Source organism: Neorhodopirellula pilleata (assembly GCF_007859915.1).
Lineage (GTDB): Bacteria > Planctomycetota > Planctomycetia > Pirellulales > Pirellulaceae > Rhodopirellula > Rhodopirellula pilleata.
Genome location: NZ_SJPM01000007.1, coordinates 315247 through 372414 on the forward strand (window position 1 = coordinate 315247; position 57168 = coordinate 372414).

Genomic DNA, 57168 nt, shown 5'->3' on the forward strand with positions numbered 1-57168 from the left:
CCGGATGTGTTGCTGAACGAGATGGATCGCTTCATGGGCTGAGCGATAGGGCCGAAAGCCGAAACTTGACTCCGAAAAGTTCGGGTCGAAGATCGGCGTGAGGACTAACAAGATGGCTTGTTGGATTACGCGATCGATCACGTTTGGAATGCCGAGATCGCGAGTGCCACCGCCATTGGGTTTTGGAATCGACTTCCGGCGTACGGGGCCGGGCTGATAAGTCCCCTCCAAGAGTTGTTGACGCAGGTTCGGCCAGAGGTCTCGGAAGTGGTCGGGGAACTCGTCGATGGTAATCCCGTCTGGTCCGGGCGCGCCACGATTGGCTTTGACTCGTTCCCAGGCACATTCAACATTGGCCGGGTCAACAATTTGTTCCATGAGGTTCATGGCCACGGTGTCCAAGGCTGGCTTCTCCATGATCGCCGAGTCGATGTGACCTGTGAGGGACTCCGAAGAGCACGGGCCGTTTGCTTCCTCCGCTCCTTTGTGGTTGTCGGAGGTCGGTTCTGTGTGTTTCGGATCGACTGAGTTCATGGATGGTTCTTCCTTGTCAAGAAACGTTCGGTCCTTCCCGTCTCCGCTGGCTGCGAAGAAGTGCGGTACTACGACCTCTGCTGACTTCTGCTCGCACGATTCGGGTCACCCCGGTCGCCCCGCCTTTCAGGTCAAGCCTTACTCACGGGTACGCTTGCAGATCTCCCCGAATAAGGGACGTGAACTTTCGTTGCGCAAGTGCGTCGCCTACAAACGGACGTTGTCGGAAAACGGCTTTGTGGTCCCAGGGCCACTCGCCTCAACATCCGCCTGCCTCCACGACGTTTCTGTTCGTCACCTCGCAGCTTTGGCGAGAACGTGTGCCAGCGACGATTCTTTGCTGGCTTACCGGCCACATTCGCAGGCTTCCTCTCCACGGTCTGTCGCCTCGCCGCAGTTGCCTTCGCCTAGTACTTCTTCTTGATCGATCACATTTGGTATGCTGTCCTTCGTTCAAGTTCCGTTTTCGTACAGGGGACTGGCTTCCCGAAGGAAGCGGCACCCCACAAGTTCACGCCCATGTCGGGCGTACCCACGGTGCGTGATTGGAAAACGCTTGTCGGGCTGCAAACTCGCACCAAAGAAGACTTCACGCCTCCCAAGCCACATCCGATCGCCGACCACGCGATCCTGGGTATCTGGAAGTATGGCCCCCACACGCGCGAGTTCAAGGTTGACGGCACATGTACGCTCCGCTCCAACGGCGTGGAGCAATGGACCAAGACCTTTATCGCTGATTCTGCGACACAGGTGACTATCGAAGGTTCCTACGGTCACCAGATTCGGGAAGACGGCCAACTAAATATCGAAGGTCGGTACATTGCAACCAAAGTGAAGTAAGTTGCGCCGGTGAGAAACACGCAGTTAGACGAAGTTCACAGGTGAAGCCGTCGTTCTGCCCCGTGGGGTCAAAATATTGAAACGAGCATTTCGGCCGGCGAAATCCAAGGTTGCGTGGGTGAATGGAGCGCCCTGCGCAAAAACTGCGCTGCTACGATGTTAGGTTCGGGATAGATCATTTTCCATCGTCGCGCCGCCACAGTCGATTGATGAATTAGACGCGTAAAGTCTTGTTAAATCCGAAGGTTGAGTTTGGCGCTTCGATGCGCGCAGATGTTGATCGCTGCCATGCCTTTGGCACCGCGTTGAAACGATGCTCTCGCGCGACTGTATTAAGCGGCTTTTCGCGAGTAGCTTTTCAGCAGTCCGCCGAGTCGTTCGTGGCAGCGGATATCGAATCCAACGTCTGATCGTTCCCGGATGCACGATGGTTGCCAGCTCTTTCAGCGCCGATCCGAGGTTTTTGGCAAACCGCACCAACCGGTTCTTCTCTTGCTGAGTTAAACTGATTCTGGCCGGAAGCCAGCTCCGTAGGATCCGGTTCTCTGCTTTGAGGTAGCTCACTTGCCGGGCCAGGTCCTTGTCCGTCGACTTGGCAATGACGAGCATCAGCGAGGTGTAGATATTACGAAAGTTGGCCATCGAAGAATCCGCGCAATTGCCTGACGAAACAAGGGCGGAGCGCACTATTTGCACCCCGCAGCCAAGTCCTCAGAGTAGTCTGCGGTAGCTGCCATTCAATCTCGATCCGCCATCGCGTTTCGCGGACCACTGTTAACTGAGCTAACAAAAAGTTCGATGCCGGTCACCCCCGTTAACACAAATCGTCCCTCCGAGAGAGACATCGAGAGCCACCCGGCAAACCGAGCTAGGCGAGCCAGTTCGCCGACCTCGCTAGCGGGCCATTCGGCGATTATCGTTGTCTGGCCTCCGCCAATCAAATCGGCGAATCGGACCAGACCGAGTTCAAGTCGCCGGATGACCCGTCATCAAGCGAGCAAGAATGAACCAGCAACCCCAACCCAACAACCCGATGCACGGCGTCACGCTCAAAGCGATTCTGGAATCGCTTGGTCGCCGAGTACGGCTGGGAGCGGTTGGGCGAGCGGATCAACATCCATTGCTGCAACTACGAACCGACCATCAACAGCAGCCTGAAATTCCTTCGCAAGACCGCGATTCATGGCACGAACTGCTGTGCTGGAGCTTCCTTGAATAGATTCGCCAAGTCTTCTGCGGTGAGGGCTTTCTCGAAGATCGCAAGTTCGTCGATACGACCTTGCCAGAACCCTGGATTGCGTAGGTCGGGCGTCTGCCCGTCTGGACTTAGTTTCGCAGCGATGCCGAGTCGATCGGGACCGTCAACTGCGACGCCATCGCAGGGCTTCGACGCAACCGGTTCGCCGTTACGATACAGGGTGAGTGTTTTTCCATTGGCCACAAACGCAACATGCTGCCATTCATGCAGAATGAGTGGCTCGCTATCTCGAAGCTCAACGATCATGCCGTTGCGGTCACGAACCTGGACTTCGAGTTCCCCTTCGTCTTCATGCAATCCGAAATGAAATTGGCCGCCTAAACCGGTGTTGGCTGGACCACCTCTGACAAGTTCGACGGCCCAGTGTTTGGCGATCGCGGCCCAGCGTGGTCGACTTTCCGCCCGGACCCAAGCACAGACTGAAAGTTGTCCCGTCTTTGACTTCGGGTAATCGTCAATCCAGGCATAAGCTCGGCGTTGTGGTCCGCCAAACCGCAGTGATCCCCCCACTTTTCCAGGAGCATAGGGCGGCTGTTCCATGGTTCCACTGTCGATGGTTCCCGTAGAGCGTTTGCTTCCTAATCCGTTGATCGTCTTGCCATCTTCTACGAACTCCATACGCAGATAGACTGTGGGGAGGAGGGACGAAATCAATCTCGCATAGGTCCGATCCCGATCATTCGGATCGTCGAGTTCGCGAATGAAACGCTCATGGTCGATGTTGATACCTTGTGGGATCACACCGGTCACATCGACACGTGTCGCGTGATTCGTGCGAAGCTTGACAACTGCTGTGTTGGGCGGCGCGTGAATCGGTTTGACGTCCACTTCTCCCTCAAACACGTGCACCTCACTGCTCTTGTCCGCAAACACTTCGACACCGAATTCTGTACCAAAATCGACGACGCTCATCGAGGGCGTATCGACGACGAACCCTTCGCCGGCGGGTGACACTTGTGCCGTCACGCTTCCCTCGTGCAGAACCATTCGCATCTCGCTCTCGATTTCAAAACGTGCAGGTGCTTCGAGGATGACGTCGACTCCACTTTTGAACCGCAGTTCCACGATTCCGCGTTCCAATTCGTACGCCCCCGTCCGAGCAACATCACCCTGGGAAAGAAACCGATTCGCGTCTGCGACGGAGAGTGTTGCCCCGAAACTCTGAGCAATCATTCCGACCGAATCACGCCGCTCCCATGCGATCCCCGACTTTGGTAGGAAGGCCTCTTCCTTCGCAACCGTTTTCGGTTTCGGACCAAAATCAACGAGTTTCTCAGTAGCGGTCCAAAGGAGTGAACACACCGCCAATAGACTTGCGGAGATGGCAATCCCTCGCCAATGCCGCATGCTCTGTGCACTTTCGGCATTTCGAGCTTCACGCGAAGTGCTCATCATGTCATCAGCAAACTTGAGTTCTGGCAGAGACCCGTGCTCCCATGCCAACATGGAGTGCAGCTGACATTGTTCGGCATAGTATGCCTGCGCCTCAATATCGCCACGAAGAATGGCCTCCAATCGTTCGCGGTCGACTTTGTCCGCCGACTTGTCAATCATCAACTCGATCAATTCGACCAGCTCTTTGCGAATCAAGTCGTTCATGATGCCATCTCCTCTTCCAGACCCTGATTGATACAGCGAGCCAACGCATTTCGCGCGCGAAAGAGCAGTTGCTTGACCGCATTGACTGTCATCTCAGTCTCATTTGCGATGGAATCGAGTGATGCGCCAGAATCGTAACGACGATGGATCACCTCTCGCTGTCGTTGATTGAGTTTTTGTAGGCACTGCCGCATCAATCGTTGGCGGGACTCGAACGTCTCTCCCGCGTCACTGGCGACCTTGGCGATCTCGGCTATCAATTCATTATTGAACGACAACCTTTCACGCTGCGACTGTTTTCGGTGAGCCAGGACCTGATAGTAGGCGATTCGGAACGACCAGGCGATAAAATTGGTACCCAACTCAAAGTCGTCTTCCTTCTCCCAGAGAATCGCGTTGGTTTGCTGCAGCACATCGCTCGCTTGGTCGGCATCGTACAACAGCGACAATATGTACCCGTACAGCCGACTCTGGCTGCTGGTAAGTAGTTGTATGAACTCTGGCGTGCGTTTCATTTTGAATGCGGGCAAATGAGACGAACTCGCGTTACTCTCCCGCGGGCAGGGTGGCAGTTTAACTTTACCCACCCTGCGGGAGATTGAAACCAATTGTCCGCGTTCTCGAGACTTTAAAGCTGCCCGACCCTCAGGAAGAAAAGGATTTGTAAGCATTTGCATGAGCGAATAGCAGTGTAGGACGTTCGGTTACGCGTGATTTAACGAAATGCACCTTGGGCAGATGTTTTCAACGAAAAACACGCGTTGCGAAGTGTCAAACCGTAACCGATTGAGAATTCCGCTATAAGAAACTCGATGTTCAACTCTCTTTTTTAAGGCGGAAGATCCGGTATGCGACAGATTATCTTGTTTTGGCTCTTCACATCTGTCCTTCTCGTTGGGGCAAACCCCGTTTTGCATGCCGATACTCGTCCCAACATCATCTTCATCTTGACCGACGACCAGAGTTGGGACTCGGTGGGCTTCCTGGATGGCCAAGTCCACACCCCGCGTTTGGATAGCATGGCCCGCGATGGGATGTACCTGAGCAACTTTAATGTCACCACGACAGTTTGCTCGCCGTCACGTTACAGCTTTCTGACTGGGCGATATGCGGGCCGCTGCGAAGGCGACCGATTCCTGCGTGAGCATCCTCCCGGTGACCAAACACAGGTCGAGAATATCGGTGAGCTCGAATCGCATCGTTGGAACGTGGCCAAAATATTGCAGGCCAACGGCTACACAACGGGTTTTGTGGGTAAATCTCATGTCGTGCGACATGATCTGATCCATAAGCTTGGTTGGAGCCTGGACGCGGACCCGACCGATCCCGTGATCAATGAACAGATGCGGGCCAATCATCGTCGTTGGTGCGAAGAAGTCCGCAAGCATGGATTTGACTACGCTGACGGTGTTTACGCAGCCAACTTGAAGGAACTGCACTGCGATGCCCTGAACGTCCACAATCTCGATTGGACGATTGACAAAGCGATCCAATTCTTGGAGTCTCCCAAAGACCAGCCTTTTTTCTTGTGCGTCTCCACCACCCTTCATCACGGACCAGCGCCCTGGGTAAATCGTTTTTCGCTTGAAGCAGACCCGCGAATGACCGGTGAAGGTTTCGTGCCGGAAGGATTCGATGTGTTGCCGCGACGCGATGATGTTCTGGGGCGTAACCGCGAGGCGGGTTTCAAGGATGCTGCTGCTTACGCGCTATGGTTGGATGACGGTGTCGGTGCAATCTTGGACAAAGTGAGCGAGCTTGGCATCGAAAAAGATACGATGATCGTTTTTGTTTCCGATCATGGCTCTTATCGGCATGGCAAAACAACCTTGCACGAGTACGGAATGCGCGTGCCGATGTTGTGCGTTTGGCCGGGCAGAATCAAGCCTGGCTCTGTCTATGACGGGATCGTTGCTAACATCGACTTTGCACCAACCGTCCTCGATATTTGTGGAATCAAGCCGCCCAACGACTATCTCTGTGATGGAATCAGTTTCAAACCCGTCCTGTTGGGTTCTCAAGAGCCACTTCGCGAAGTGCTGTTTGGAGAGATGGGGCACTCCCGCTGTGTAAAGACCAAGAATTGGAAATATATCGCGATTCGGTACCCGGCAGAGGTGCAGGATAAGATCGATCAGGGTCACAAGTTCGATGCCTTCGGTGACCACCCCAAGCTGGATCTTCCGTACCTGACGCGAAACACACACCTGGGCCATTACGCATCCCAGGTCAATCCACACTACTTCGAGGCTGACCAGCTCTACGACCTCGACAAAGATATCGAGGAAAACAGCAACGTCATCGAAAACTATCCCGAAATCACGTTTTGGTTGAAGGAAGAACTCTCCAAGCAGCTGTTGCAGTTTGAGGGAAGGCCGTTCGGCGAGTTCACTACGGGCTTTCAATCATTCTCAGGCTCCGAGAACCAGACGCAATAGCGTCCGAGAGAGACCTCTCGCGATTGAACTGGATCGCATGACCGGATACTGCACGCCTAAAAAGATAAGCGAGACTCGCACTGATAAATCACCCGAAATCCTGGCCAGATTTCGAGCAAAACCCGCGAAAAGCGGTGAGCAAGGGCGATCAGAATCTGTTTTTTTCGAAAATTCAACCGTAACTGCGGCTTCTGAGCCGCTATCTACCCCATAAGACACTGTTCGATCAGCTTTCCTCAAAAGGGAAATGCGACCCAGCCTAGCGGGACTGGCAAGTGAAATCGAACGGGGCGAAGTCACTTTGACAAGCGACTGGAGTGTTCCAGACGCGTATTTTCGTTTTCAATACTGAGGATAGGGATTTTATGAAAGGTTTTACACACAACCGGCGAGCATTCACACTGGTCGAGTTGTTGGTCGTCATTGCGATCATCGGAGTTTTGGTCGGTCTCTTGCTACCGGCCGTTCAGGCTGCTCGCGAAGCGGCCCGTCGCATGAGTTGCAGCAATAATTTCAAGCAACTCGGGTTATCCATCCATAATTACCATTCGGCCTACAATCAGTTGCCCAAGCACATGGGAGGCACGTTTGGACCGGGGGGCCCGGCGTCGAACGATCCGGTCACCGGGACCAATCAGAACAGCCTTAGCATGCTTGTCGGTCTCCTGCCGTTTTTCGAGCAGCAGGCATTGTGGGAGCAAATCAGCAATCCGCTGCAGGATCCTCTTGGGGGTGGCTTGTTTGCACCAATGGGGCCGCGTCCTGAGAAAAGTCTGGGCCAACATGCTGCGAGCCGCTACACACCCTGGCTTACCAATATCCCGGCACTTCGTTGTCCAAGCGACCCGGGGGTGGGTTTGCCTGCTCACGGTCGAACCAACTACGCGGCCTGCCTGGGCGATTCTGCTCATCGCAACAATTTCGGTGGCTGGGAAACGAATGTGGGCTCTGACCCGACGCCGGCGGATACCAGCTCTGAACAGGAAGCGAGAGCTTCATGCCGCGGATTCTTTGTACCTCGCTACATCGTCCGTTTTCGCGACGTCCTTGATGGTTTGGCCAACACCATCGCGATGGGCGAAATCCCGACGGACCTCGGTGACCTGGATCGCCGAACCCATACCGTGGTATTCGCTGGCGGCGCTCTTTGGGCTGCAGGCAACTCAAATGCTTGCGAAAGCTATGCTGATCCACAACGGCCGCAATTCCTCGATGCGACTCTAGACGGAGTGAGCTTCAAATCCGGCGCTGCTGAGCTACGCCGCGGGTATCGATGGGCCTGCGGCACACCAATGAATAATATCGTGACCACCATTCTCCCCCCAAACGCTGGATACTGTGCCAATGGAGCAATACCCGCTGGCTTCGGCGACACTCTAGAAGCGGTCGCACCTCCAGGAAGTCGGCATCAGGGAGGCTGTCACGTTTTGATGGGAGACGGCGCCGTCAAGTTCATCACCGACTCGATTGAAGCTGGTAATCAGGAAAGCGCCCAGGTACGCTTCGGTGCCGGTTTCGTGCCTCCTGGATCAGCTAGCCCGTTCGGTTTGTGGGGAGCTCTCGGCACGCGGGGCGCCAAGGAAGTGCTTGGCAAAGAGTTTTAGGCAAGACTCGGTCAATGCGTACTGTACGGGTTGGAGACGCTGATGGTCTCCAGTCCGAGCAGTTATTTATTCCTGCAGGTTTCTAATCCAACTCGTTTCATTTCTATCGAAAACATCCTATGAATCTAACCAAGCTAGTTATCAGCCTATTCATCTTAACGCTACCCGTATTTGGATGCGGTGGAGGTGGGTCGCAACCGCAAGCAGTCGAGCAGGATGAACTCACAAAGTATTTGGAGGAAAATCCGGACGTGCTCAGGGATTCCGCGGGGTACGGAGATGGTTCCGAATAGTTTTTTGCCAATAGGCACCGGCGACTGAAGGCTTGCGCCGTCTGTGCGCACCAAGCTCCCTCTCCAGTAAAAACCTAGGTTGATCTCTGATGAGTATTCGAGACATGTTGAAGCCCAGTCGCCTGATGTCAAAGCTTCGCCTCGGGCACGTTCTTGCTGCCCTTTTCTGCTCGGCGATCACGCCACTGACCGCCTCCGACGTGGTGGTCAGCTTCGCCAACGTTGGATCCGGCTTTGGAGATCCCACGGATCCACGCTCCGTCCCTTGGGTTCCATCGGGGGCGCCGGGGCACACCTTGACTCTGGAATTCGCCATCGGCGAGACCGGAGTGGTGTCGCTCGCTGCTTCGACCGACAGCACCGAACCGCTGTTCCAGTCGATGGTGGCCCAATGGGGCAACGCGTCGGCGGGCGCGGTGACAGACCCTTCCATGCGGGGTCAATCTTTCACCCTGGTCGGGAGTTGTCGCGGCGGGACGGGCGGCCTGACGATCACGGAGAATGACGGAGGGGGCATCGGAATTCAAGGCGAGAATTCGAACCGAATCGATGGCTCGAACTATGGATCGGATGACGCGAACTCGACCCCGGAAACGCTGAGGTGGACCCTCCGTGCACCGGCGGGTTTGGCCTTGAATTTCGTTGATTGGTCTCACGCAGACGGCGAAGCTGGGGATGTTCAGGTCTCTGATGGAACCAATAAAATTGACTTCGCGAACCTTTCAGGTACGACGGGAACGAGCTCATTGTATGGAATCTCGCTCACCAACGGCGATTCCCTGACCTTTCGGGAAATCCCTGACTTGCGTTTGACGACCGGGGCTGCGATTGCAGGCTTCACCTTTTCGATGATAGCCAAGGTTCCCACGGGACCCGGCTCCGACAGTGGAGGAGGTGACAATCCTCGGACGACACTGGCCAACTGGAACCCGGACGCACTCCCGGTCGCGTCGAAGGATGCCATCATCAACGGTCACGATGTGACCATCGATCATGCCGTGGCCAACTCCCCCGCCGCACTCCAGATCGTCGACGGCTCCTTGACCCTCCGGGACAGCGGTCGTCTGACCGTCGATTCCATGAGTATCGGCGAGAAGCTGGAATCCAGCGTTTGTCTGATGCTCAAAGGATCGACCGCGTCGCTCAGCCACTCGGGCACGGGGACCTTCACGGTCGGAAGCTCCTGCACGGTGCAAACGATTCCCGATCCCGGAGGCAGCAGCCCACTCGAACTCGACGATGGGGAGTTGGTTCTCGAAATTGGATACGAGTGGATCTTGGATGGTTCCGATTACACCGGATCCTTCACCCTCGGTGACCGGTTCTTTCTTGCCAATTTTGGAAACCTCACTGGTAGCACCGACGGAATTCGGACGCGAAACTTTGACCTCCCTGCCGACCGTCGGCTCGAACTGAAGGCCACTTCGACCTCGCTCTACTACGAGGTCGTCGCCCAGACCGCTGCCATCGGCCCGAACATCATCATCATCAACGTCGATGATATGGCTGGCGGCCAACACTTCCATTTTGAGGGCCGCGACTGCCTGACGCCGACTCTCGACAAGTTGGTTTCCAGCGGTCTGCGTTTTACCTCAGCCTTCGCTGCCGCGTCCGTCTGCGGTCCGTCGCGGTACTCGCTCATGACCAGCCGTTGGCCGTCGCGCAACACCAGCGAGCAATTCATTGCCCGTTACCCGCTCGGCACGCTCGGACGTTTCGGCGTATCAGATACCGAGCTCGAGCCCGATGACCAAAACCTAGCTGCTTGGCTACAGCAGGCAGGTTACCGAACCGGCCTCGTCGGCAAGGGCCACCTCACCGACGACGACCTGAACCAGACCGCCAACTGGCCATCCAAAGGCCTGATGACCTATCCCTCGAACGCCGATCCGGCAACCGACGCCACGACCAACGCAAAGATGAGGCACAATCACCGAGTGCTCTGCCAGCGGATGCGAGCCTTCGGCTTCGATTACGTCTCCAGCTACTACAAAGCGAACCTCGCCGAATTGCGCAACCAATCCCTTAACGTCCACAACCAGGAATGGATTACCAAGGGTGCGCTTGACTTCATCGAAGAGAACCGCAACGAGCGTTTCTTCCTCTACATGGCGCCGACGATCAATCACGGTCCGGTGCGCGACGACCTCAGCAAGACGCTCGGAGCCGACAAGGGCTACACCAGTGCCGGTTATCTCCCGAATGAGGACTACTCCTTCATGCCCGAGCGGCAGTCCATCATCGACGAGGTCACTGATGCCGGCAAGGAGCTGATCTCCGCCCGCGAGACCTGGCTCGACTACTCTATCCAGGCGCTTGTCAACAAGCTAGCCGCGCTCGGCATCCGGGATGACACGCTGATCCTCTTCACTTCCGACCATGGCGAAAAGGATCTGAATTCCTCGCGGCCGGGACAGGGCCCGTTGATCTTTGGTAAGTCCTCACTGTACGACCTCGGCATGAGGGTGCCACTCATCATTAACTGGCCCAACGGTATCGACTCGCCAGGGCACATCTACGATGAACTCGTCAGCCACGTTGACATTGCGCCAACTCTGCTCGCGTTAGCGGGAGCTTCGAGCCTGCCGACCCGTCCGGTCGATGGGGTCAGTCTCTTACCCGTCCTCAACGGCAGCCGCACCGCGGTGCGAGATGATTTATTTGCTGAGATCGGCTATGCCCGCGCCGTTCGAACCAAAAATCGGAAATACATCGCCGTGCGGTACACTCCCGACATCGATGACCTGATCGACAGCGGCCACCTGTGGGAACGGGTGGAGGGCAACACGGCGACCGGCGAGTTCACCGAACCGCGTCCCTATTACGTCGACAACCGGCAACTCGGCTCTCTAGCCGCCAACAGCAACCCTACCTACTTCGACGATGATCAGCTCTACAATCTCGATTCCGACCCGGACGAGGACACCAACATCTACTTCCAAGAGCCTGCAACCGCGTCTGAGCTTAAGAAGCGACTTTTCGAATACATCGGCGACATCCCTGACCGACCTTTCCGGGGATTCAGTGACGACTAGACGGAGTTCTGAACTGCAGCGTCCAGCCCCGCGGCGCCAAAGTGTTGGAACGAACACTTCGGCCGGTGAAATCCGCAGTTGCGTAGGTAGATCGGATCCAATTCTCGGTCGAGATTGAGCACATCCAGAACACCGCTGGCAAAAATGCAATCGAATACGGCGGCACCGCAAAGCAGATATCACACCGATGTTTTGAGGTCCGAGTAGTGCAGAGCGAGCAAAATAAATGGCAAAATAAATGGTGCCACCCACCATTGACAGGGGGCCCGGCGGCGTGTATGATTCGGGAAATTACTCAAACCGGGAGATTGCCATGCCTCGTCCACACCGCTCCCAACAGTTCTCGCCAGAAGAGATTTGCTATGTTCACTGCATACAGCGATGTGTTCGGAGAGCATGGCTGGCTGGGGTCGATCCGGTCTCGGGAGTCGATTATTCGTTCCGGAAAGAATGGATTCGCAGGAGAATGGAGGCTCTTGCCTCAGTGTTCGCGATCGATGTGCTTTCCTATGCGATTATGAGCAATCATATCCACCAGATCCTGCGAAATCGGCCCGATGTCTGTGCGCAGTGGTCCGACGAAGAGGTCGCGATTCGCTGGTTACGGGTCTTTCCTGGTCGACGGATGGAAGAACATTTGGCTGAACCGACCGAGAATGATGTCAAAACACTCGTCCGGGATAAGAAACGTTTGGCGGAGGTGCGGCGGCGACTCTGCGATGTGTCCTGGTTCATGAGGGCACTTTCCGAACCGATCGCGCGGATGGCTAATTTTCAAGATCAGTGCACGGGTCGATTCTGGGAAGGTAGGTTCAAGGCTCAAAGAATTATCGATGACGCAGGGTTGCTTGCCTGCAGCATGTACGTGGATTTGAACCCGGTTCGGGCGGCAATCGCGGGAGGTCCGGAAGGATGTCAGTTCACGAGTGCATATGATCGCGCAGAGGCACAAAAGGGAGAACAAGTCGACTCCGCCGCGTTCGACCTGAAGCCGATTCCGACGGAGGAAGCTGGCCGCAAGATCCGCGAAACACCGGTCGATGACCTGCGGAAAGAACGCAAAGTGAAACGAAGGAATCCGACCGGCCGTCGGATCTTACGTGACGCTTGGTTGAGCCCTTTGACGATGAAGCCGGATAATCTTTCGGGCGAAGCCGAGGTTCACACCGGTGGGGTTCGCAGTAGTGATCGTGGGTTCTTGAATCTGGCTTGGGAGGACTACTGGGAACTGCTTTGCTGGACGGCCAAGCAGAGTGTCCAGGGCGTCAAAGCGGAGGTGCCTGCGCGGCTGGCGAAGCGTTTAGCGGCGTTGGGCATTGATGTGTCGATGTGGCGAGATTTGGTTTGGAACTGGCAACGTTACTTTGGCAAGAGCGCGTGTGTGGGTCGTCCTGAGTCCATGAAGCAGCACGCCGAGCAAACGGGACGCCACCACTACCGAGGCCAAGGCAGTGGCGCGGTTTGCTTCGCGTAGTCGGCCTGCTTCCAAACGTCGTCCGTTCAATTTGGCAGCTGAACACTCAGCTAGGCTTGCCGCTGCGCTGATTGTCACGCCGAACGCGGAAAACGCAGTCATGGCAGTTCAATGCCAACCAATTTCTCGGCAATCCCGCAAGCTGGCAGGGTGCATGCATGCGCCGCAGTGGGCGAGTCAAACAAGGGCAAGGTGCAGTTTCGCAATTCGCAACTATAGTCCGCTATCCCTGGTTGGCACCATTTGTGTTCGCCATTTGTATTCGCCTGCCCGAGATTTGGGACGCTTGACCTGCTACAATCAAGACCCCTCAACTTCTTTGGAGACCCACGAATGGTGCGCGCGTCAGACCTCGCCGATCTACCTGTCAACGACAAACTTCAGCTTGTAACGGAACTTTGGGATCAAATCGCTTCCCGGCGGGATTCGCCGATTCTCCCGGAGTGGGTACGGGATGAATCGAATAGACGATTCGAAGCGATGGATCGTGATCCAGAGGCGTGTTTGACAGAGGAGCAAATGTGGCGGCAGGTAGATGGAGCGCGTTGAACGATTCAGTCCAGAATTTCCTTCCGACGTCTTGGACGCACTTTCATACTACGATGCGATCGCAATTGACCTAGGCGATCGCTTTCGCGACGCATTAAAGTCAACCCTTGACGATATTCGCGTCCGACCAGAATCGTTTGGCTACACCGACCCGCCTACATGCGGAAGCAATGCTTTCCAGATTTCCGTACATCGTGGTGTTCCGTGTTACCGAAAGCCAACTACTATTCGGAGGCGTCTTTCATTCTGCATCTGAGCCGACTCGTTGGCACAAACGCATGGGGACGAGCTGATGAATAGGCTGATCAGTTGCTCGTTCGTATTGACCTAATCGACTGCCCATTCACAGACGAATCCTCGAGCGACGTTTTCGATGTAGGAATTAGGCACGTCGTGCCAGTCTCCACCTTCCACGATGGACAACATTCCGTAGTCCTCGCCATTGAAGTCGTTCGGCTCTGAATGTCCGTTACCCCATCGATGCCATTTGCTGAACGACGGTTTTGAGCCATCGACCCACACCCATTCACCCTCTTTTTGCCTGTCGGTAATTCCGATCCAAACGCGATCAAGATTCACTTCTTTGCCGAGTCGGGTCACGAAGTCGTTTTCATCGGGAGAATTGATTACAACCATTCGTCCTTTGATCTGTTGACAGTACAAGGCCGCCTGTTCCCAGGAAACGTCGGCCTGAAGTACCTTGTAATAATTGCTTCCAAACAACTTCGCGTCGGTGCAGCGGAAAAAGGTCTTCGATTCTCGCTGGACCGATGCGGCCATCGTGTCATTGTCGGCGCGGGTGTAATCTTGAACCGCTTTTTCAAACTCGCGAGCCATTGCCGAGATTGCTCTTGATACTCGCGATTTGAGAGTGCGAAGAGCAATGTCTGGAATCAGCCCACTCGATTCGAACTCGGCACGCACCAAGACGAGCTCATCGAGAGCGGCTTTGTCGCCGCGGGCTCGCAACTGACTTTCTCGTTTTTCAAGAAACTTCGCAACTAAATCGTGACACTCCGCGATCTCGGCGTGATACTTGTCTTTCGCTTCGTCCAGGGCGTCTGCGATCAAATCACCGTAGCTGCACGGGCCATGGAGCCCGAGTGCGAAAGTCATGGTCAACCAAAAACAGACTTTGGGAATTCGCATTGGGAAATCAGCCTTTTCGCCAGAAGTGCACTGCCCATCCTTGGTTTGACAAATTACAGATAGTTTAAAACGCCGAACGGAAGACTGCAACTTGGGAGAGAACGCGGTAGAATCAAAAGACTTCGTACATCGTAGGGCGTGCAGTCTGCTCAGTAGCAAGTAACTTCAGGCCGCTGACAGTCTTCGAGAGCTGAACAATCGATTTATTTCCACATCCGGAGACTGTATCCTTTTCCAGACGCGACTCCAAATCCCGCTTCGACAAGCCGCTCTTAAGTCGATGATCGTCTGCATCGTGTCTCGTTTCCATCGCATCCCTGATTGCTTCAGACGTTGGTTGAAAATCTCCTTGCAGCCTGCCTCCGTGATGCCGCTGCCCTCATCGTCATACCAAACGTGAAAATCGCAATCATTGCAATTCAATGCCAACCGAATTGCCGCGATGACTGAACCAGCGATTGGCTCGATTAGCTCGATTTCTATCGTCTTTCGAGCGATTACGAGCACCGCGACGCTGAGAACGTGTTTTAAAAAGGGGTCTGACCCTCTCCGGCGAGGCCAAAAACCCAATGAAATCGATTCGCCTCCAAAGGGTCAGACCCCTTTTTAAAACACGTTCTGAGCACGAGCACGAACGAAGGTTGAAACCAGGCCTTGCACCGAATACGAAGAAACGTGGAGGGCACCGTCTGGCTTGATCAGTTTGCAGCTGAAATGAAAATGATCCAACCGAAACAGTCGCTTTGATCAGTGAACGGTTTCGTTCACTCGTAATCCCATTTCATGATCCAAGGATCGTCGTACTTTCGCTGAGCCGATTTGAGTTTAGCTTGGTACTTTTCCAAGATGTCCGCATGACCGGGACTGGTCGCTAGGTTGGTGGATTCGTGAGGATCGGCGGCGATGTTGAAGAGTTCGAACTCGGGACGTTGCACGTACCGACCGACCGTCATTTGGCCGTACGGTGCGTCGTTGCCTTTGGCCAATTGAGCCTGCCAACTGCTCGCCGCCCACAGGTCACTCGCGAACGGGTACGGCAATGGGTGGGCAATGTTCCAGATTAATTTGTATTGGTCGTCGCGAACCACTCGCATCGGGTAATACATCTGGATTTCGTGGAACGTGTGCGAAGCGAAGATCTCGTCGTGATGCGGCAATTCGGGATCGGCCAACACCGGTAGCCAGCTTCGCCCATGGTACTGATCAAACGGTTTGTGCCCGTCATGGTTGTCCATGTTCGATAGTTTTTGTTCATCACGAAACTTCTTGATGTTGAGCATGTCCTTAGGGGCGTTGGCTTCGTTATCCAGTCCGCCTGCGAAATCGAGCAGAGTCGGCGTGATGTCGATGTGGCTGATCATGGCGTCGGTCTGGACACCACGCTTTTCCTGGTACGGGTCGCGAACGACCATCGGAACCCGCAATCCACCCTCGTAGACGGTCGTCTTGCCGCCCGCGAACGCCATCCCGTGATCGCTCGTGAACAGGATCATCGTTTTGTCGTACAGGTCGGCCTCTCTGAGAATCTCGACCAAACGAGCGACTCCCTGATCGACGCGAGCACATGATTGATAATACTGTGCCAGTTCCGAGCGGGTCTCCGGCGTATCGGGTAGGAATGCGGGAACGATCACATCGGCCGGATCAAAGAAGACTTCCTCCACGCCAGCGTGAGAGCCTTTTTCTTTCTTGTTGCCGAACAAGTCCGGCTTCATTTCCAACGGTGAGGTCTGATCGATACCGCCGCCGCGATGCGGGTCGGACGTGGCAAAATACAGGAAGAACGGTCGATCATCGGTCGTGTCGGTCAGGAACGCTTTAGCTTTGTCGGCCATTGCGACTGCGTTGCGACCGTTGCCGTCTTTCAAATAAGTCTCGTAGTGATAAACCGATTCGGGGGCCACGTGATACTTCCCGATGTGCCCGGTGCGATAACCGGCTCGTGTCATGACGCGTGGCAAGGCGAGTTTGGCAACGTCATTAAAGGAGCTAAACTTATGATAGTGATGTTGATGACCGAATTGCCCGTTACGATGGTTGTGCAATCCGCTCATCACGACGCTACGGCTAGCACTGCACGAGGCCGTCGTGGCGAACGCGTTGCGGAACACGACGCCGTCGGCGGCGACCGCGTCGATCGCCGGCGTGACCGCGGCCGTGTCGCCATAACAACCCAACGTCGGACTTTCATCGTCGGTGATAATGAACAAAACGTTCCGTTCCGCCGCCGATGCGAATGAAGCGGCAACCAAACTAGCGACCAACGGCAAGGCCATGGTTCGCATCAACCATTGGAACCTACTGACAAAAAACTGCGGGAATCGAAGCATGGAACTCAGCAATCAAATAGGTGGGATGGGGGCAAGGGGGGAAGGGACGTCCATTTTAACCGAAATGAATTCTCGAGGGATCCTCGTCGTCGTGTTTTGGATCTTGTGGCTGAATCCACGGATGGTGGATGCCGTCGATCGCACCAAGTGCATCCTGCCGCAGGCCGTGTCGCAGGTCATTCTTGCCGACCGGGGAGATCAAGATTGGAAGCAAAAGATCGTTGAAAAATCCTTACCGAACAGACCGATCACCCGAGCCGGAGTCTTGCCCACCGATGCGCTCGGCATCGGTGACCGGTCAACCGGAGGCGACCTGGATTGGCACCGATACATGGCGGTATGGCAGGCCGACCACAACGACCTCGCCGTGCGACGCTGGCTGGGATTGCCGGTTCAAGACGAGGTTCAAGTAGCCACCCGACGTGGGCGAGTGTCGCCTCGGTTCTTGCCTTGGATGCCGGGTTCGTTTGTTGTATTGCAAACGCCGCACTTTGAAATCCTTTCCCGAGCCGATGCTGAATCTTCACAGCGAATCGCACGTGACGTCGAACGTTTGTACTGGGTCTGGACCCAAATGTATTTCCCGATGTGGGCCGGACGGGATCAGGTGGCCGTGGTGATGGACGATTGGGATCCGTCGCAACTGAGCGTCGCCGAACACCTGTCGCGACAAGCGAACCAGCGTCTGTCATCGCAGACACGTCACCGCATCGTTTTGTTGCCGGATGCGAAAACTTACCAATTGACGGTTTCCAATCCGCAAATCGCCGCAGGAGCGTCCGCCAACGTCGCCGCATCGGAAGGCTTTTACAGCGACACGTTGGCGACGTCGTTTTTCTATCCACAAGAGAACCTTTCGAGTCTCGCCCACGAGATCGCTCATCAACTCTTTGAAGAAGCCACCGACCGACCGCGACGCACACGGACGGCGGGCACGACGAAGGACTTTTGGTTGATCGAAGGCATTGCGGGACACTTCGAATCGTTTCATGCGGGTTTTTCGTTGGCCAGCGTCGGTGGGTGGCAGAGTGACCGGCTGCAATACGTTCGCTATCAGACTCTCATCGCGCAACAACTGATTGCACCGATTGAAGAACTGGTTGGAAATCGGGCGGCGATTCAAACGCACGGTGATCTTTCGCGTTGGTACTCGCAATCGATCTTGCAAACTCATTACGCGATGGACACGTTCGCCGCCTCACCAGACCAAGGGGCTCCGCCGAAATCTCTGCATCGGCCCAGTCTTCTCAAGCGGCTCGCCGACATCTATCGCGTCGACGTGTCCGATTTCCCAACCTTGCAGTCGGCGGATCCGACATGGACCGCCGATCGGATCGATCGCTTTCTGTTGGTGGATGATGCCGTCATCGAATCCAATCCAGCTTACGACGATGCGACTTCGTTATGTCTAGCCGGATGCGATGTCACCGATGCCGGTTGGGCATTGATCCCGCCCATGCCACGGGTGCGCTGGTTTGATGCGTCGCGAACACCGATCTCGAGTCGACAAACACGGCGAATTCTTGACGGTGCCGATCGGATCGAACAGTTGAGCTTGGAAGCGACCCAAATCGATAACAACGTGATCGAGATCGTCGCTCGGCAGAAAAGGCTTCGGGAGCTCGACGTCAGTTGGACACCGATCGATGACACGTTCGCCGCCGGATTGGCTGCATGTCCGTCGATCGAAACGGTTTGGTTGACCGGTACCAAAGTCAGCGACGCGACGCTGAGCGTCCTTGCCAAGTTGCCCGATTTAAAGACAGTGGACGTTCAACGAACCGCTGTCAGTGATTCGGGAATCACAACATTGAGGCAATCGCATCCGGATTGGGAGATCAATCCGTTGAACCTTGCACCTTAAGAACTACATCAACACTTCTTCGCGAAGCGCCGCTAGATACTGCAACAGCGGCCGTGGCTTACCGCTGTGATCGATCACCCCGGCGTGAGGCGTCAGGTGGGGATGTTGATCCGACCATCCATCCCAAACCACTGCGTGAACGATCTGTTTAGCCAGCAACGTTTGGATCAACGGGCGTGCGAACTCATGCTGAACTTTCGCCCACGCTTCGGCTTCGTCTTGAGGTGACGACGCGTCGACCGCTTGCGGCGAAAGGGCGACCGGACGCAAGCTCATTTTGGCGGCGGCGTCTTGCCCCGGCGCGGCAGGCACGGAAAGCTGTACGAGCAGCGGTGCGTTCAGCGTCGCCCAACGATCGATCAATTGGGCAAACTCCACCGAGGATCGCGGGTGGGTGTCGCCATGGGAATAACCAAAACGGAAGTTAAGCCCGATTCCCGCTAACCCCAAACCACTGCGAAGCAACGCGTCGGCAAAATGCAAGGGTGAGATGCCGTTGGCGTGCTTGGCGAGGTATTCACCGCACGGTTGGTCGATCGACATGATCACGGGCGTATTAGGGTCGCATCGGCGGATCGTTTGCAACACGCCGATCGAAAATCGCATCACCTGTTCGTCGTCGAGCGAGAGCGGACCGGCGATATTCAAACCCGATGCCGCATTCCACAAGTGAACGCGACCGCGAAATTCATTGACGGTGGCTTCGACAAATTGCGTCATCGCCGACATGAGTTTTTCGAAATCATCACCGAGCAGCGTCAACCAATCCGGTAGCAAGCCGTCGCGATGGTCGATGATCGGGCCACCGATTACCCGCATGCCTGCTTGGCCACAAGCGTCGAGAACTCGATTGACGCGACTGAAATCATTCGTTCCCGAATCCGTTTCAATGTCACCCCAACTGATCCGGACTGCGGCGGCGTTGAACGCTTGCGATATTCCTTTTTCGCCGAATTCGGGGACTTCGTCGGCATGGTCAGGTGTATCGAGCGAGACCGTTTCGTGAGCCCTGGCAGGTTTTGAAACGCTTGCGGTTTGGTCACTCGAAAGTGAACTCGACGCAGAGTTTCCGGTCCCGGAACTCGTCGCGGAGTAGTGATCGGGTGCAAACGAGCAAACACTCACCGCCATCATCGTGCTCAAGCGAGGTTCGCGCGTCCGGCGAAACGACATCGATTGCGTAGAAAAAAGATCGCCCAATGTCGATGCCGCCTGCTCGAGCAAACTGATCGCTTGGATTGCGGCGAGCGTGGAACGCGTTTCGCCGTCAGGTTGCTTGCCGGCTTTTCCATTGCGATCCGGACAGAGTGGTTGAATCGCATCCAAGAACGCCTGAGTTCCCCGTTCGAGCAAGTCATTGAAATGATCGTTCAGGACCAAACCACCGCGTTGCCAAGTGTCCGCTTGCATCCGCACCCGATGGCAACTGCCGCGAGCCAACTCCGTCAAAAGTTCATGCGGCAGATCAAGGCATCGCAACGAACATGTTGTCAAAACGCGATAGCCGATTCCCTCGACCGGGCAGGTCAAAAACAATTTGGCCGACGTATCAACGCTGCGATTGAGCGTGAAGATCCCGCCTCCCCGGACGTCCGATCCAGACGGCTCGTGATTTCCGAGCACCGACGAATCGCTTGCTGGACGAAAAACACTCCGCGTTTGCCAAGGAACGCCTTCGATTCCGCACAGGTACGCATCCTGCCAACGACTGGCGTGAAAAAATTCGGATGCCGCCTCAGGGACATGAAAGTGCATTTGCCCCATGGGTTCAATTGGCTCGGGAACGTGTGCGGAAGGATGATAAAAGAACACTGACGCAGCCGACGGCTGGTCCCACCATCCTAGTCATTCGTCGTGGGCTCTGCGAGATGTGCGGCAAAAACAACCGATGTTTGAAAAAAACGCTCTCGCAGCCCTACGGACTGGTCAATTCGGCTCGGTTGTGCCAAATTTCCCGCATGAACGCACAATCTCCCGATCGAACCGATGACCATTCGGATTCCCCGTATGTTTACGATGCCGCCGGCGCGCTGCTGCAGACCCATCTGCCGCTCCCCCGACGCCAAGGAAAAGTTCGTGACGTGTACGATCTGGGCGATGAACTCTTGATCGTCAGTACCGACCGAATCAGTGCGTTTGATTACATCTTGCCGTCTGGAATTCCAGGCAAAGGCGAATTGTTGACGGCGATGAGTCGGTTTTGGTTCGAACAGATCGACGCCGGGCAAATCGGCAGCGGTCGATCGTTGCGTCATCATTTGATTAGCACCGAAGTGCCCGAGTCCGTCGCCGCCGTTGTCGATCCCGAGCCGCTGCGGGGCCGGATCATGGTCACCCGCAAGGCGAACGTGGTTCCGTTCGAATGCGTCGTCCGTGGATACCTCGAAGGTAGCGGTTGGAAAGCTTACCAAGAGACACGATCGATCTGCGGCGTCGAATTGCCCGAGGGTCTGAGTCAATGCGACCGGTTGCCCGAACCGATTTTCACGCCGGCAACCAAAGCCGAATCCGGGCACGATGAGAATGTCTCGTTCGAAGTGATGGCCGGAGCGATCGGTCAATCCTTGGCCGACGAATTACGTGGACTGAGCCTTGCCATCTATGGCGATGCGTCAAAGATCGCCGCCGACCGAGGAATCCTGATTGCCGATACCAAGTTCGAATTTGGCACGGTCGCCGACCCGGTATCGGGTCAACCTGGTTTGATCTTAATCGACGAAGTCCTCACGCCGGACAGTTCGAGATTTTGGGCCGCCGACGAATTTGAGCCGGGGCGATCACAACGTTCGTTCGACAAGCAGTTCGTGCGAGAATGGTTGTCGGCGTCCGACTGGGATCGCAACAGCGACCCGCCGGTATTGCCCGCCGAAATCATCGAAAAAACCGCCGCCCGATACCGCGAAGGATTTGATCGTTTGACGAAGTGATTGTGATTCGGCCTTTCGTCTTGCGAAACTATTGGCGAATTTCGTTGCATGAAGGAACTGTTCGGAAATAACTTCGACATTTGCAACGAGCAAGAGAATCGTAACCCAACGCGTCAGTTTTGAAGTTGCACTTTTTTCGTAACCCGCTGCATAACGGCGTGTTGATTTAGTGCACGATTGGGCGTTTTCGTTTAACGGCAAGCCGCAGGCGCCTGCGTTTTCAAACTCTGTCGCCTGCGGCTTGCCGTTAAACGATTCAATCAACAGACCGTCACGCAGGCTGTTGATTTAATTAGCCGTACCGCGTTAGCGGCGGTTAACCGGACGCCAACCGGGGCTAACGCCCATCGGCTAATTGTGTCATTCGGGTTACGATTAAATCAACACGCCGTCACGCGTCGGGTTAGGAAATTAGGAAGTTATTTCCAAACAGTTCCTAAGATTGAATCTTGACCAACGACGATTGGTCCGTCATCCAAACCTCACCGATGCCGCCGATGCTGCGGTCGCCTCGGGACACCGACCAAGTTTGCTCTCGATCGATACCGATCAATTCGGCGAACGGGGTGGTTAATTCGATCGGTTCGGTGAATCGGGCGCTAGGCAATTCGATCGGTCGATGCAGAATCAACGTCCCGCGTCGCATGCCGTATGCGACCTGGGCTCCGACCGAACCGCCGACGCGGATCGTGCCGGCGACTTGCCACGACGCCACGCCGTCACCGACGTTGCCCGAAATGACTAGTTGGCCGCGTCGCATGCGGTGCCCGGCCAGATCACCCGCGTTGCCATTGATTCGCAAAACACCGCCATTCATTCCCACGCCCCGGGTACCCACCGTCGATCCGGCGGCGTCACCTGCGTCGCCGTGAACTTCGATCAAGCCGCCCGTCATGCAGGCACCGCAATGCCGACCAATATTTCCCTCGACGATAATCCGACCACGACGATGTTGATGTCCCAATCCATCGACGCGTGAGCAATCTCCTCGCATCAACAACACCGGCGATTCGTCGTGGCTAAGCGACTCGACCGAAACCGTCCATACGTCGCCGACGGAGATCTCGCGTTCAACACTTGGTAAACGCCACCGGCTGATTTCGTCCGCCGTTCGGGCCAACCAGTCTTCCAACTTGACGCCGATAAAGTCCATCGGTGGGACGCCGGATTGCTTGGCATCCAAGATGATCTTTTTCATTCCCGGGCACCTTTGATCACGTCATGAAGTCGAAAGTGGTGCCGGCCGAGCTTACCGCCGTAATTGCCCGCCGTCACACCCACCAGGCCTTCCGAACCGACAGCCTCGCAAGCCGCCTCAATTCCCAAACGCATCGCCGTCGCAATCGCTTGCGGCGTCATGCCGTCCAAGACGACTTCTAGTACTGCGGTGGTACCGGCGGGCAGTTGCGTATCGACAAGATTTCGTAGCGTCGGGCTGAACGCTTCGTTAGTCGACGCGAACAGGGCGGGATACTTCGAGCCGACCTTCGAACCGCTCCGCGTCGCACCGCCGGGAAACGGAGCGATCACACCGGGCAGTGGAGCGATCGCGGCCACGGCCGCGCGGCAGGCGACCGTCACGGCATCCATCGAACGCCCGAGCAGTAAGAAGTTTCCGCCGCCGATTCCGTCGATCCGACCGACGTCGTGTTCGCAAACGAACTCACCGTCCATCACCGGGATTCGCCAATAACGAACCGCTTGATCGATCCCGTCGCGGGTTTGGCGGATCACTTTGCTGATTTGTTTCCCGTCACCGAAATACCGCAACGACTTGCCGATCGGCACCCGCTTTTCATGCACGCGTCGGCCGCCGTAGATGCCCGCATAAAGCGCCGTGGTCGGACACGTCAACACGCACTGCCCGGCCCGCCGGGGAATTTGTTTTTCCAGTTCCGTGCCCGACACGGCGAAGGCAAGGATCGCCACGCCAGGACGCCCGTCGGGCGTTTCCTCAGGACTGAGTTTCCGTTCGACCGCGATTTCAACCCCGCAAGCGATCACGCTGGTTCCGAACCCGCACATCGCGGCGGCGGCTTCGTCGCACCATTGTCGATCAGCGGCGGTCAATACCAACCGGGTCGCTTTCATGTCGAACGCTTCGGCGAACGTGTCCATGATTGGCACTTCGGCGATCCTCATTGCCGCATTAATCGTCGTCTTATCGGTCATGATGATCGGCCTCCGTCGCTCGTCCCTGCGGGTTCGGTTCGCAAGCCGCAAGCGAGCAACCGACTGCCGATGACTTCAGGCATTTCATCCGCGTCGATTCGCAATCGCAGCAAGTCAAACGTGGACGTGCGGGAGTATCGATTTCGAAAATCGGCGAGCATCCGCCCGTCGATGTCGGTTTGCGTCAAATCCAGATCGACGGCTAAGGTTGCGTCGGTCTTGGCTGAGGAAGCATCGTCGACGGGCTTCCCGTTTCGGCGAATCAATCGTCCGGATTTGAAAACGAATCGAGGTTGCATGAACATCTTTTCGATATCGTTTTGAATCGGATAGATCACGACATCGGCGACGTTGCCTGGCGTCAACGATCCACGATCATGCAAACCCAGGATCTTTGCCGGCGCTGCACGAGTCATCATGGCAATGTCCTCGAGCGTGTATTGCCGATCGATGCCCGCCAACGAACTGCTCGCCGCCGCGTCGGGGTGGATTTCCGCTAGTGCCGTCTCTCGCATCGTGCGATCGGCCAACAATCCCAGCAGGTGCGGGTACGCGGTAAAAGGGCCGCCGTTGGGATGATCGGTGGTTAAGAACACGCGGGAGGGATCGTCGATCATCAGGAATAATTCCAAACCGATCGCCCATTGCAGCGAGTTCACAAACTCTGTTCGGCGATATCGAAACGGCACCACACCGCAACCGGCTTCGCATTCGATATCGAGCAAAACCGATTTGCGTGGTTTGGCGTGGTGGCTGTTTTCATACTGGTGCATCGAGTCGGCACTGATCGTGACGGTTTGCCCGAACATGATTTGGCCGACGTCGATCGTGACGTTGCGATTGATTCGCATCGCGTCGACCAATTGCGAGGCGGCGGATGAAAACTTGTACGGCCCCTCGGTACCGTAACAGTGGAACTGGGCATGGGTTAGATGGATCGGGTAACCGTCGGCGGCGTCGATCGTCGCGAGCGTCGAGGCAATGTTGCCCGGTACGCCGAGGTTGCTGCAGTGGACGTGTAAGGGATGAGCCAGACCAATTTCATAAACGGCGCGGCACAGCGTGCGGATGATCTTGGCGGGTGTGATGTTGTATTTCGGATGCGGTGTGTCGACGTCGAGTCGCCGTTGGTTGAACTTGAACGCGCTGATGCCGCCTGGATTGACGACTTTGACGGCAAGGCACCGCGTCGCCGTCACCATCCAGGCGACGTAGGCGTTGATGATCTCTTGCGGGGCGTCCTCGGAGATCATTTGCAACAGCACGTCATCGTTGCCCAGCAAACAATAACCGCCGGTGTCGATACCACGAACATCGGCCATCTCGGCGTGTGCCGAGCGGGCATTGCAGGGGATCACAGCGGGCTCGAGGCAAGTCGTGTAACCCATGTCGAGATACCGCGACGCAGTCACTCCCGCCGATGGCAGAAAACGCGAATCGGCGGGCAAGTCCCCCACGTCACTGCCGGCTTCTCGCCATGGCGGCATTTGGTCACGGAGCAGCATTCGCGCCAGCGTGATTTTTCCACCGCCGATGTGCGTGTGCAAATCAATGCCGCCCGCCATCGCGATGCAACCACTCGCGTCAAACTCCACGTCGGCCGAGAGAGCCTCGCCGGAAACGCTTGGCCGTTCGATCAGCCGGTCGTCGCGAATCCAAACGTCGCCGATCCCCCCATCACTGGCACGCGAATCAATCGCCAGGGGATCAATGGATCGAGCACCATGAATGCGAGTCAGCATTAGCCCAAAGAGAAGGAAACGGAATTCGGTCGACCGTCGGTCGTGGCAGCCGCGGGTTCGCCTGCGCTGGAGAGTATCCCATATTTGCCAAGCCAAGCGTAGACCACCCCGAGCGTATCGCATCGCAGTAAACGTAGTCGGCTTGTCAAATGCAACGAGATGGTTGAACCTGTCCGTTTTCCCGATAAATGACAGCCGATTCGGGTTGGTGTGCGTTCCCACAGGTATTTTGATGAGCGAATTGATTATCAGCGTCAGTGGTCTGCGAGGCATTGTCGGCGAGACGTTGACGCCGGACGTCGCGGTCCGGTTCGTGGCCAGTTTTGCCGCGTCCATGCCGCCGGGAAAAATGGTCGTCGGCCGCGACGGACGGACGACCGGCCCGATGCTGCGAAACGCGATCATCGCCGGACTCAATGCTTGCGGTCGTGATTGCATCGACGCGGACGTCGCCGCCACACCCACGATTGGAGTCTTGGTGCGCGAACTGAGGGCCGCCGGCGGGGTCCAGATCTCCGCCAGCCACAACCCACCACCTTACAACGGGATCAAGCTATTCGGTGGCGATGGTCGGGTGCTCGACGCGGTCTCGGGTGGCAAAATTCGGGACGGATTTTTGGGCGGAAATACCGCTTGGTGCGACTTCGATTCGATCGGACAAATCGAACGACCGGCCGATCCGCACGCCGCCCACTTGGCCAAAGTTTTGCAGACGGTGGACGTCGATGCGATTAAAAAACAAAAATACAAAGTATTGCTCGACAGCAATCACGGAGCCGGCGGCCTGTTGGGCGTTCGTTTGCTCGAGGCCCTCGGGTGCCAGGTCACCGCGATGGGGGCGGAGCCGACCGGGCGGTTCGCGCATGTCCCCGAACCGACCGCCGAAAACCTCACGGGCGTCGCCTCGATGCTCGGTACCAGTGGGTGCGCCGTGGGGTTTTGCCAAGACCCTGACGCGGATCGATTGGCATTGATCGATGAAACGGGACGGTACATCGGCGAGGAAGCCACACTGGCGTTGTGCGTCCGACGAGCGATGGAGGTCGGACGCACCGACGGACCGATCGTGATCAACGGCGCGACCAGTTCGATGAGTGCTTTGGTGGCCAAGTCGCACGGCGTGGAAACATTCCGAAGCGCCGTCGGGGAAGCCAACGTGGCCGATATGATGATCGCCAAGTCGGCTGCCTACGGTGGCGAAGGCAACGGCGGTCCGATCGACCCGCTCGTCGGTTATGTCCGCGACAGCTTTGTCGGCATGGCTCAAGTGCTGGACTTGATGACGCGAACCGGACTGAAACTCAGCGAACTGGCCGATGAATTACCCGTTCAGCACATTCACAAGGACAAGGCCAGCGTTTCGGCAGACCGTTTGCCAGCGTTATTTGAAAAAATGAAGTCGCATTTTGCCGACGCGACCGCCGAATCAGGGGACGGGTTACGACTACAATGGGACGACGCCTGGTTGCTCGTCCGCGGCAGCAACACCGAGCCGATCATTCGCTTGATCGCCGAAGCCGAATCAGCCGATCAGGCCAAATCGTTGTGCGATCAAGCGAGAGCTTTGTTGTAGCTCGGACTGCCGTTGAACCTCATTGTCCCCGGATCGTTCTTCATGCCCGCTCGAAACTTCGCTGTCGTTTTCACGCTGTTCCTCTTGAACCTTGGCGGGATCAGTTCGGCCGCAGAGGCCAAGTCTTCGTCCCGATCAAGCGGTCCGCTCAACGTGGTGTTCATCCTCGCGGACGATTTGGGTTGGAGCGACACGACGCTCTACGGCACAACCAAGTTCTATCGCACGCCCAACTTGGAACGACTCGCCGCCCGGGGCGTTACGTTCAACCGTGCGTATGCGAACAGCCCGTTGTGTTCGCCGACGCGGGCGAGCATCCTGACCGGGCAAACGCCCGCCCGCCATGGATCGACGGCGCCGCAACACCACACCGGCGAAGTAAGACTCAAGGCGAGCGTCGGCCCAGGCGCACCGGCTGGTAACAAGGCAATCGAGACGCAGTCGGTCACTCGGCTCGACACGCAACTGCCCACGCTCGGCAAGTTGATCCACACAGCCGGTTACAAAACGGGACATTTCGGCAAGTGGCACTTGGGACCCGAACCGTACAGCCCGATTCAACAGGGATTCGACGTGGACGTGCCGCATCATCCCGGCCCAGGGCCGGCGGGAAGTTTTGTAGCCCCATGGAAGTTCGCCAATTTCAACGCCAACTATCCCGGCGAACACCTCGAAGACCGCATGGCCGAGGAAGCCACCTCGTGGATGAAAAGCGTCGCCGACGAACCGTTCTTCATGAACTATTGGCAGTTCTCCGTTCATGCCCCTTTTGATGCCAAGGCAAGCTTGATCGAACGGTATCGCGGACTCGTCGACCCCAATGATCCGCAACGCAGCCCCACGTACGCGGCGATGGTTCATTCGTTTGACGATGCGATCGGCACGCTGCTCGACGCGATCGATAACGCAGGAATCGCCGATCAAACCGTGATCATCTTGACGAGTGACAATGGCGGCAACATGTACAACGAAGTCGATGGCACGACACCGACGAGCAACTCGCCGCTGCGTGGCGGCAAGGCGAGTATGTTCGAAGGCGGCATTCGTGTTCCCTGTGTGGTGGTTTGGCCGGGTCTGACAACCGCCGGAACTCGAAGCGACGAAATCATCCAGACATCGGACTTCTATCCGACCCTTTTGAATCAACTCGGCATCGCGATTCCCGATGATCACCCCGTCGACGGAACCGACATAACGGCCGCGCTTCAAGGCGGTAAGCTCGACCGCGAAGCGATCTTCACGTTCTTTCCTCACTCGCCGCCGGTCCCGGACTGGCTGCCGCCGTCGATGTCGGTTCATCAGGGTGACTACAAGTTGATTCGCCAGTTTTACCAAGGCGAGAACGGACAGCACGACTACTTGCTCTTCAACTTGGCCGAAGACATCGGCGAGACGAACAATCTCGCCGAACAAATGCCCGAGAAAGTCAAGCAACTCGACACGCTCATCGACCAACACATCGCCGAAACCAACGCGGTGATCCCCGTTCCCAACCCTCAGTTTGATCCGACCAAGTATCGCCCCGAGCAAATCGGTGTGGGCAAGATCCGCAACGAATCGGCCGCCCCAAAACCTCGGAAATTGGGAAAACCTGTCGCGGGATGGCAAGCGGGAGGCACGAACAAAGTGCAGCAAGCCGATAAAGCTTTGGTGATCCGCAGCACCGGCAATGATCCCTACATCATCGCTCATCACCCCGGAACGTTCACAGGCGGACCGTTCACCATACGATTGAAAATGAAGTCGGACTCATCCGGATATGGGCAAGTGTTCTACAATCAACCCTTTTCCGCCGAGCAGTCGATTCAATTCGAAGTCGATCACGACGGACAGTGGCATGAGTACGCGTTAAAGGTTCCCGTCGAAACGATCAACGCCTTGCGACTCGACCCGACTCGAGAAACGGGGACGATCGAGGTGCAAAGCATCCGCGTCGAGAACGCCCGATCCGACATCTTGCGATCATGGGATTTTGCCAAAGATTGAGCGTGGCCCGTTCGAACCGAATTGCGTCATGCGCCTCGATCCTGAACTGTCAAAACGTTGGTGTTGCGGCGATTCACGATAGCGGAGGTTTTAATCTCCGATATCCTGGCTCCCCTCGCCACGCTTCGGGAGACTGCTAAATTAATTAGCCGTTTTGGGGTTAGCGGCGTGTTGATTTAATCGTAAACCGAAGCGTCAGCGAGGGATGAGTCAATATCAATGATCCCTCGCTCACGCGTTTTGAAGTTGCGATTTTGCCTGTGGCATTGGTTTTTCGTAACCCGAAGCGTCAGCGAGGGATGAGTCAATATCGATGATCCCTCGCTGACGCTTCGGGTTACGATTAAACCGACAACCCGCTAACGCCCAAACGGCTGATCTTCAATCGGTGTTCTTGATTAAATCAACAGTCTCTTCGGAGCGGGCTGGGGGAGAGCGGCATCTGCTGCTGAAAACAAAGCAAGTTAACAGCATGTTCGGCCCCCTCACCCCGTCCCGACGTCCGGTTCGGAAGACGGCTTAGAAGTTACCTTCTTGCATCTTCTTTTGTTGGGCTTGGCGATAGGCTGCACCGATCGCTCGCAACATGCCGTCGCGAATCACGATACGAGTGCTTTGGCCGTTATCGATCGCGGAGCTGAGCACTCGCAGGGTGCCTGCGTCGCTGGCCCGTGATAACGAATCGATCATCGTCAAGATCGCGTCATTGGACTCGATCGATTGAGCGAACTGCAGGATCGGCATCATGTTCAACTCGAACTGAGCCAAATGTTTCGCCGTCGGCTGGTTATCACCTGCGGCCGAGTCGATCATTTCCATCATCAGCGGAACACTGGCGTCGCCGAGAGCCGCGTATAACGATTTTTCACCGGTACCGAGGTGCACTCGCACGGTCTCGCCAAAGACCTTACGTAGTTCATCGGCATCGGCGGGAATGTCGGCTTCGATCAAGTGCAACACGACGCCCTTGTAAGTATCGCGATCGAATTCAAAACGTGGTGCGTCGCCGCGACCTTCGAGCTTGTTGGCAATGTCCTTGACGATCGAGGCCGCTTCGGCACCGTCGGCGACGTAGGTTCCCAAGGCGAATTGCATGACGTTCGCATCGGTCAATAAAACGGCTCCCATGTCCACCTTGCCGTCCTCGTAGGACTTGAGCGTTAGATCGGTGATCCGTTTGATCATGTCGGTCGCGTCTTCGACGTCCGCTTCGCTCAGTTCGTCGATTTGTCCAAGAGCGGAACCTGCCATCTTGAGTGCGTTTTCGATTCCCGCCTTGGCTTGCTTGAGCGTTTCGGGACTGATCGAGCTGGCCGCGTGCAAATAACCGGCCGCGTCATCGCGGATGACCATCGAATAAGACGATGGGATCGGCTTTTGGCCTTGGTAGACCGTCGCCAGTTCGGTGCCGGGGACGGCCGTGAACGAAGCGTCCAGCACGATTTCACGATTGGACCCGTCGATGTTCAATCCGATCATCAGATCGTCAGTTTGGCTGACGACCTGTTCGAGTTGATCCATCGACTGCTCGGCCATCTGGCGAGCTTGATCGGCATCGGGACCACCTTGTTGTTGCATCGCTTGGTTGAAACCTTGGCGAAGCTGTCCGATCAGGGCGTCACGAACTTGAGCGGGAATCTGTTGCAAGTCCAAACGGATTGCCAGATCGTAATCGGTTCCCATCGCCGAGATGATCGCCGTCGGATCGGCCGGAGCTTGGTCGAGGACGTTGCGATTGCGAGCCACGATCGCCCAATTGCCGACTTGGCGGATGAAGACGACGTTGGCACCGACGTTGATCACCAACGTGCCATCATCGAGTTCATCGACGGGGCCGGTTTGGGCTTCGAGTTGTTTGAGAACCTGCTTGACGTCGCTGGTCGGCAGCATCGCGATCGGCTCGGGAGCCCCATCGACCAACGGCACAAGGACGCCGACGGGCAAGTCACGGTCGATGCCGCGGGCGAACATTCCCGACATGATCTCGAACGTGCCCCCGAACTGAGGAACGCCGAAGGCGTCGGTGATGTAGTTGATGTCTTGGGTCAGTTGGTTGAGGCTGCCCAAAGTCACGATCACGACCGGCTCGGTCGTTTGATCCGCAGGTTGCGAATCGCTCGGAACCGGCGCTAATTTCTCTTGGGCATGGCCGACGGCACCGCCGAGGGATGTCAGCGTCAAGGTCGCCGCGAGCGTGAACATCGTAAAGCGGCGCAAAGGGGTAATATGGGTAAGCAAACGTCTCACAGGAAACTTCCTTCGTTGAGTGGACAGGTGGTGGAACAGGCGGGCAATATAGGACTTACCCGTGACAGGGCAATTTGGTTTCAAAAAAATGGCAGGCTCGATGAAATCGCTCGCACGCAGGCATGTTGATTTAGTCCTTGGCATGTTGATTTAGTCCTTGGCATGTTGATTTAGTCCTTATTGAAACCCGATGCGTCAGCGAGGGATAACTATAAAGAGAGTTAATAGCGTTCAATCCCTCGCTCACGCATCGGGTTACGATTAAATCAGTGTCGGGTTACGATCAAATCAATAGCCCGCTAAAGCCAAAACGGCCAACCCGATGCGTTGATCATTCAGGTTCGTTTTCGTGACCAACCTCCCCGCTTTCGACCGTTTCGGCAATTTCGCGCTCCAAACGGGCGATCATCAATCGAATCAGCCTTGCTTCACGCTGCGTCGCGGTCAACTCCACTCGCAATCGAGCCAAACGTTTTTCGGGGGTGGTGTGAATCAACCGTGCCGACACGTCCAGCAAAACGAGTGCCCGAAATGCTTTGAGCACCGTGCCCCGCAGGCGATAGGCGCGAGCCAGCTTGGTTAATTGTGGGATCTTGGCTAGTTTTGCCAAACGCGAGCCGCGAACCGCTTGCATCGAACGCAGGAACGAGAAAAAAGGCAAGGCGATGATCGCCAAATCGACCCAGTTCTTGCGAAGGTAATCGAGCTTCTTTTCGGCGATCGAAGCCATCAGGATGAACTCGGCGGCGAACGCGAACCAGATCACGCCGGTGCCGACGTGAAGCGCCAATCGCAGCGACGCATATTTGGCGACTTGGTCCTTCAGCAAGAACTCGACCAACAATACCGGTAGGATCAACAACGCGATCCCGATCATCGGGATGCTGAAATGTTGCTCCAAACGTCGTCGCAATCGCCGGTCCGGCCGCCGCCACGACATTCCAGGCAACCACAATCGCCCGTTCATCTCAACACTCCGAGCACACATGCGCAGCGACGGAGACAGGCAAAAAAGTACGCCGAAGAAATGAAACCAACGCATCGCCCAAGTTTTGGGCCGGATGATCCAGTGGTATGCGGTTTCGGCAATCACGATCGGCCAGATCACGAACATCGTCGCCAAGGCGAACCGTTCGAGTGTTCGTTCTCCGGACGTGCTCGGCCCCATCACGAGGACTTCGCCACCACTGGCCGTGACGGCTGTCAAAGGCCGATCGCTCAACTCGGATTCTTGAGCGACTGTGTCGGCGACTTCCATCGTTTTTTCGCGAAGCGAAGGGACATCGACCCACAAAACGATCAAAACGGCTTGGCAAACCAAAAAAATAACCGACAGGGCGAACAGTACCGGCGCGGTCAACCGGGCGATTCGAACGTGAATCGATTCGCGATCCGGTTTTTCCGAATCGATCCCGCCCTTGGTCTGGACGCTCCGGTTTGCTGTACTATCGGCCATGAAAACTCATCTTCACTTTGAATGCCTCAGCGGCATTAGCGGCGACATGACCCTGGCGGCTCTGATTGATCTCGGGGTCGACGCGGATTTCATTCAATCGGGCTTGGATTCGCTTAATGTCCCCGATTTGAAGTTGGTCGTCGATGACGTCAAGAAATGCGGGTTCCGGTCGAAGTTCATCGTGGTCAAGCATCCCGAACAAAAAGCCCACCGGCATTTGCATCATATCGACGCGATGATCGACGCCGCCGACGCGATCACCGACACGGCTAAACGGCTCGCCAAAGCGATTTTCTTGTGCATCGGCGAGGCGGAAGCGAAAGTGCATGGGTGCGATTTGAAAAAAGTGCATTTTCATGAAGTCGGCGCTTTGGACTCGATCGCCGACATCGTCGGGGTGGCCATCGCGATCGATTCGCTCGGCGTCGACAGCGTCACGTCGTCTTGGATTCCCACCGGAACAGGCTCGATCACGATCGACCACGGGCGCGTCGCCGTCCCCGCCCCCGCGACGGCCGAGATTCTAATCGGTGTTCCGGTCGCCGATTGCTCGATCGAATCGGAACTGACCACACCGACCGGTGCTGCGATCATCAAAACGCTCGCCCGATCGTTCGGCCCCGCCCCGGCGATGATCCCACACCGCGTCGGCTATGGTGCCGGTTCGAGGGATCTGCCAGGACAAGCGAACGTGTTGCGGGTCGTAATGGGTGAACTGCTGTCGACCGATGGTGGTCACGGATCATCGCACCAACGGATCGAATCCGATCGCGTCGTTTTGTTGGAAACGAACATCGACGATGCGACCGCCGAACAACTCGCCGAAGTCGCCGAACGTTTAATCAATGCCGGTGCGCTCGACGTTTGGCAAACGCCGTGTGTGATGAAGAAAGGGCGTTTGGCATCGGTCGTGTCGGTGTTGTGCAACGATTCGCAAACCTCGACGTTGCAAAATCTATTGTTCACTCACACATCGACGATCGGCATCCGACACCATTCGCTCGACCGCGTTAAATTGATCCGTCGCCACGTCGAGGTCACCACCCCACACGGTGTCGCCCGTGGGAAAGTCGTCACGCTACCTGATGGTTCGCAGCGGTTTGCGATCGAAGACGACGAAGCGAAACGTTTGGCCACGTCGGCCGGCGTGACGTCGACGCAGATCCGCGAGCAAGCCGTGCAGGCGTGGCGGGCGAAGTAGTGGTGGAAGCGCCCGTCAAAAGTCCAAATGAGTTAAATTCGGATTCAATAGTAACCCGCAGCGTGAGCAAGGGATGACCATGAATCCCTCGCTCACGCTGCGGGTTAGCATCGCGGGAACATTAAGTGGTGGCGACTTTCAGTCGCCAAACCCTGAAACGTCGACTGAAAGTCGACGCCACGTTAAGAATCCAGCACTTATTGTTCACGCGATGCTTACTATTGTCGGTACCGTCATGGCGCAAAGAATGCACCAACAATAACTCAACCCAACTACCGTAGCCAAAGTCGCCAAGACTTTCGATCTCCCCTCAACCCGGGCCTCAACATGCCGAGCTTTCCACGACTCCGCCGTGTCTCAATCTGTGTCTTGACCGCTTTCCTCACCTGCTGGGTTCATCCATTGCCGACGTTCACCCATGCCGATGAAGGCATGTATCTGTTTAACGAACTGCCCACCGCGTTACTGCAACAACGCTATCAATTCACGCCAACGCAGTCCTGGGCCGATGAGTTGCGACTCGCTTCGGTACGATTCAACTCAGGAGGTTCCGGCTCGTTCGTTTCTTCCAACGGCTTGGTGCTAACGAACCATCACGTGGCCAGCGATACGCTGCAGAAACTCAGCACGCCGGAACGGAACCTGATCGATGACGGCTTCCTCGCCCGCTCGTTCGATGAAGAACTCAAGGCACCGGATTTGGAACTGAATGTTTTGATTTCGATCGAAGATGTCACTGAGCGTGTTCAAGTGGCGGTGACCGTGACCGACCCGGAATCGGCGGGCAAACAACGACAAGCCGCCATCACCCGCATTGAAAAAGAATCCACTGACGCGACCGGCCTGCGCTCCGACGTGGTGACGTTGTTCGGCGGTGCCCGATATCACCTTTATCGTTACAAAAAGTACACCGACGTGCGACTGGTGTGGGCACCGGAGACCGCGTCCGCATTTTTTGGAGGCGATGCCGATAACTTTGAATACCCGCGATACAACCTCGACGCGACACTCATGCGGGTTTATGAGAACGATCAACCGGCGACGCTGCCGAACTTCTTAAAGTGGAGCGAGACGCCAGCCACCGCCGGCGACTTGGTATTCGTTAGCGGTCACCCGGGTCGAACGCAGCGAATCTTCACCGTCGAGGCGTTGGAGTACTTACGAGACGTGCGGTTGCCGTTCGTGCTGGATTACTTGCGACGCAAAGAAATCTTGTATCAACAGTATCGCCTCGAAGGCAACGAGGCGGCACGTCGTGGTCGAGACGAATTATTCGGAATTCAAAACGCACGAAAAGCTTACACGGGTATGCTCGCCGGCTTGCAAGATCCTCAAACGATCGCCGCCAAACGCGGCCGTCAAGATCGTTTGAAGGCGGCCGTTGCTCGGTCGCCCGAACTGGCACCCTACGCGTCCGCATTCAACGAGATCGCTCAAATTCAAAAAGAGAAGGCAGCCCTTTTGGGCGACTCGGTAAAGCTCCGCAGTGATCTGTTTGAACTTTCATTGGCCATCCTGCTGATGACCCAAGAAGACCAAAAACCGAATCTGCAACGTTTACCCGAGTACACCGAATCGGGGCGGGACTCGTTGCTCGCCCGGTTGCTCAGCCCCGCGCCGTTGTACGACGATTTGCAGTTGACCAAGTTAACCGATGAGATCGCGTTGTTGGCCGAACGTCGCGGTGCCGACCACCCGCTCGTCAGTGAAATTTTAGCCGGCCGTTCCCCGCGAGAAGTCGCCGCCGAACTGGTCGACAAGACGGACATGGACGTCGTCGAATTTCGCAAACGCTTGATCGACGGCGGATATAGCGCCGTGTTGGCAAGTGATGATCCGATGATCCAGTTGGCACGAACCATCGAGCCTACCTACCGCGAAATTCGCAAGATCGAAGACCGATTGGACGAACGCGAGAAACAAGCGTACGCCAAGATCGCCAAGATCATCACCGCCGTCGAAGGCACGACGGGTTATCCCGATGCAACGTTCACGTTGCGTTTGGCATTCGGAACCGTCCAAGGGTATGAAGAGAACGGTCGATTCGTCGACCCCACCACCACGTTCGGCGGTGCGTTCGAACATGCCGCTTTGCATGCCGGCCAGGCAGATTTTGATTTGCCCGAATCTTGGATGAACGCGAAGGATCAACTCGATCTTTCGACGCAGCTCAACTTCGTCTCGACGGCCGATATCATCGGTGGCAACAGTGGCTCGCCGGTGGTCGACCGAACGGGCAAGTTAGTCGGATTGATCTTCGATGGTAACATCCAAAGCCTCACAAGCGACTACCTTTACAGTGACCAACAAAGCCGCGCTGTCAGCGTCGCGGGCGTGGCTATCCGTGAAGCGATCAAAACGATTTACAACGCGCCCGAATTGGCCAGCCAGCTAGGAAAGTAATCACGACGCCTTCGTCACCAAGTCAACGATTGCGAGAGGTCTGACACCTCCAAGGTGCCCGACCTCATCGATCCAATCTTTGTCGCAACTGCTTTGTTAAGGAAGTAACCGTTTCCGGTTGTTGTTCGGCGACGTTCCGGGTCTCGCCTTGTTCCGTCCGATGATCATATAGTTCGACGAATCCGTTCGGGTGAACAACCATACGATGCGAATCGCTGCGAATCGTTTGTGCCTTGGCGTAAGAGACGGCGGTCTGCCCGGAAACGTCGGCGCTCGATGGCGACTGGATGATCTCGGTCAAGGGTTCCCCATCAACAAAGCCGGGCATTGGCAAATCGGCGAGGGCACACAAGGTCGGAAACAGATCAATCGTTTCGACAATCGCATCGCTCTTCCCACCAGGGTGTGCCATGCCCGGGTAATGAATAATCAAGGGTGAATGCAGCGATTCATCGAACAAAGCATGCTTGCCCCAAATAGCGTGTTCGCCGAGATGCCAGCCGTGGTCACCCCACAACGCCACGATCGTGCGTTCACGTTGACCCAGCGCATTCAGCTGTTCCAAAATCTTGCCGACCTGCGCGTCGGCGTAGCTAACGCAGGCGGCGTAGTGCTTGCGAACTTCGATAGCAAACGCCTCATCCTTGTTCGGATCTTTGCCCCATCGATTGTATTTCATGAACTCACCCGACCCGTGCCACGTCGTCTGCCCGGACGGCTTTTGAGGGTGCGGGATGGGTGGCAATTCGACGTCGCGGTAAGGCCCCATGTATTTCTCCGGGGCACCGAATGGTAAATGCGGGCGGATCAATCCAACCGCAAGAAAGAACGGACTATCGGACGAGTCGTCGGCGAGTTGCCGCATCTGCCGCTGGGCCTCTTCGGTGATCAAGCCGTCGGGATAGATGCTGTCCTCTCCTTCGGCAGATTGAAAGACATCCATGGCTTTGGTGTTTTCGCGGATCTCACCGTGGGCCAGCCCGTGCATGGCACCACGCGGGTGTCGCCAAGGACCGGCCGGCAATAAATGCCGATCCCAAGAATCAGGCATCTCGGGTTGGCTGTCTTGATCCCAATCGGCACCGCCCCGTCCGCCGGGGTGATGCGAAACTTTGCCGACCGAAACGGTCGTATAGCCGTTCTTACGAAACCAAGCTGGCATGCTCGGCGGGACATCGGCGGGATCTTTTCGTAGTGTGTCGGCACGTTGAAACAATGCCATGTTGCCGCTCGGTCCGTACCGACCGGTTAGCAACGCATAACGCGACGCACCACAGGTGGGAGCCTGTACGAAGTGACGGGTGAACCGAAATCCTCGGCCCGCGAGCGCATCAATGTTGGGCGAGACGATGTAGTCCTTGCCAAAACAGTTGAGCTCCGGCCGCAAATCGTCGACGCAAATCAGTAACACGTTGAGACGGTCCGCCGCGAAACAACACGGCATTGCCAGCAAGCAAATCCACCCAGTTATCAACAACCGCGACACAATATCCACCTCTTAGAAATCGAGCTCATGATGACAAATCAATGAGAGATTGTACCATGAACGACAGACGTGATTTGGCTGCAGCCCGTGGTGGCGACTTTCAGTCGCCAAAGCGGTCGAGGAAACTGGCGACTGAAAGTCACCACCACGAAAAACGCCTAACCGGTGTGCGTGATCTCACAGAGCAAACGCATCATCGCACGGATGTTAGACAAACGGGCGGTTTCGGTTTGGGTGTGGTAGGAACACGTCGGTAATTGCAATGTCGTGCCTGAGATCGCTCCGTCGGTCGCGGTGATCAATCGCCCCAACTCGGTGCGTCCGATCGACATGGGCTTTTCGCGAGTGCGGTTGAGTTCTTCGATATAGACGTCCTTGTAGCGATAGGTCACGCCGAGAAGATCACACGTGGATTGGACTTCCGCCGTTAGAGTTTTATCGAATTCGGCGTTGGAATCGCGATGACGTAGAACCACGTCTTGCAACGAAAGGTCTGCCACTAACGGGAACGGGCTAGTGTCCAAGACGATGAATCGATTCGTCGTCAAGTTGTGCCGTTGAAACCACTCGGCCGCGAAACGCCAGCTTCGTCCGGCTTCTTCACCGGCGGTGAACATCGCGGTGCCGCGATAGCCCATCCGGATCAATTCGATTAGCATCGCGACAGAAATCACGTTATCGAGCTGCGCCGAAATCAAATCATCTTTTTCTTTGAGTCGATCCAAGAACGACACCGGCGTTCCTGGTTGCAAAAAATCCAATCCGGATAACTCAAAAATCAGGTTCTTGCGACGCGGGCAAATGTAACTTTCTGTGATCGTCCCCTGCCCGAGGTAAGAACCGGCATAGGGCGTGTGCGCTTGCACACGTTGTCCCCGAAAGCGGCCGGCGATCAGTTCCATGAACTGTTCGGAAATCGAGTCGCCGTTGAGTTCGCCGCGGTTGCCCGCAATGAAGGCCGCGTATTGGAATTCGTTGGGGCCGGTACACATCAGTCCATGGCGATCGATGTGGGCGGACAAGAACGAACTTTCCGGATCATCGCCTTGGGCGACCAACAGCCCGTGATAGCGGGACACAGTGACGTTGAATTCTTCAAGCTCGCGGCGAAGGACGCGAAAGAACGCGTCTTCCATCCCCACGACCGATGGCTCACGAACGAGCGCTCGCAACAAATGCAGGAAATCATCCATCGTTTCGTCGTCAAACATGCTGGGTGGCTATTGGCTATTGGCGGTTGGCGGTTGGCGGTTGGCGGTTGGCGGTTGGCGGTTGGCCTGGGAACTGCCGGGTCTGCGCCGAAGCGGCTTCGACCCAGCCTACTCTTCACTCTTCACTCTTCACTCTTCACTCTTCACTCTTCACTCTTCACTCTTCACTCTTCACTCTCTCATTAGACGTGGATGTCGGTAAGGTCATCAGGTTGGGAAAAGGCAGTTTGGAAAAGGGAAAGATTTCGTCGGGATAGGAAAGCGGCCGAAGCGGCGATCGCCAGGACCGGATTGGCGGGGGCCCGCATCCGTGGGTTGCTCCAGTAGACCGCATGCACGCCGCTGAGTGTGATGAACAACGCGATGGCCGGCCAAACCATCATCATTCGTCGTAAACCTCCGGCAAACAAGTCCGAAGCGTGCTGAATCGAGGCAATCACGATCAATGCATACACAAGCACATAAAACGATCCGACCGCGACAATCGACGCCGTCGACCGGCCGGACGTCGCGTGGGGAAAAGGTTGCCAAAGCCGGACAAAACGGACCCAACACGAATAAACGAACATGTCGGGTTGTTGGTTGATCGTCGTCCGTGCCAACTGATACGCGGTTTCGTCGTCAGCGACTTCATCCCCGCTGGCTTTCCGGTTGGCATAGTCTTCGAAGAACGGCTCGGCGTCCCACGCCGGACTATTCCAAGGCCAAGTCGATCGTTGGTCGCGCAGGTAACCGTAAAATGATTCGTTGTTGCCAAGCAACAAGGTGTAACCGCCGTGGGAAGTCGCCCAAATCGGATGCCCCATGACGGCGACATTGCGGGCAGTCCAAGCGGCCATCACGACGGCGACGATCGCGAAGCTAACCACCGCGATCACGCCACGACGTACGCTGCAAGCCGGCCCGGCGAACATCACCATGGGGATGACCAATATCGCCCAAACCAAGAACGTAGGCCGACACAAAAACGCCAGACTCAACAACACACCGAGACCGGCCGCCGTCACCGATGCATTCGGAACGCCCGACACCTCGCATGAGTTCGATGTCCGATCGCGTCCGTGTTGGAATCGGATCACCCACCACCAAAAAACGGCGATCGTCAAGAACGTTGCCAACGTTTCGGTCATGACGAGCGTGGATTGCCACATGAGAATCGGATCAAGCGTAACGATCACGGTCGCCACAACCGCAGCGGTCCGACCGAGCAACCGCCGGGCGATGTCCCACGTCAACAACACCGTGAGGGTTCCCAGGATCGCGTGCAGAATCGCGACCGGAAAGTTAATCAAACGCCCATCGCTGTCCGTCAAGAACGAGAGCACCCAAGGATACAGCGGCGGTCGAAACGCGGTCGGCTTGACACCCTCGTCACCAACTGGCAAACCAAACACTCCGGTGCGGGCAAGCGTTTCAGCGATCACCCGATACGCATCGGGATCGTCACTCAGACCATCGACACGGGTCAAAAGCAATCCGCCGCGAACGATCAACACCAACAGCACAATCGCCAACAAACCAATGGTTTTCGACATAGAAGGTGGGTTCGATGGCGAGTGAAGAGTGAAGAGTGAAGAGTGAAGAGTGAAGAGTAGGCTGGGTCGAAGCCGCTTCGGCGCAGACCCGGCAGTCCCCAAGCCAACCGCCAAAAGCCAACCGCTGCCCCCATCACGCCGGGTCATACGCCAAATTCGGGGACAACCAACGTTCCACTTTGGAGATCGCCCATCCTTTTCGTTTGGCGTACGATTCGACTTGGTCTCGCGTGATCCGGTCGACTGAAAAATATCTCGCTTCGGGGTGGGCGAAGTACAACCCACTGACGCTGGCGCCCGGTGACATCGCGAAACTTTCGGTCAACGTGATGCCGGTCGTCTTTTCGGCTTCGAGCAGATCGAACAGCGTTCGTTTTTCGGTGTGGTCAGGACACGCCGGGTAACCCGCCGCAGGGCGAATGCCGCGGTATTTTTCGTCAATCAAATCTTCCGTCGAAAGCTGCTCCTGGGCACCATAGCCCCAGTCCATCCGGGCTTGGCGGTGAAGGCATTCGGCGAACGCCTCGGCGCAACGATCGGCGACCGCCTGGACGATGATCGAACTTTCGTCGTCGAGGTCTTTCTTGAATTGGTTTGCCAGTTTATCCGCACCAATGCCTGCGGTAACCGCAAAGCCACCGACATAATCCTCGCGGCCTGAATCGACCGGGGCGATGTAATCGGCTAGAGATCGGTAATCGGTTTGTCCTTTGCGTTCCCATTGCTGGCGTAGGCAATGGAAACGAGTGCGTTCTTCGCTTCGCGATTCGTCGGTATAAACGATGATGTCGTCGCCATCGGAAGCCGCCGGCCAGAACCCATAGACCGCTTTGGCTTGGATCAAGTTTTCCGCGATGATCTTGTCGAGCATCGTGTTGGCTTTTTCGAAAACCTCCTTGGCGACTTCGCCGACGGTCTCGTCCTGGAAGATCTTGGGGTACTTACCTTTGAGTTCCCAAGTCATGAAGTACGGCGACCAATCGATGAACTCACGCAGCGTGGCCAGCGGGAAGTTGTCAAGAATCTTGGTACCGGTAAACGAGGGCTTGTCGATCCGGACGCTGTCCCAATCAGTGGCAAATCGCTGAGCGAGCGCGTCCGCATACGGAGTCAGCTTTTGCTTGCGTTCTTGAAAGCTCTTCACCAAGTTGGCTTGCTCGATCGTGTTGGACTTCAAGTAAGCGTCACGCGTATCGTCATTGAGCAGCTTTTCGACCACGCCGACACTGCGGCTCGCGTCGAGGACATGCACGACCGGGCCGTCGTACGCCGGCGCGATCCGGACGGCGGTGTGCTTGGCACTCGTCGTCGCACCACCGACGAGCAACGGAATCGTCATTCCGGCACGCTTCATTTCGCGGGCGACATGCACCATTTCGTCGAGACTTGGTGTGATCAAGCCGGACAAACCGATCATGTCGGCACCGTGTTTGACGGCCTCTTCCAAAATCTTTTCGCACGAAACCATCACGCCGAGATCGATGACCTCGTAGTTGTTGCACTGCAAGACGACTCCGACGATGTTCTTGCCGATGTCGTGGACGTCGCCCTTGACCGTCGCGATCAAGAACTTGCCGCGAGCGTCATCTTGTTCGATTCCGGCGAGACGTTTTTCCTCTTCCATGAAGGGCTCGAGGTAAGCGACCGCCTTCTTCATCACGCGAGCCGACTTTACCACTTGCGGTAAGAACATTTTGCCCTGGCCGAACAGGTCCCCGACAACGCTCATGCCGTCCATCAACGGGCCTTCGATGACTTGCAGACACTTGTCGTAATGTTGGCGGGCTTCCTCGGCGTCTTCGACGATGTACTTGTCGATGCCTTTGATCAACGCATGCTTCATCCGTTCTTGGACCGGTTGAGTTCGCCAGGCGAGGTCTTCACCTGATTTTTTCTTGCCGGTGCCTTTGACCGTTTCGGCGAACTCGAGCATCCGGTCGGTCGCGTCGTCGCGGCGATTCCACAACACATCCTCGACGTGTTCGAGCAAGTCCTTGGGGATCTCTTCGTAGACTTCGAGTTGACCGGCGTTGACGATGCCCATGTCCAACCCGGCCTTGATCGCGCGGTATAGGAATGCGCTGTGGATGGCCTCGCGAACCGGGTCGTTGCCCCGGAAGCTGAAGCTGATGTTACTGACGCCGCCGCTGGTCTTCGCACCGGGGCATTCCTTCTTGATCCGCTCGACCGCGTTGACGAAATCGACCGCGTAGTTGTTGTGTTCGTCCATGCCCGTGGCGACGGTCAAGATGTTCGGGTCGAAGATGATGTCTTCGGGTGGGAAGTGGACTTCGTTGACCAGCAAATCGTAAGCGCGTTTGCAGATACGGACTTTGTTGTCTTCGTCGGCCGCTTGCCCCTCTTCGTCGAACGCCATCACGACCGCGGCGGCTCCGTATTGACGCACCAAACGGGCTCGTCGCAAAAACTCGGCTTCGCCGTCCTTGAGCGAAATCGAATTGACGATCGCTTTGCCTTGCACGTTTTGTAAACCGGCTTCGATGACTTCCCATCGCGAGCTATCGATCATCACCGGTACGGCCGCGACGACCGCATCGCCGGCGATCAAACGTAAGAACCGGGTCATCGCTTCGACGCCGTCGAGCAACGCGTCGTCGAAGTTCACGTCGATGATCGTCGCACCGTTTTCGACTTGCTCTCGCGCCACGTCGACGGCTTCGTCGTACTTCTCGTCGCGGATCAGGCGAGCGAACATGCGGCTGCCGGTGACGTTGGTCCGTTCCCCAACCATCGTGAAAGGAATCTCCGGACGCATCACCATCGGCAATTGGCCCGACAAGCGAGTCCACACCGGACCGGGCTGATTGTCTTGTTTCGGCTTGCGTCCTTCGATGCGTTTGGCGAACGCGGCGATGTGGTCGGGTGTCGTTCCGCAACAACCGCCCAAGATATTGACCCAGCCGTTATCGGCGTACTCGCCGACCTTTTCGGCCATGTCTTTCGGACCGAGATCGAACTGTCCCATCTCGTTGGGCAAACCCGCGTTGGGGTGGCAACTGATCGGAATACCGGCGACCTTGGAAAGCTCTTCGATGTGCGGACGCATCACGTCCGGACCGAGGGCACAGTTCATCCCGATCGAAAACAAGGGGAAGTGGCTGATCGCCGTCCAGAACGCTTCGACACTTTGGGCACTCACGAACGTGCGTCCGCCGTCACCGAACGTGCCGCTGGCCATCACCGGGACCCGTCGTCCGCCGCCGTCGAAGTATTCTTGGATCGCGAACAAACACGCTTTCAAGTTGAGCGTGTCGATCGCCGTCTCGGGGAGCAACAGGTCCACACCGGCTTCGCACAACGATTTGACTTGGGCAAAGTAGCTGTCTTTAAGTTCGCCGAACGTCGATCCCCGATGGGCCGGATCGTCTTCGGTACTGATCGCGAGCTGTTTGGTCGTTGGTCCGATCGAACCGGCGATAAAACGGGGTTTATCGGGCGTGCGGTCGGTCCACTCGTCGGCTGCTTTGCGGGCGCAAGCGACGGCGGCGTGATTGATCTCGTCGACCAGTTCGAGCGGCAAATCAAACTCGACCATCCCCACGGGGCTGGCTCCGAACGAGTTCGTCTCGACGATGTCGCTGCCCGCCTCGTAGTACTTCCAATGGATGTCGAAAATCTTGTCGGGATGGGTCAGGCACAAGATGTCCGAAAAGTTCTTCAAGTCTTTATGATGATCGGCGAATCGATCGCCCCGCACGGCGGCCTCGTCGAGTTTCAATCGCTGAATCATCGTGCCCATCGCACCGTCGAGCAGCAAGATGCGTTCGCGGACGAGTTCGGCGAGTTGTTGGTCGGTTGAGGAAGCTTGAAGCATGGAAAAGATTGGGGTCTTGGAAGGAAAGACGGCAAGATTGAAGCGTATCGTTCGAACCGCTATCTTCGTTTCCTACCAACCTTTGAACAACCCGACCGCCCGATTTCCCGAGTAAAACTTTGCTGATCGACGCCCACCACCACCTTTGGAAGTTTGATCCGGTTCAATACGGTTGGATCGACGACACCAAAGCGGTCCTGCAGCGAGACTTCCTGGCACCGCAACTTCGCGAGATCGCGACGGAAAACTCGATCGATGGTTTCGTTTCGGTCCAGGCCAGGCAGAGCATCCAGGAAACTCGCGATTTGCTGGCAATCGCGGAGCGGGAGCCTTTGATCCAGGGCGTGGTCGGTTGGTTGCCATTGGCAGGACCGGGCTTGGCGGAGGCTATCGAAGAATTTGCGGGCCGAGCCAAACTGGTCGGGCTCCGCCACGTGGTCCAAGACGAACCGGACGACCGGTTCCTCGACGGAGCGGAGTTCAACGAGGGCGTGGCGAGTTTAGCCGCGAGGAATTTGGTTTATGACCTGTTGGTTTACCCGCACCAACTTCCCGCCGCGATCGATTTCGCCGACCGGCATCAAGATGTCCGCATGGTGCTCGATCACATCGCCAAACCGGTGGTGTCAACTCAACGGTTTGACGAAACGTGGAAGCGAGACTTCACCGAGTTGGCCCGCCGCGACAACGTGACATGCAAGTTCTCCGGAGTCGCGACCGAAGTCCGCGATCCGTCATGGGACATCGAAACGGTTCGACCGTATTGGGACGTGGCGATGGAAGTGTTCGGTCCGGAACGTTTGATGTTCGGCAGCGATTGGCCGGTGTGCTTGTTGGCGACGGAGTATTCCCGTTGGCTCGCGACGGTGCGTGAGTTAGCGTCGACGTTGAGCGACCAAGAACAGGCGGCGGTTTTCGCGGGCAACGCGATTCGCGAGTATCGGCTGAATTCACCGAGGACGCGAGGTGGAAATTGATTTGGAGAAAAACGGCACCACGTCCTTCGGTGCAATTCTTGGTTCTGGCTTCCGGTCTTCATCGTACTTGTACTCGTACTCAGCCTCGCGGTACCCGTACTCGCGGTACTCGTATTCGACTCCAGCATTGTACTCCCCTGGTAGTTCGGCCACGGATTCTGATCGGGCGATTAAACGGGTCAGCATCGAGACGATCCGGTGAAGCATCCGTTTCAGCTCATCGTGAGTGCGATCGTCAAGTCGATCGTGGTCGAAGATGGGTTCGGTCATCGGTGCCCCGATTCGAGTAGGAGCACTAGTAGGAGTACGAGTAGGATGTCACTTCGTGGCAGAACGATTGCGTTAGCATGGGATTCGTGCGGGCCTAGGTCGCGGGGAAGATGACCTTGAACATCAAGTACGCCATTGCGAACGTCAGTGCCAAGTTCAGCGATTGACCGACGACGTAGAGCACCAAGGGTTTGCCACCTCGTAAGTGTTTTCTCAATTCGGCGAAGTTGGTTTCCAAACCGATGCTGACGAACGCGAGACAGAACAACCAACCACGAATCGACTTGGTAAAGCCGATCGATTCGCTCGTCCACATTTCGCCGTCGGGCATCCCGCCGTGGATCGCGGAGAACACCAACGACGCGCCGATAAACCCGAGGATGAACTTGGGAAAACGCAGCCAGATTTCCGACCAACCGACGTTGGGCGATTCACTGTCACGATCCATATAGGTCGTCCAAAACACGGCGATCCCGAAGGCGATCACGCCGATCAAAATGTTTTGAATCATCTTGATGGTTGCCGCCACTTCGAGGGCTCGCGGCCCGACCAACTCTCCGGCCGCCGCGACGGCACCCGTCGCGTCGATCGTTCCGCCCATCCAAGCTCCGGCGAGCGTTTCGTCCATGTCGACCAACTTGATGAAGGCGGGCATCAAAACCATCATCAACACGGTGAACGAGAGCGACAGTCCGATCGCGAACGACAATTCATCTTTCTTGGCCTTGCAAGCTGCCGCCGATGCGATCGCCGCCGAGACGCCGCACACGGACATGTCCGCCGAGATCACCATGTTCAACGTCGGTGAATGAATCTTCAATACCTTTTGGCCGAACCAAAATGTCGAGATCAATACGATCGGTGTGACGATCCAAGCGACGCAAATTCCCGGCACGCCAAGCGCCAACAGACGGCTCATCAAGATTTCACTGCCCAGCAACACCAAGCCCGTCTTGATATAGAACTCAGTCCGCGCCGCACCGCGCAACCAATTCGGAGTTCCGATCGTGTTGCTGATTAACAATCCCAGCCCGAGTGCCCACAACGCGTATTCCAAGTTGTAAGCCGACACGATCGCTTGGCCGGCGAGCACATATGCCGAAACGCCAAGAGCGAAGACGACCGGAAAGCCGACGGCAAACGAAGACGCGCGACCACGCGTGATCAACAATACCAACCAGAACACGATACCGATGATAACACCGGCACCGAGCGTACCGGAAAGCCGACTCAGCTCGGGAGCGAACGCCGGCGTTGTCGTGGTCTCACCACCGGGGCCCGTCGTTTCGATCGGATCGATCTCTTTGCGAAACGCATCGACGGGATTGCTGTACCAACCCTTAGGATTGCCGACGTAATCGGCAAGCAGGTGGTCGGCGGTGGTCACACCGACGGTGTCTTGTTCGGCGATGACCGTCGTCGTGAAACGCACGCATCCGAGCGAAACGATCAGGATCGTCCAACCGATTAGAATCGCAAGGAGGTCTTCGGTCCAAAAGGAAGGACGTGGGGAGTCGTTCATGGATGTTACTCTTCACCCTCCCTAAGGAGACTGCTGATTCAATTAAAAACACCGACTGAAGATCAGCCGTTTGGGCGTTAGCCCCGGTTCTGCGATGCCGAAACCGTGGCTAACGCTGAGCTGTTCAAAATTCGGTGTTGATTCGTTGTTCTTCCTTTTTCTCCGAGGAATTTCTTGTCCACCTGTCACCTCTCCCGAACGCAGTTTGGGGGAGGTCGAGCGACGACGTTCAGGAGTCCGCGAGGGAGGGGGCACGGGCGTTGTTTGGTTGGATCGGCTTGGTTTGGCCTGGGGATGCCCCCTCCCGGATCTTGCTTCGCTCGATCCGACCTCCCCCAGCTTCGCTGGGAGAGGTGACAGGAAGTTGCGGATAACGAAAATATCGCAATACCAAATTTTGAACAGCCCAGGGTGCCAAGGATGGCGAATCTTCGGTGAACACTTTCGGCTCATACCCATCATCGGCTGACGGTTCTCAGCGCGTCGCTCAAACGCGGCGACGTTCTTTCAGACGAACGGCCTTGCCGATTCGATCGCGGAGGAAGTACAGCTTGGCGCGGCGGGTAACGCCACTTCGCTTGACTTCGACCTTGTCGATCCGGGGGCTGTGAACGGGGAACTTACGCTCGACGCCTTCACCGCCGACGATGCGGCGAACGGTGAACATTTCTTGCGAACCACGACCGGAGCGGGCGATGACCACGCCGCTGAAGACTTGAATACGTTCTTTGTTGCCTTCGAGGATCTTCGTGTGCACGTCGATGGTGTCGCCGATTTCGAACTTAGGCACGTCGGCTTTCAGGTTGGCCTTGTCGACCAAATCCATGATGGCGTTGCTCATGATATTTCTCACGTTTGAAAGGGGTTGTTTGAATTGGCGGAGCGGCGGGTACCGTCCGATTTGATTTCGTTATTGATCCGAATGGGGTCAGCCGTTCGGTTCCTCACCAAGTAAATCTTGACGACGTGCTTGGGTGCGGAGTTGGGTTTGCTCGGCTCGCCAGGCGGCGATCGCCGCGTGGTCACCACTGAGCAAAACCTCGGGAACCGAATGTCCTTCGAATTCACGAGGTCGGGTGTATTGCGGGAATTCCAACAGCCGGTTTCCGCGGCTGAACGAATCGTCCCGACTGCTGTTTTCGTCACCAAGGACGCCGGGCAGCAATCGCACCACGGCGTCAATGATCGTCATCGCGGCGACTTCACCTCCATTGAGGACAAAATCGCCGACGCTTATTTCTTCGGGTTCCAAGATGTCTTGGACCCGTTGGTCAAATCCTTCGTATCGTCCGCACAACAAGAGTAATCGGTCCGAGCCGGCCAAGTCTTCGGCGAGGCGTTGGTCGAACCGTTTACCTTGCGGCGTCAATAAAATCCGCCGAGCCGGCGTCGGGTGCATCGTTTCGACTTCACGAACGCATGCGACGGTCGGTTCGACTTGAATCAACATTCCCGGCCCGCCACCAAAAGGTTTATCGTCGACCTTGTGGTGCGGTGAGTCCTCGGCCCACGCCCGCAAGTCGTGTCGCTCGATCGCGACCAAACCTCGGACGATGGCTTTGTGTAGCAAACTTTGAGTCAAATAACTATCAAAGATTGCCGGAAACAGTGTGACAACGTCGATTCTCACTGAATCGACTATTCCGATGCGGCTGGTTGCTCAGCGGCTTGGTCTTCGGAGGCCTCGGCTGGGGCTTCTTCGGCTGGAGTTTCATCAGCGGGAGCTGCGGCCACCGGTGCCGGGGCTGGCGCCGCGGTGACGGGAGCGGGTGTGTATTCCTTGCGTCGACCGAGGCGATCCAAGGCGGCCTTTTGGGCGTCCAAATGGCTGCCGTTTTCGCCATACTTCTTGATCAAGACGGCGCACTTTTCAGTCGGCTGGGCTCCCACGCTCATCCAATACGCGATCCGGTCACCTTTGAGGATCGCTCGGGCATCGGTTTCGGGAACCGACGGATCGTAGTAGCCGAGTTCTTCGATCACGCGGCCGTCGCGAGGCTTGCGTTGGTCCATCGCACAAACGCGGAAGAAGGCACGGTGGGTCCGGCCCATTTTTTTCATTCGAATTCTAACTGCCACTACGGTTTCCTAAGTATTGAGGGGTGAGATCAGTGGTATCCGGGCGACCCGGCCCGACGTTGGGCGGGTTCAACCGGTCTTTAACGTTTGCGTTTCATTTTGCGTTTGAGCTTTTCGCGTTCTTTCCGCTGTTGGGCTCGTTCGGCCGGGCTGAGTCGCTTGCCCGTGGATTGTTTTAGTTTCGCACCGCCCCGAGGGTCCGTCAGTGCTCCGCTGTTTTGCAATTGACGCAACATCGACAGACGATCGCCGGTGCCTTTGCCCGCCATGATCTGCATCAGCGGTTTCATCGTGTCGAATTGCTTGAGCAATTGCGTGATCATTGGCGAGGGCACGCCGGCCCCGTTAGCGATCCGCGTGCGACGCGAGGAGTCAATCAGCTTGGGGTTCTTGCGTTCGGCTGGGGTCATCGAATCGATCAGACCGATGATCTGTCGCATTTGCCCGCCGGCTTCTTCGCTCTCCATCGCTTCCTTGAATTGCGACATGCCTGGCATCAGCCCCATCATGCGGCCCATCAGGCCGGGTTGAGCGATTTTCTGCATCATGCCTTTGAAATCGTCGAGCGAAAATTCACCCGACGCCATCTTGGCTTCGAGTTCTTCGCGTTCTTTCTCGTCGACGATCCGGTGGGCTTCGCGGGCCGCAGCGACCATGTCGCCCATTTGCAGAATGCGGCTAGCCATGCCTTCGGGGCGGAACGGTTCCAAAGCGTCGAATCGCTCGCCCGTCCCGATGAATTTGATCGGGACGCCGGTGACCTGTTTGACCGACAACAACGCACCGCCGCGGGCGTCGCCGTCGAGTTTGGTCATGATCACGCCGTCGAGTTCGAGGGCTGCGTTGAAAGCTCCGGCGCTGTTGACCGCGTCTTGGCCCGTCATCCCGTCGACGACGAGGTAGACCTGATCGGGGCCGACCTTTCGGTCGATCATCTTGAGTTGGCTCATCAACTCTTCGTCGATCGCGAGCCGCCCGGCGGTGTCCAGAATCACGACCCGGTTACCGTCTTTTTTGGCTCGATCGACACCGTTTCGGCAAACCTTGACGGGGTCCTTGTGGTCGGTTTCGGTGTGAACGGGCACACCGAGCTGATCGCCGATGACTTTAAGCTGCTCGATCGCGGCGGGGCGTTGCAAGTCGGCCGCGACGAGCAACGGTTGAATGTTCTGTTCCCGCAGCAATTGCGTAAGCTTGCCGCACGTGGTCGTTTTGCCGCTGCCCTGCAAGCCGCACAGCATGATGATCGTCGGGCGGTCGGCGTTCAAATGCAGCGACGAATCGACCGGACCGAGCGTCGCGACCAGCTCTTCGTGAACGATCCGAACGAGTTCTTCCTGCGGTCGCAATGACAATAGCACCCGTTTGCCGAGGGCTTTCTCGGTCACGTGGGACATGAAGTCCTTGACGACCGAGTAGCTGACGTCGGATTCGAGTAGCGATTCCTCAACGATTTTCAGCCCATCGCGCATATTCGCTTCGGTCAGCTTGCCCTTGCCGGACAGGCTTTTGAAAGCGGATTGCAGGCCTTCGGAGAGTGAATCGAACACGAAAAATGCAGAATTCGGGGGACGGAACGCCGCGCAGACGCGGCAAAAACGGGACGACAACGCCAAGGGGGGCGAGGAAAGCCCGACAGTGTACGCAGCGGCGGTGCGTTTTGTAAATGGAGAGCCCCGTTTTTCGGGGGCTTTGGGTGCAGGCACGCTAATCGGCGTTGGGATGACGTTTGAGAATTGGGAGGGCGATTTTCCAGCCAGGACGCTAAGATCGGCTGAAGTTGGATAGGCCCCGTAGTCTAGGAAGGACTCATCATGTCAGCAGCTTTGGCGAGAACGTGTGCCAGCGACGATTCTTTGCTGGCTTACCGGCCACATTCGCAGGCTTCCTCTCCACGGTCTGTCGCCTCGCCGCAGTTGCCTTCGCCTAGTACTTCTTCTTGATCGATTACATTTGGTATGCTGTCCTTCGTTCAAGTTCCGTTTTCGTACAGGGGACTGGCTTCCCGAAGGAAGCGGCACCCCACAAGTTCACGCCCATGTCGGGCGTACCCGTGCACCCGAGTCGCGAAGTCGGGCGATTTTGCAATGGACAATCTCTCGTCGCGACCGGGTGATTGCAAACGTTCGCCGCACGGAATAACGCATGGGCGTCAACAACCCTTACAGAACGCCGACCTCGATCGACTCGCTTGAGCCACCTGTCCGCACGGTTCATCCAGACTGGAAATGGATGGTTTCCATGGTGCACGTATTATCAGCATTGGTTCTATGGGCGCTGTTCTTCTCGTCGCACGGTGAAGCGGGCTGGAAACTCACCTGCCATGGTTATTGCTCAATTCGCTTGTTTGACTCCGGCTCAGCAGGACTGCGGTTCATGTTGCCACCTTTGCTCGCGGTATTGCCGACTACCGCAACATCGCTTCTGTTTTGGTATTTCTATCGCAACTGCAATCCCACACGAAAAGCCACGGGCCGGAACTTCGCCTTCTTGCTTGTCGGCATTATCCTTGCCGGCACAAATGCTTCGCTGTACGATCCGATTGGGTAATCGCAATCCACATCAGTGCACGACGCTGGCGAACCATGGGTTGCAACGGAGGCCGCGAGTTTACGTTTTTGAAGTGGAGAGTCGTCCGCGCGGCCCCGCTGAACCCAACCGTTCGTCGGTGCTGCAACGCCCGGCCCCGACCCGAATCCACGTCCGAGTCAACGCTCGTTGAACACTGGTTCGTCCACGTTCGATACAATGACATCCGGCCAAACTCGTTTGGACTGTCGCCGTTGGGACACGACGAACTATCCCGATGCACGGCAGCGGCCAAGACGACTTTTTACAACTTCCAACTTTTCACCGGCCGCTCCGTGATCGGCGGTGTTACCCGACATTGATTGCTTGGTTGTCCTCAATGAATGGTCGTTTTTCAGAAACCGTATCCCCGCACAGGAGAACAGAAATGAACCAAAGAGACACGCTGGACCCCAAGAGCCGTTTTTCGGGCCGCTCAATGTTGGCTCTACTATTGTTTGCTGGCTTACTGCTAGTTGCTTTCCAGCAGTATCAACAGAACCAAAATCTACGACGTACGATCGAGACGCTAACTTCACGAGTCGAACATCTAGAAGCGTCTGGCGAATATGCGCAAGCAAAGTTCGAGAAACTTGTAAGGCACGTTAGCGACGAGCCCGTTCTCCGGGTTCCTTGAGCCTCAAGCTTTCACGGTGCTACAAAGTCGACGGGTAACCATCGCGTGAACCGGAGGACGCGAGCTGAGCGTTTTGGTCTTTAGAAACTTTCTCGCGCGTTCCCGGTTACGCGTAACGTTCGTCGGTGTTGCAACGCCCCGCCCCGACCCGAATCCAGGACTGAATCGACGCTCGTTGAACACTGGTTCGTCCACGTTCGATACACTGACATACGGCCAAACTCGTTCGAACTGTCGCCGTTGGGACACGATGAACTATCCCGATGCACGGCAGCGGCCAAGACGCTATTTTGGAACTTCAAACTTTTTACCGGCCGCTCCGTGATCGGCGGTGTTCGTCGATCGAGACACGGAGATTGACATGATGATCCAAAATGACTAGCCGACCGGACAAGGGCTGGCGGCCGCCCCAAGGTTACGTGCGTCCAAAACGGAAGAAAGCTCGCTGGTTCACATTTCCCCGTTTCACTCTGCGTTCACTAGCTTCGACTACGACCAATCTTGCGTTCATTACGGCAATATTTCGCCTATTTGCTGCTTCCCATCCCCATCATGTCGTTCTCGGCTTCATTCCTGCGACCGCCTTCGCACTTGCGACGACGATTGCAATATTTAAGTCAGATCACTCATCCTTATGTGTCGCGTGGGTACTCGTAGGGCCAGTTTCAATTGCTGTAATTGTCTTGCCAAAAGCGTCCGCATTAACACTCGTTGTTTCGTTTTTTGCTTTGTCGTTATTTGCGGGACTGCAAGAATGGCTAGGCACAGCACAACGGACTCGAAAGCGTTTCCTGATTCGCTCACGTATAAACGCGGAAAGCCAAGACGATACGCCGGGGTATTGATGCCCCTTGCTCCCGGACGTTCCTTATCCTCCAACCCTTGTTTCCCGACCCGCATCCGTGCCGTCCCAACGCCGCATAAGCACCTTACACGCAATTCGGGTAGACTGCCGCCTAAGCACCCGACGCTCCCCGTGCCCAAGATGGGACACGACGAACTATCCCGATGCACGTGCGGACTGGCAAGGTCTGATTAACTAGCGGGTGGGAATCCCGCCTGGGTAAGTGCTAGCCACACGCCCAGTATCGAGTGTTGCAGCCAACGTATAAGGCGGTTCGCCGAAGTCGTTGGTTGAAGCGTACACAGAAAGGTAGTGAGGATGAATTGACTGCGGGTGGCCCCGCAGCAATGAATGGAAGTAGCTCCGAAATTTAGTACCTGTTGGATTCTGCCCAAGGCTTGTGCATACCTGAAGGCAACATCGGCTGCAGCGTTACCGGCAAGTTGCAGACGGAGACCCGGAGTCCGCGGCCCATTCGCATTACACACAATGTTAGTCAGGCAACCAGTGATAACCCTGAAGTTCTTGATTCGTTTCGCGATTTCCAATCGCGACGAGTCGAGTATGTCCTAGAAGCGGAGTAAACAACGAAGACAAATGACATTCAGGGAGTCGGATGACTGCGTAGTACCGAAGAGGCTTGAAGACCAATCAGGCCAAAGCACCTCGGGTAATACCGAGTCAGGGAAGGCGGTCAGGATTTCACGCGATCCAGACCGGGCACCGGCCGTACTCAGAGACGGAACCACGGTGTTAACTCGGCTGGATCGCATCACCCAAAGAGCGAAGACGCACCCCGAAGAGGTATTCAATAATCTCTTCTCGCTGCTCGATGAAGAGCTGCTGTGGTACGCCTTTCGCCGACTGAAGCGAGGCAAAACGCCCGGAGTCGATGGCGTGACGTTGGAGGAATACGAGGAAAACTTGCGAGACAACTTGCAGGGACTACTCGGCCGACTCCATCGTGGCGCTTACCAGCCTAAGCCGAGCTTGCGAAAGAACATTCCGAAAGGCAATGGGAAAACGCGACCGCTCGGCATCGCGACACAACCAGCTAAAAGCACATTCGTGCAGTCAGCCTTCGGGTAACGCCGAAATTACCCATCCTTTCCATCCCTTGCTTGGGAAGCGATTTCCCATTCTCAAAACTCGAACCGTTTCCGGCGTGGAGTCCGTGATCCTCAAGGGATCGGAATCGGGAACTTTTTCGGTTCCTCGACAGTGGACTTCGATTCGCTCCACCGATTGCTACGAAGATGCGGAAGTCCCTCCAACAATCCTACGATTGGAGCGGTTGATCGAGATGGCTGCGCTCCTCAAGACACTCGGCAAATCAGTCTCTGAAAATTAGCCCCGTTACGGTCTATTGGATACGGCTCGGTGTGCGCTCGAGTCGAATCCAGTTTCTTCTTCGAGATGGCAATCTAATTCGTCCGGCGACGTAGGGTTGCCATCACTTGATTAGGAGTGAAAGCCATGGCGGCGACCCCACAGCAGTCAGCAGTCCAAGCTCATTCACCGCGACCAACTTTATCGCGTGATTGCAGGAATCAGCTCGCAATGCTGATCGCAAACTTGATTCAAACCCACCTGAACGATCGGGCACAGCCCGAGTCAACGTCCAACGATGACGCCACTTCAGGCGATCGTTCCGCTCACCATAATCACTCAGTCAAGGATGATTGTCATGCACGCCACGGATCAACGTTCGACCAAGATCACCGAAGCTCACCTTCAGAAGACTGCCTTTGTTTACCTGCGGCAATCGAGTATGGGGCAAGTTCGTAACCATCGCGAAAGTACCGAGCGACAGTATGCGCTCAAAGATCATGCGAAGAACCTGGGTTGGCCAGTCACACGCATCGTTGTGCTGGATTGCGACCTCGGTAAGTCGGGCACTTCCACCTCTGATCGCGAAGATTTTAAGAAGCTTGTTGCCGACGTGTCTCTTGGTAAGGCCGGAGCCGTACTGGCGATCGAGGCCTCGCGATTGGCTCGCTCCAACGCAGATTGGCATCGACTGATCGAAATCTGTGGCATCACCGGCACGCTCATCATTGACGAAGACGGTTGCTACGATCCGTGCGACTTCAACGATGGACTGTTGTTAGGACTCAAAGGGACAATGGCTCAAGCGGAGCTGCACTTCATCCGCGCTCGCCTGCAAGGCAACAAACTCAACAAGGCTCGCAAAGGAGAGTTGCGATTCCCGTTGCCAGTCGGCTATGTATTCGATGACTTGGGCTGCATCGTCAAGGACGCTGATGCGCAAGTGCGTTCGATGATCGCCTTGGTCTTTGACTACTTCCAGCAATGCGGCAGTGCCTACGGTGTTGTGCAGCGTTTTGCCCGGGAAAAACTGGATTTTCCCAAGCGAAGTTACGGTGGCACTTGGGCTGGAAAACTGCATTGGGGACGACTCACCGATTCACGCGTCACTGGTATTTTGAAGAACCCATCGTACGCCGGGGTTTATGCCTTCGGGCGTTATCAATCGGTGAAAGAGATTCTGGAGAACGGAGAAGTACGATCACGCATTGGTTGCATGCCGGAGGAGAACTGGTTGGTGAACTTGCGAGATCATCACGAAGGCTATATCACTTTCGAGCAGTACACACAGAATCTAGAACAGTTGTCACGCAACCGAACGAATGCAAAGGAGATGATTTTGAGCGGTCCGGCACGAGAGGGATTGGCACTGCTTCAAGGGCTTTTAATCTGCGGTTGTTGTGGTCGCCGTTTGACTCCACGCTATCGCGGTAATGGCGGTATTTATCCAACGTACCAATGCAACTGGCGAAAGCGAGAAGGTCTGTCAAAATCAGCGTGCATGACAGTGCAATGCACGCACTTGGATCACGCCGTCGAGCGGTGCGTGCTTGATGTGCTCAATAACGAGCAGTTGCAGCTGGCGATCCAGGCGTATGAGATGGTTATGCAGCGCCACGAGCAAATCGATTCTCAATGGAAGATGCGATTGCAACGAGCGGAGTACGAAGCAGAGTTGGCTCAGTGTCGTTACGAGCAAGTTGATCCGAACAATCGTTTGGTAGCTTCGACACTCGAACAACGTTGGAACGACGCATTGATCGAACTGCAAGACGTCCAGGATCAAATCGATCGGCTTCAGCAAGAGTCGCTTCAATTTACTTCGCAACAGCGAGATGAAGTGTTCGCACTGGCACAGGATCTTCCCAAGCTTTGGCATAACACGACAACAGCCTGGAAGGACAAGAAACGAATCTTGCAACTGTTGATTCGCGACATCACGGTGACCAAGCCGGAGCCACATGTCGCCTTATTGCAAGTGCGTTGGCAGGGAGGAGTAGACGAATCCCTGCGAGTAGAGTTACCTCGATCCGCATGCGATCGCTGGCGGCATGATGAGGCGCTGGTTGATCGAGTGCGAGAGCTGGCCAAACAGCTTGATGATGCTCAGATCGCTGAGCAGTTGAACAATGAAGGCCTGATGACGAACAAGGGAAATTCATTCACTGTGAAAAGTATCAAGTGGATTCGACACAAGCACA

39 protein-coding genes are annotated in these 57168 nt (G+C 56.2%); 17 read left to right on the forward strand and 22 right to left on the reverse strand.

The window, feature by feature from the left end:
- The coding region (locus Pla100_RS17840) for a reverse transcriptase domain-containing protein (RefSeq protein ID WP_261344810.1) at window positions 1-534 on the reverse strand (534 nt) is incomplete at its 3' end.
- Window positions 535-1053: 519 nt separating this feature from the next.
- Between Pla100_RS17840 and Pla100_RS17845 the strand changes: the two genes are divergently transcribed.
- Window positions 1054-1374, forward strand: coding sequence for a hypothetical protein (locus tag Pla100_RS17845; RefSeq protein ID WP_146579047.1), 321 nt, complete (start codon window positions 1054-1056; stop codon window positions 1372-1374).
- 1180 nt (window positions 1375-2554) lie between these two features.
- On the opposite strand, the gene Pla100_RS17855 is transcribed toward Pla100_RS17845, so the two are convergent.
- Both Pla100_RS17855 and Pla100_RS17860 read right to left on the reverse strand, forming a co-directional pair.
- Window positions 2555-4231, reverse strand: coding sequence for a LamG-like jellyroll fold domain-containing protein (locus Pla100_RS17855; protein WP_146579048.1), 1677 nt, complete (start codon window positions 4229-4231; stop codon window positions 2555-2557).
- Window positions 4228-4746 carry a sigma-70 family RNA polymerase sigma factor gene (locus tag Pla100_RS17860; protein ID WP_146579049.1) on the reverse strand — a complete coding sequence of 173 codons (519 nt, stop codon included), beginning with the start codon at window positions 4744-4746 and terminating at the stop codon, window positions 4228-4230. Before Pla100_RS17860 ends, Pla100_RS17855 begins: the two co-directional genes overlap by 4 nt.
- Window positions 4747-5079: 333 nt before the next feature.
- Here Pla100_RS17860 and Pla100_RS17865 point away from each other — a divergent pair, with 333 nt between their 5' ends.
- The gene (locus Pla100_RS17865; RefSeq protein WP_146579050.1) at window positions 5080-6669 is read left to right on the forward strand and encodes a sulfatase family protein; all 1590 of its coding nucleotides are present in this window, start codon (window positions 5080-5082) and stop codon (window positions 6667-6669) included.
- A gap of 365 nt (window positions 6670-7034) precedes the next feature.
- On the forward strand, window positions 7035-8273 hold the full coding sequence (locus tag Pla100_RS17870; protein ID WP_146579051.1) for a DUF1559 domain-containing protein: 1239 nt from the start codon (window positions 7035-7037) through the stop codon (window positions 8271-8273).
- Between the two features lie 421 nt (window positions 8274-8694).
- Here Pla100_RS17870 and Pla100_RS30895 read toward each other — a convergent pair whose 3' ends face one another.
- Complete coding sequence (locus tag Pla100_RS30895; protein WP_197168036.1) at window positions 8695-9093, reverse strand: hypothetical protein; 399 nt, start codon at window positions 9091-9093, stop codon at window positions 8695-8697.
- Between the two features lie 219 nt (window positions 9094-9312).
- On the opposite strand from Pla100_RS30895, the gene Pla100_RS17875 reads away from it, so the two are divergent.
- The 3 genes from Pla100_RS17875 (at window position 9313) to Pla100_RS32455 (ending at window position 13624) form a co-directional block, all read left to right on the forward strand.
- Complete coding sequence (locus tag Pla100_RS17875; RefSeq protein ID WP_231603171.1) at window positions 9313-11601, forward strand: sulfatase family protein; 2289 nt, start codon at window positions 9313-9315, stop codon at window positions 11599-11601.
- A 313-nt stretch (window positions 11602-11914) separates the two neighbouring features.
- Complete coding sequence (locus tag Pla100_RS17880) at window positions 11915-13075, forward strand: hypothetical protein (RefSeq protein WP_146579053.1); 1161 nt, start codon at window positions 11915-11917, stop codon at window positions 13073-13075.
- A gap of 333 nt (window positions 13076-13408) precedes the next feature.
- The gene (locus Pla100_RS32455) at window positions 13409-13624 is read left to right on the forward strand and encodes an addiction module protein (RefSeq protein ID WP_197168038.1); all 216 of its coding nucleotides are present in this window, start codon (window positions 13409-13411) and stop codon (window positions 13622-13624) included.
- Between the two features lie 327 nt (window positions 13625-13951).
- On the opposite strand, the gene Pla100_RS17890 is transcribed toward Pla100_RS32455, so the two are convergent.
- Both Pla100_RS17890 and Pla100_RS17900 read right to left on the reverse strand, forming a co-directional pair.
- The gene (locus Pla100_RS17890) at window positions 13952-14773 is read right to left on the reverse strand and encodes a C-type lectin domain-containing protein (RefSeq protein WP_146579054.1); all 822 of its coding nucleotides are present in this window, start codon (window positions 14771-14773) and stop codon (window positions 13952-13954) included.
- Window positions 14774-15537: 764 nt separating this feature from the next.
- Window positions 15538-17058, reverse strand: coding sequence for a sulfatase family protein (locus Pla100_RS17900; protein ID WP_146579055.1), 1521 nt, complete (start codon window positions 17056-17058; stop codon window positions 15538-15540).
- Between the two features lie 109 nt (window positions 17059-17167).
- On the opposite strand from Pla100_RS17900, the gene Pla100_RS17905 reads away from it, so the two are divergent.
- Window positions 17168-18967 (forward strand): leucine-rich repeat domain-containing protein, encoded by a 1800-nt coding sequence (locus Pla100_RS17905; RefSeq protein WP_146579056.1) that lies wholly within the window; start codon window positions 17168-17170, stop codon window positions 18965-18967.
- 3 nt (window positions 18968-18970) lie between these two features.
- Here Pla100_RS17905 and Pla100_RS17910 read toward each other — a convergent pair whose 3' ends face one another.
- Window positions 18971-20731 (reverse strand): endo-1,4-beta-xylanase, encoded by a 1761-nt coding sequence (locus tag Pla100_RS17910; protein WP_146579057.1) that lies wholly within the window; start codon window positions 20729-20731, stop codon window positions 18971-18973.
- Window positions 20732-20925: 194 nt separating this feature from the next.
- Between Pla100_RS17910 and Pla100_RS17915 the strand changes: the two genes are divergently transcribed.
- The gene (locus Pla100_RS17915; RefSeq protein WP_146579058.1) at window positions 20926-21894 is read left to right on the forward strand and encodes a phosphoribosylaminoimidazolesuccinocarboxamide synthase; all 969 of its coding nucleotides are present in this window, start codon (window positions 20926-20928) and stop codon (window positions 21892-21894) included.
- A 436-nt stretch (window positions 21895-22330) separates the two neighbouring features.
- On the opposite strand, the gene Pla100_RS17925 is transcribed toward Pla100_RS17915, so the two are convergent.
- Genes Pla100_RS17925 through Pla100_RS17935 form a run of 3 tightly spaced genes read right to left on the reverse strand, consistent with a single transcriptional unit; the run spans window position 22331 to window position 25808 of the window.
- Window positions 22331-23092 (reverse strand): formylmethanofuran dehydrogenase subunit C, encoded by a 762-nt coding sequence (locus tag Pla100_RS17925; protein WP_146579059.1) that lies wholly within the window; start codon window positions 23090-23092, stop codon window positions 22331-22333.
- Window positions 23089-24066 carry a formylmethanofuran--tetrahydromethanopterin N-formyltransferase gene (gene fhcD, locus Pla100_RS17930; RefSeq protein ID WP_231603173.1) on the reverse strand — a complete coding sequence of 326 codons (978 nt, stop codon included), beginning with the start codon at window positions 24064-24066 and terminating at the stop codon, window positions 23089-23091. The genes Pla100_RS17925 and fhcD overlap by 4 nt, the downstream gene beginning before the upstream one ends.
- Complete coding sequence (locus Pla100_RS17935; RefSeq protein WP_146579060.1) at window positions 24063-25808, reverse strand: formylmethanofuran dehydrogenase subunit A; 1746 nt, start codon at window positions 25806-25808, stop codon at window positions 24063-24065. The genes fhcD and Pla100_RS17935 overlap by 4 nt, the downstream gene beginning before the upstream one ends.
- Window positions 25809-26040: 232 nt before the next feature.
- Here Pla100_RS17935 and glmM point away from each other — a divergent pair, with 232 nt between their 5' ends.
- A complete protein-coding gene (glmM, locus tag Pla100_RS17940) occupies window positions 26041-27381 on the forward strand; it encodes a phosphoglucosamine mutase (protein WP_146579061.1) in 1341 nt (446 codons plus the stop codon).
- A 42-nt stretch (window positions 27382-27423) separates the two neighbouring features.
- A complete protein-coding gene (locus Pla100_RS17945; protein WP_146579062.1) occupies window positions 27424-29367 on the forward strand; it encodes a sulfatase in 1944 nt (647 codons plus the stop codon).
- Window positions 29368-29886: 519 nt separating this feature from the next.
- Here Pla100_RS17945 and Pla100_RS17950 read toward each other — a convergent pair.
- Together Pla100_RS17950 and Pla100_RS17955 are read right to left on the reverse strand one after the other, a co-directional pair.
- A complete protein-coding gene (locus tag Pla100_RS17950; RefSeq protein WP_231603174.1) occupies window positions 29887-31614 on the reverse strand; it encodes a hypothetical protein in 1728 nt (575 codons plus the stop codon).
- A gap of 331 nt (window positions 31615-31945) precedes the next feature.
- The gene (locus Pla100_RS17955; protein ID WP_231603175.1) at window positions 31946-33070 is read right to left on the reverse strand and encodes a potassium channel protein; all 1125 of its coding nucleotides are present in this window, start codon (window positions 33068-33070) and stop codon (window positions 31946-31948) included.
- On the opposite strand from Pla100_RS17955, the gene larC reads away from it, so the two are divergent.
- Entirely contained in the window at window positions 33069-34271 is a 1203-nt protein-coding gene (gene larC, locus Pla100_RS17960; RefSeq protein ID WP_146579063.1) for a nickel pincer cofactor biosynthesis protein LarC, read from the forward strand. The two genes, Pla100_RS17955 and larC, sit on opposite strands and share 2 nt — an antisense overlap.
- A gap of 432 nt (window positions 34272-34703) precedes the next feature.
- Entirely contained in the window at window positions 34704-36674 is a 1971-nt protein-coding gene (locus tag Pla100_RS17965) for a S46 family peptidase (RefSeq protein WP_231603180.1), read from the forward strand.
- A 64-nt stretch (window positions 36675-36738) separates the two neighbouring features.
- Here Pla100_RS17965 and Pla100_RS17970 read toward each other — a convergent pair whose 3' ends face one another.
- The 4 genes from Pla100_RS17970 to metH all read right to left on the reverse strand — a co-directional run bounded on the left by Pla100_RS17970 (window position 36739) and on the right by metH (window position 44741).
- Entirely contained in the window at window positions 36739-38118 is a 1380-nt protein-coding gene (locus Pla100_RS17970; protein ID WP_146579065.1) for a sulfatase, read from the reverse strand.
- A gap of 200 nt (window positions 38119-38318) precedes the next feature.
- Window positions 38319-39371 carry a peptidase M42 gene (locus tag Pla100_RS17975; RefSeq protein ID WP_231603176.1) on the reverse strand — a complete coding sequence of 351 codons (1053 nt, stop codon included), beginning with the start codon at window positions 39369-39371 and terminating at the stop codon, window positions 38319-38321.
- Window positions 39372-39553: 182 nt separating this feature from the next.
- Complete coding sequence (locus Pla100_RS17980; RefSeq protein ID WP_146579066.1) at window positions 39554-40906, reverse strand: ArnT family glycosyltransferase; 1353 nt, start codon at window positions 40904-40906, stop codon at window positions 39554-39556.
- Window positions 40907-41039: 133 nt separating this feature from the next.
- Window positions 41040-44741, reverse strand: a complete 3702-nt coding sequence (gene metH / locus Pla100_RS17985; protein ID WP_146579067.1) for a methionine synthase — start codon at window positions 44739-44741, stop codon at window positions 41040-41042.
- A gap of 119 nt (window positions 44742-44860) precedes the next feature.
- On the opposite strand from metH, the gene Pla100_RS17990 reads away from it, so the two are divergent.
- Window positions 44861-45718, forward strand: coding sequence for an amidohydrolase family protein (locus Pla100_RS17990; RefSeq protein ID WP_146579068.1), 858 nt, complete (start codon window positions 44861-44863; stop codon window positions 45716-45718).
- Here Pla100_RS17990 and Pla100_RS17995 read toward each other — a convergent pair.
- The 6 genes from Pla100_RS17995 to ffh all read right to left on the reverse strand — a co-directional run bounded on the left by Pla100_RS17995 (window position 45692) and on the right by ffh (window position 51139).
- On the reverse strand, window positions 45692-45988 hold the full coding sequence (locus tag Pla100_RS17995) for a hypothetical protein (RefSeq protein WP_146579069.1): 297 nt from the start codon (window positions 45986-45988) through the stop codon (window positions 45692-45694). The two genes, Pla100_RS17990 and Pla100_RS17995, sit on opposite strands and share 27 nt — an antisense overlap.
- 94 nt (window positions 45989-46082) lie before the next feature.
- Window positions 46083-47510 carry a YeiH family protein gene (locus tag Pla100_RS18000; protein ID WP_146579070.1) on the reverse strand — a complete coding sequence of 476 codons (1428 nt, stop codon included), beginning with the start codon at window positions 47508-47510 and terminating at the stop codon, window positions 46083-46085.
- Window positions 47511-47997: 487 nt separating this feature from the next.
- A complete protein-coding gene (rplS, locus tag Pla100_RS18010) occupies window positions 47998-48351 on the reverse strand; it encodes a 50S ribosomal protein L19 (RefSeq protein WP_146579072.1) in 354 nt (117 codons plus the stop codon).
- An 87-nt stretch (window positions 48352-48438) separates the two neighbouring features.
- Window positions 48439-49140 (reverse strand): tRNA (guanosine(37)-N1)-methyltransferase TrmD, encoded by a 702-nt coding sequence (gene trmD / locus Pla100_RS18015; protein ID WP_146579073.1) that lies wholly within the window; start codon window positions 49138-49140, stop codon window positions 48439-48441.
- A gap of 8 nt (window positions 49141-49148) precedes the next feature.
- The gene (gene rpsP / locus Pla100_RS18020) at window positions 49149-49523 is read right to left on the reverse strand and encodes a 30S ribosomal protein S16 (protein ID WP_390620622.1); all 375 of its coding nucleotides are present in this window, start codon (window positions 49521-49523) and stop codon (window positions 49149-49151) included.
- Window positions 49524-49669: 146 nt separating this feature from the next.
- Window positions 49670-51139, reverse strand: coding sequence for a signal recognition particle protein (gene ffh, locus Pla100_RS18025; protein WP_146579075.1), 1470 nt, complete (start codon window positions 51137-51139; stop codon window positions 49670-49672).
- A gap of 595 nt (window positions 51140-51734) precedes the next feature.
- Between ffh and Pla100_RS18030 the strand changes: the two genes are divergently transcribed.
- The 4 genes from Pla100_RS18030 to Pla100_RS18040 form a co-directional block, all read left to right on the forward strand.
- Window positions 51735-52139, forward strand: coding sequence for a hypothetical protein (locus tag Pla100_RS18030; protein WP_146579076.1), 405 nt, complete (start codon window positions 51735-51737; stop codon window positions 52137-52139).
- Between the two features lie 2249 nt (window positions 52140-54388).
- On the forward strand, window positions 54389-54727 hold the full coding sequence (locus Pla100_RS18035; RefSeq protein ID WP_146579077.1) for a reverse transcriptase family protein: 339 nt from the start codon (window positions 54389-54391) through the stop codon (window positions 54725-54727).
- Entirely contained in the window at window positions 54654-54989 is a 336-nt protein-coding gene (locus Pla100_RS32460) for a DUF5372 family protein (protein ID WP_390620618.1), read from the forward strand. The genes Pla100_RS18035 and Pla100_RS32460 overlap by 74 nt, the downstream gene beginning before the upstream one ends.
- 336 nt (window positions 54990-55325) lie before the next feature.
- The coding region (locus Pla100_RS18040; protein ID WP_197168041.1) for a recombinase family protein at window positions 55326-57168 on the forward strand (1843 nt) is incomplete at its 3' end.

Coding starts and splice junctions, on each gene's coding strand:
- Pla100_RS17855 (WP_146579048.1), bottom strand. CDS start 4,231: ATGAACGACTTGATTCGCAAAGAGCTGGTCGAATTGATCGAGTTGATG.
- rpsP (WP_390620622.1), bottom strand. CDS start 49,523: ATGGACCAACGCAAGCCTCGCGACGGCCGCGTGATCGAAGAACTCGGC.
- Pla100_RS18000 (WP_146579070.1), bottom strand. CDS start 47,510: ATGAACGACTCCCCACGTCCTTCCTTTTGGACCGAAGACCTCCTTGCG.
- Pla100_RS17870 (WP_146579051.1), top strand. CDS start 7,035: ATGAAAGGTTTTACACACAACCGGCGAGCATTCACACTGGTCGAGTTG.
- Pla100_RS17925 (WP_146579059.1), bottom strand. CDS start 23,092: ATGAAAAAGATCATCTTGGATGCCAAGCAATCCGGCGTCCCACCGATG.
- Pla100_RS18030 (WP_146579076.1), top strand. CDS start 51,735: ATGGGCGTCAACAACCCTTACAGAACGCCGACCTCGATCGACTCGCTT.
- Pla100_RS17955 (WP_231603175.1), bottom strand. CDS start 33,070: ATGGCCGATAGTACAGCAAACCGGAGCGTCCAGACCAAGGGCGGGATC.
- Pla100_RS17975 (WP_231603176.1), bottom strand. CDS start 39,371: ATGTTTGACGACGAAACGATGGATGATTTCCTGCATTTGTTGCGAGCG.
- Pla100_RS17965 (WP_231603180.1), top strand. CDS start 34,704: ATGTATCTGTTTAACGAACTGCCCACCGCGTTACTGCAACAACGCTAT.
- Pla100_RS17995 (WP_146579069.1), bottom strand. CDS start 45,988: ATGACCGAACCCATCTTCGACCACGATCGACTTGACGATCGCACTCAC.
- fhcD (WP_231603173.1), bottom strand. CDS start 24,066: ATGACCGATAAGACGACGATTAATGCGGCAATGAGGATCGCCGAAGTG.
- Pla100_RS17880 (WP_146579053.1), top strand. CDS start 11,915: ATGCCTCGTCCACACCGCTCCCAACAGTTCTCGCCAGAAGAGATTTGC.
- Pla100_RS17865 (WP_146579050.1), top strand. CDS start 5,080: ATGCGACAGATTATCTTGTTTTGGCTCTTCACATCTGTCCTTCTCGTT.
- Pla100_RS17915 (WP_146579058.1), top strand. CDS start 20,926: ATGAACGCACAATCTCCCGATCGAACCGATGACCATTCGGATTCCCCG.
- metH (WP_146579067.1), bottom strand. CDS start 44,741: ATGCTTCAAGCTTCCTCAACCGACCAACAACTCGCCGAACTCGTCCGC.
- Pla100_RS17970 (WP_146579065.1), bottom strand. CDS start 38,118: ATGCCGTGTTGTTTCGCGGCGGACCGTCTCAACGTGTTACTGATTTGC.
- Pla100_RS17900 (WP_146579055.1), bottom strand. CDS start 17,058: ATGCGAACCATGGCCTTGCCGTTGGTCGCTAGTTTGGTTGCCGCTTCA.
- Pla100_RS17945 (WP_146579062.1), top strand. CDS start 27,424: ATGCCCGCTCGAAACTTCGCTGTCGTTTTCACGCTGTTCCTCTTGAAC.
- Pla100_RS17980 (WP_146579066.1), bottom strand. CDS start 40,906: ATGTCGAAAACCATTGGTTTGTTGGCGATTGTGCTGTTGGTGTTGATC.
- Pla100_RS32460 (WP_390620618.1), top strand. CDS start 54,654: ATGGGAAAACGCGACCGCTCGGCATCGCGACACAACCAGCTAAAAGCA.
- Pla100_RS17935 (WP_146579060.1), bottom strand. CDS start 25,808: ATGCTGACTCGCATTCATGGTGCTCGATCCATTGATCCCCTGGCGATT.
- rplS (WP_146579072.1), bottom strand. CDS start 48,351: ATGAGCAACGCCATCATGGATTTGGTCGACAAGGCCAACCTGAAAGCC.
- Pla100_RS32455 (WP_197168038.1), top strand. CDS start 13,409: ATGGTGCGCGCGTCAGACCTCGCCGATCTACCTGTCAACGACAAACTT.
- Pla100_RS17860 (WP_146579049.1), bottom strand. CDS start 4,746: ATGAAACGCACGCCAGAGTTCATACAACTACTTACCAGCAGCCAGAGT.
- Pla100_RS17890 (WP_146579054.1), bottom strand. CDS start 14,773: ATGCGAATTCCCAAAGTCTGTTTTTGGTTGACCATGACTTTCGCACTC.
- glmM (WP_146579061.1), top strand. CDS start 26,041: ATGAGCGAATTGATTATCAGCGTCAGTGGTCTGCGAGGCATTGTCGGC.
- Pla100_RS17910 (WP_146579057.1), bottom strand. CDS start 20,731: ATGGGGCAAATGCACTTTCATGTCCCTGAGGCGGCATCCGAATTTTTT.
- Pla100_RS17845 (WP_146579047.1), top strand. CDS start 1,054: ATGTCGGGCGTACCCACGGTGCGTGATTGGAAAACGCTTGTCGGGCTG.
- Pla100_RS17905 (WP_146579056.1), top strand. CDS start 17,168: ATGAATTCTCGAGGGATCCTCGTCGTCGTGTTTTGGATCTTGTGGCTG.
- larC (WP_146579063.1), top strand. CDS start 33,069: ATGAAAACTCATCTTCACTTTGAATGCCTCAGCGGCATTAGCGGCGAC.